The organism is Okeania sp. SIO2C2 (assembly GCF_010692625.1).
Taxonomy (GTDB): Bacteria; Cyanobacteriota; Cyanobacteriia; order Cyanobacteriales; family Microcoleaceae; genus Okeania; species Okeania hirsuta.
On sequence record NZ_JAAHGM010000004.1, the window covers coordinates 115343 to 173013 of the forward strand.

General features: G+C 36.2%; 55 protein-coding genes, 2 tRNA genes and 3 pseudogenes (1 of these 60 cut by a window edge). 22 read left to right on the forward strand and 38 right to left on the reverse strand.

Annotated features, from left to right (window positions below):
* The first annotated feature begins 634 nt into the window (after positions 1-634).
* From F6K18_RS04080 to F6K18_RS04110, 7 genes are all read left to right on the forward strand, one after another.
* Positions 635-1240 carry an IS607 family transposase gene (locus F6K18_RS04080; RefSeq protein WP_287518883.1) on the forward strand — a complete coding sequence of 202 codons (606 nt, stop codon included), beginning with the start codon at positions 635-637 and terminating at the stop codon, positions 1238-1240.
* 205 nt (positions 1241-1445) lie between these two features.
* The gene (gene plsX, locus F6K18_RS04085; protein WP_287518886.1) at positions 1446-2483 is read left to right on the forward strand and encodes a phosphate acyltransferase PlsX; all 1038 of its coding nucleotides are present in this window, start codon (positions 1446-1448) and stop codon (positions 2481-2483) included.
* Between the two features lie 433 nt (positions 2484-2916).
* Entirely contained in the window at positions 2917-3924 is a 1008-nt protein-coding gene (locus F6K18_RS04090; RefSeq protein WP_287518888.1) for a beta-ketoacyl-ACP synthase III, read from the forward strand.
* A gap of 1090 nt (positions 3925-5014) precedes the next feature.
* Positions 5015-5896 (forward strand): ACP S-malonyltransferase, encoded by an 882-nt coding sequence (gene fabD, locus F6K18_RS04095; protein WP_287518891.1) that lies wholly within the window; start codon positions 5015-5017, stop codon positions 5894-5896.
* A gap of 1280 nt (positions 5897-7176) precedes the next feature.
* Positions 7177-8088, forward strand: a complete 912-nt coding sequence (locus F6K18_RS04100) for a substrate-binding domain-containing protein (RefSeq protein ID WP_287518894.1) — start codon at positions 7177-7179, stop codon at positions 8086-8088.
* A gap of 452 nt (positions 8089-8540) precedes the next feature.
* Complete coding sequence (locus tag F6K18_RS04105) at positions 8541-9176, forward strand: lysophospholipid acyltransferase family protein (protein ID WP_287518896.1); 636 nt, start codon at positions 8541-8543, stop codon at positions 9174-9176.
* Between the two features lie 20 nt (positions 9177-9196).
* The gene (locus tag F6K18_RS04110) at positions 9197-9529 is read left to right on the forward strand and encodes a DUF2288 domain-containing protein (RefSeq protein ID WP_287518899.1); all 333 of its coding nucleotides are present in this window, start codon (positions 9197-9199) and stop codon (positions 9527-9529) included.
* Here F6K18_RS04110 and F6K18_RS04115 read toward each other — a convergent pair.
* The 5 genes from F6K18_RS04115 to F6K18_RS04135 form a co-directional block, all read right to left on the reverse strand.
* Positions 9490-10080: a YdcF family protein gene (locus tag F6K18_RS04115; RefSeq protein WP_287519107.1), complete on the reverse strand. Its 591-nt coding sequence runs from the start codon at positions 10078-10080 to the stop codon at positions 9490-9492. The two genes, F6K18_RS04110 and F6K18_RS04115, sit on opposite strands and share 40 nt — an antisense overlap.
* A 380-nt stretch (positions 10081-10460) precedes the next feature.
* Positions 10461-10534: transfer RNA gene (locus F6K18_RS04120), tRNA-Pro, on the reverse strand.
* Between the two features lie 567 nt (positions 10535-11101).
* Positions 11102-11467 carry a DUF1818 family protein gene (locus F6K18_RS04125; protein ID WP_287518902.1) on the reverse strand — a complete coding sequence of 122 codons (366 nt, stop codon included), beginning with the start codon at positions 11465-11467 and terminating at the stop codon, positions 11102-11104.
* Between the two features lie 3 nt (positions 11468-11470).
* Positions 11471-12118: a hypothetical protein gene (locus F6K18_RS04130; RefSeq protein WP_287518904.1), complete on the reverse strand. Its 648-nt coding sequence runs from the start codon at positions 12116-12118 to the stop codon at positions 11471-11473.
* 32 nt (positions 12119-12150) lie between these two features.
* Positions 12151-12396, reverse strand: a complete 246-nt coding sequence (locus F6K18_RS04135) for a DNA-directed RNA polymerase subunit omega (RefSeq protein ID WP_124143348.1) — start codon at positions 12394-12396, stop codon at positions 12151-12153.
* 448 nt (positions 12397-12844) lie between these two features.
* Here F6K18_RS04135 and F6K18_RS04140 point away from each other — a divergent pair, with 448 nt between their 5' ends.
* The 3 genes and pseudogenes from F6K18_RS04140 to F6K18_RS04150 form a co-directional block, all read left to right on the forward strand.
* Positions 12845-13537, forward strand: coding sequence for a GDSL-type esterase/lipase family protein (locus tag F6K18_RS04140; RefSeq protein WP_287518906.1), 693 nt, complete (start codon positions 12845-12847; stop codon positions 13535-13537).
* A 1345-nt stretch (positions 13538-14882) separates the two neighbouring features.
* Positions 14883-15125, forward strand: coding sequence for a hypothetical protein (locus tag F6K18_RS04145; RefSeq protein ID WP_287518907.1), 243 nt, complete (start codon positions 14883-14885; stop codon positions 15123-15125).
* Between the two features lie 12 nt (positions 15126-15137).
* Positions 15138-15863 (forward strand): annotated as a pseudogene (locus F6K18_RS04150) (RNA-guided endonuclease InsQ/TnpB family protein); the annotation flags it as partial.
* On the opposite strand, the gene F6K18_RS04155 reads toward F6K18_RS04150, so the two are convergent.
* Entirely contained in the window at positions 15841-16167 is a 327-nt protein-coding gene (locus F6K18_RS04155) for a hypothetical protein (protein WP_287518908.1), read from the reverse strand. The pseudogene F6K18_RS04150 and the gene F6K18_RS04155 overlap by 23 nt on opposite strands.
* 407 nt (positions 16168-16574) lie before the next feature.
* Between F6K18_RS04155 and F6K18_RS04160 the strand changes: the two genes are divergently transcribed.
* Positions 16575-18458 (forward strand): TonB family protein, encoded by a 1884-nt coding sequence (locus F6K18_RS04160; protein WP_287518911.1) that lies wholly within the window; start codon positions 16575-16577, stop codon positions 18456-18458.
* 592 nt (positions 18459-19050) lie between these two features.
* Here the strand turns inward: F6K18_RS04160 and F6K18_RS04165 are convergent.
* The 3 genes from F6K18_RS04165 to F6K18_RS04175 form a co-directional block, all read right to left on the reverse strand.
* A tRNA-Arg gene (locus F6K18_RS04165) sits at positions 19051-19123 on the reverse strand.
* Between the two features lie 225 nt (positions 19124-19348).
* On the reverse strand, positions 19349-19969 hold the full coding sequence (locus F6K18_RS04170; RefSeq protein ID WP_287518913.1) for a DUF6940 family protein: 621 nt from the start codon (positions 19967-19969) through the stop codon (positions 19349-19351).
* 182 nt (positions 19970-20151) lie between these two features.
* Positions 20152-20445, reverse strand: a complete 294-nt coding sequence (locus F6K18_RS04175; protein WP_287518916.1) for a hypothetical protein — start codon at positions 20443-20445, stop codon at positions 20152-20154.
* A 502-nt stretch (positions 20446-20947) separates the two neighbouring features.
* Here F6K18_RS04175 and F6K18_RS04180 point away from each other — a divergent pair.
* Complete coding sequence (locus F6K18_RS04180) at positions 20948-22444, forward strand: FAD-dependent oxidoreductase (RefSeq protein ID WP_287518919.1); 1497 nt, start codon at positions 20948-20950, stop codon at positions 22442-22444.
* Positions 22445-22974: 530 nt separating this feature from the next.
* Here F6K18_RS04180 and F6K18_RS04185 read toward each other — a convergent pair.
* The 4 genes from F6K18_RS04185 to F6K18_RS04200 all read right to left on the reverse strand — a co-directional run bounded on the left by F6K18_RS04185 (position 22975) and on the right by F6K18_RS04200 (position 25444).
* Positions 22975-23160: a hypothetical protein gene (locus F6K18_RS04185; RefSeq protein ID WP_287518920.1), complete on the reverse strand. Its 186-nt coding sequence runs from the start codon at positions 23158-23160 to the stop codon at positions 22975-22977.
* A gap of 94 nt (positions 23161-23254) precedes the next feature.
* Entirely contained in the window at positions 23255-23698 is a 444-nt protein-coding gene (locus F6K18_RS04190; RefSeq protein ID WP_287518922.1) for a peptidoglycan-binding protein, read from the reverse strand.
* Between the two features lie 139 nt (positions 23699-23837).
* Positions 23838-24155: a peptidoglycan-binding domain-containing protein gene (locus F6K18_RS04195; RefSeq protein WP_287518924.1), complete on the reverse strand. Its 318-nt coding sequence runs from the start codon at positions 24153-24155 to the stop codon at positions 23838-23840.
* A gap of 218 nt (positions 24156-24373) precedes the next feature.
* Entirely contained in the window at positions 24374-25444 is a 1071-nt protein-coding gene (locus F6K18_RS04200) for a TPM domain-containing protein (RefSeq protein WP_287518925.1), read from the reverse strand.
* 344 nt (positions 25445-25788) lie between these two features.
* On the opposite strand from F6K18_RS04200, the gene F6K18_RS04205 reads away from it, so the two are divergent.
* The gene (locus tag F6K18_RS04205) at positions 25789-26646 is read left to right on the forward strand and encodes an alpha/beta fold hydrolase (RefSeq protein WP_287518927.1); all 858 of its coding nucleotides are present in this window, start codon (positions 25789-25791) and stop codon (positions 26644-26646) included.
* 654 nt (positions 26647-27300) lie between these two features.
* Here the strand turns inward: F6K18_RS04205 and ilvC are convergent.
* The 3 genes from ilvC to F6K18_RS04220 form a co-directional block, all read right to left on the reverse strand.
* Positions 27301-28299, reverse strand: a complete 999-nt coding sequence (gene ilvC / locus F6K18_RS04210; protein WP_287518928.1) for a ketol-acid reductoisomerase — start codon at positions 28297-28299, stop codon at positions 27301-27303.
* Between the two features lie 467 nt (positions 28300-28766).
* The gene (locus tag F6K18_RS04215; RefSeq protein WP_161565146.1) at positions 28767-28928 is read right to left on the reverse strand and encodes a hypothetical protein; all 162 of its coding nucleotides are present in this window, start codon (positions 28926-28928) and stop codon (positions 28767-28769) included.
* A gap of 46 nt (positions 28929-28974) precedes the next feature.
* Positions 28975-29496: a pentapeptide repeat-containing protein gene (locus F6K18_RS04220; protein WP_287518930.1), complete on the reverse strand. Its 522-nt coding sequence runs from the start codon at positions 29494-29496 to the stop codon at positions 28975-28977.
* A gap of 219 nt (positions 29497-29715) precedes the next feature.
* Here F6K18_RS04220 and F6K18_RS04225 point away from each other — a divergent pair, with 219 nt between their 5' ends.
* Positions 29716-31245, forward strand: coding sequence for a SagB/ThcOx family dehydrogenase (locus F6K18_RS04225; RefSeq protein ID WP_287518931.1), 1530 nt, complete (start codon positions 29716-29718; stop codon positions 31243-31245).
* Between the two features lie 375 nt (positions 31246-31620).
* Here the strand turns inward: F6K18_RS04225 and F6K18_RS04230 are convergent, their stop codons facing one another.
* The 4 genes from F6K18_RS04230 to F6K18_RS04245 all read right to left on the reverse strand — a co-directional run bounded on the left by F6K18_RS04230 (position 31621) and on the right by F6K18_RS04245 (position 35727).
* Positions 31621-31800, reverse strand: a complete 180-nt coding sequence (locus tag F6K18_RS04230; RefSeq protein WP_124154484.1) for a hypothetical protein — start codon at positions 31798-31800, stop codon at positions 31621-31623.
* Between the two features lie 443 nt (positions 31801-32243).
* Positions 32244-33026, reverse strand: coding sequence for an ABC transporter permease (locus F6K18_RS04235; protein ID WP_124154485.1), 783 nt, complete (start codon positions 33024-33026; stop codon positions 32244-32246).
* A 592-nt stretch (positions 33027-33618) separates the two neighbouring features.
* Positions 33619-34284, reverse strand: coding sequence for a 2OG-Fe dioxygenase family protein (locus F6K18_RS04240; protein WP_287518933.1), 666 nt, complete (start codon positions 34282-34284; stop codon positions 33619-33621).
* Positions 34285-34965: 681 nt separating this feature from the next.
* Positions 34966-35727, reverse strand: a complete 762-nt coding sequence (locus tag F6K18_RS04245; protein ID WP_287518936.1) for an HpcH/HpaI aldolase/citrate lyase family protein — start codon at positions 35725-35727, stop codon at positions 34966-34968.
* A 449-nt stretch (positions 35728-36176) separates the two neighbouring features.
* Between F6K18_RS04245 and F6K18_RS04250 the strand changes: the two genes are divergently transcribed.
* A complete protein-coding gene (locus F6K18_RS04250; RefSeq protein ID WP_287518939.1) occupies positions 36177-36869 on the forward strand; it encodes a hypothetical protein in 693 nt (230 codons plus the stop codon).
* Between the two features lie 171 nt (positions 36870-37040).
* Here the strand turns inward: F6K18_RS04250 and F6K18_RS04255 are convergent, their stop codons facing one another.
* Complete coding sequence (locus F6K18_RS04255; RefSeq protein ID WP_287518941.1) at positions 37041-37649, reverse strand: hypothetical protein; 609 nt, start codon at positions 37647-37649, stop codon at positions 37041-37043.
* Positions 37650-37659: 10 nt separating this feature from the next.
* Here F6K18_RS04255 and F6K18_RS04260 point away from each other — a divergent pair, with 10 nt between their 5' ends.
* Positions 37660-37875 (forward strand): hypothetical protein, encoded by a 216-nt coding sequence (locus F6K18_RS04260; protein ID WP_287287725.1) that lies wholly within the window; start codon positions 37660-37662, stop codon positions 37873-37875.
* A gap of 24 nt (positions 37876-37899) precedes the next feature.
* Here the strand turns inward: F6K18_RS04260 and F6K18_RS04265 are convergent, their stop codons facing one another.
* The 3 genes from F6K18_RS04265 to F6K18_RS04275 form a co-directional block, all read right to left on the reverse strand.
* The gene (locus tag F6K18_RS04265) at positions 37900-38352 is read right to left on the reverse strand and encodes a PIN domain-containing protein (protein ID WP_287518944.1); all 453 of its coding nucleotides are present in this window, start codon (positions 38350-38352) and stop codon (positions 37900-37902) included.
* 36 nt (positions 38353-38388) lie between these two features.
* Positions 38389-38676: a hypothetical protein gene (locus F6K18_RS04270; protein ID WP_287518947.1), complete on the reverse strand. Its 288-nt coding sequence runs from the start codon at positions 38674-38676 to the stop codon at positions 38389-38391.
* A 140-nt stretch (positions 38677-38816) separates the two neighbouring features.
* Positions 38817-40349, reverse strand: coding sequence for a glycoside hydrolase family 10 protein (locus tag F6K18_RS04275; protein WP_287518950.1), 1533 nt, complete (start codon positions 40347-40349; stop codon positions 38817-38819).
* 243 nt (positions 40350-40592) lie between these two features.
* On the opposite strand from F6K18_RS04275, the gene F6K18_RS04280 reads away from it, so the two are divergent.
* From F6K18_RS04280 to F6K18_RS04295, 4 genes are all read left to right on the forward strand, one after another.
* The gene (locus F6K18_RS04280) at positions 40593-41441 is read left to right on the forward strand and encodes a hypothetical protein (RefSeq protein WP_287518952.1); all 849 of its coding nucleotides are present in this window, start codon (positions 40593-40595) and stop codon (positions 41439-41441) included.
* A 471-nt stretch (positions 41442-41912) separates the two neighbouring features.
* On the forward strand, positions 41913-42836 hold the full coding sequence (locus F6K18_RS04285; protein WP_287518954.1) for a DUF1822 family protein: 924 nt from the start codon (positions 41913-41915) through the stop codon (positions 42834-42836).
* A 33-nt stretch (positions 42837-42869) separates the two neighbouring features.
* Positions 42870-43031, forward strand: coding sequence for a hypothetical protein (locus tag F6K18_RS04290; protein ID WP_287518956.1), 162 nt, complete (start codon positions 42870-42872; stop codon positions 43029-43031).
* Between the two features lie 359 nt (positions 43032-43390).
* Positions 43391-46426, forward strand: a complete 3036-nt coding sequence (locus F6K18_RS04295; protein WP_287518958.1) for a CHAT domain-containing protein — start codon at positions 43391-43393, stop codon at positions 46424-46426.
* Between the two features lie 767 nt (positions 46427-47193).
* Here F6K18_RS04295 and F6K18_RS04300 read toward each other — a convergent pair.
* The 5 genes from F6K18_RS04300 to F6K18_RS04320 all read right to left on the reverse strand — a co-directional run bounded on the left by F6K18_RS04300 (position 47194) and on the right by F6K18_RS04320 (position 50505).
* Positions 47194-47859, reverse strand: coding sequence for an HAD family phosphatase (locus F6K18_RS04300; RefSeq protein WP_287518960.1), 666 nt, complete (start codon positions 47857-47859; stop codon positions 47194-47196).
* Between the two features lie 710 nt (positions 47860-48569).
* Entirely contained in the window at positions 48570-48848 is a 279-nt protein-coding gene (locus tag F6K18_RS04305; RefSeq protein ID WP_287518962.1) for a helix-turn-helix domain-containing protein, read from the reverse strand.
* 265 nt (positions 48849-49113) lie between these two features.
* The gene (locus tag F6K18_RS04310) at positions 49114-49296 is read right to left on the reverse strand and encodes a hypothetical protein (protein WP_287518965.1); all 183 of its coding nucleotides are present in this window, start codon (positions 49294-49296) and stop codon (positions 49114-49116) included.
* A 257-nt stretch (positions 49297-49553) separates the two neighbouring features.
* A complete protein-coding gene (locus F6K18_RS04315; protein ID WP_287518968.1) occupies positions 49554-49706 on the reverse strand; it encodes a hypothetical protein in 153 nt (50 codons plus the stop codon).
* Between the two features lie 133 nt (positions 49707-49839).
* On the reverse strand, positions 49840-50505 hold the full coding sequence (locus tag F6K18_RS04320) for an HAD family phosphatase (protein ID WP_287518970.1): 666 nt from the start codon (positions 50503-50505) through the stop codon (positions 49840-49842).
* A gap of 217 nt (positions 50506-50722) precedes the next feature.
* Here F6K18_RS04320 and F6K18_RS04325 point away from each other — a divergent pair, with 217 nt between their 5' ends.
* Positions 50723-50857 (forward strand): hypothetical protein, encoded by a 135-nt coding sequence (locus tag F6K18_RS04325; protein ID WP_287518973.1) that lies wholly within the window; start codon positions 50723-50725, stop codon positions 50855-50857.
* A gap of 121 nt (positions 50858-50978) precedes the next feature.
* Here F6K18_RS04325 and F6K18_RS04330 read toward each other — a convergent pair whose 3' ends face one another.
* From F6K18_RS04330 to F6K18_RS04355, 7 genes and pseudogenes are all read right to left on the reverse strand, one after another.
* Positions 50979-51230 (reverse strand): DUF433 domain-containing protein, encoded by a 252-nt coding sequence (locus F6K18_RS04330; RefSeq protein WP_287518976.1) that lies wholly within the window; start codon positions 51228-51230, stop codon positions 50979-50981.
* 137 nt (positions 51231-51367) lie between these two features.
* Positions 51368-51580 carry an XRE family transcriptional regulator gene (locus tag F6K18_RS04335; protein WP_287518979.1) on the reverse strand — a complete coding sequence of 71 codons (213 nt, stop codon included), beginning with the start codon at positions 51578-51580 and terminating at the stop codon, positions 51368-51370.
* A pseudogene (locus F6K18_RS04340) lies at positions 51573-51965 on the reverse strand (type II toxin-antitoxin system RelE/ParE family toxin). The gene F6K18_RS04335 and the pseudogene F6K18_RS04340 overlap by 8 nt, the downstream one beginning before the upstream one ends.
* A 52-nt stretch (positions 51966-52017) precedes the next feature.
* Positions 52018-52332, reverse strand: coding sequence for a DUF433 domain-containing protein (locus F6K18_RS04345; RefSeq protein WP_287518982.1), 315 nt, complete (start codon positions 52330-52332; stop codon positions 52018-52020).
* 25 nt (positions 52333-52357) lie between these two features.
* Positions 52358-52540: pseudogene (locus F6K18_RS36435) on the reverse strand (hypothetical protein); the annotation flags it as partial.
* A 12-nt stretch (positions 52541-52552) separates the two neighbouring features.
* Positions 52553-52684: a hypothetical protein gene (locus F6K18_RS04350; protein WP_287518984.1), complete on the reverse strand. Its 132-nt coding sequence runs from the start codon at positions 52682-52684 to the stop codon at positions 52553-52555.
* A 411-nt stretch (positions 52685-53095) separates the two neighbouring features.
* Entirely contained in the window at positions 53096-54823 is a 1728-nt protein-coding gene (locus F6K18_RS04355; protein WP_287518986.1) for a succinate dehydrogenase/fumarate reductase flavoprotein subunit, read from the reverse strand.
* A gap of 57 nt (positions 54824-54880) precedes the next feature.
* On the opposite strand from F6K18_RS04355, the gene F6K18_RS04360 reads away from it, so the two are divergent.
* Complete coding sequence (locus F6K18_RS04360; RefSeq protein ID WP_287518988.1) at positions 54881-55147, forward strand: hypothetical protein; 267 nt, start codon at positions 54881-54883, stop codon at positions 55145-55147.
* A gap of 511 nt (positions 55148-55658) precedes the next feature.
* Here F6K18_RS04360 and F6K18_RS04365 read toward each other — a convergent pair.
* On the reverse strand, positions 55659-55967 hold the full coding sequence (locus F6K18_RS04365) for a hypothetical protein (protein WP_287519109.1): 309 nt from the start codon (positions 55965-55967) through the stop codon (positions 55659-55661).
* 1315 nt (positions 55968-57282) lie between these two features.
* A protein-coding gene (locus F6K18_RS04370; protein ID WP_287518991.1) for a tetratricopeptide repeat protein crosses the window boundary here: on the reverse strand, positions 57283-57671 show its final stretch. Its footprint extends 721 nt past the window's final position; the window shows 389 of its 1110 coding nt (coding positions 722-1110); the start codon falls outside the window, past its right edge; its stop codon occupies positions 57283-57285.

Sequence of the window (57671 nt, forward strand, 5' to 3'; positions counted from 1 at the left end):
ATTGAATCAAAAATAGAAAATTTATTCATTACTATTTTCGCATACGCAACAGTAAGACATCAAACACCTGCCAATAATGAATTTGAAGACTTCTACTGAGGAGGCAGAAAATTTATTGCTCTGGAGATTGGCTAATTATTGAATCAAAAATAGAAAATTTATTCATTACTATTTTCGCATACGCAACAGTAAGACATCAAACATCTGGAAATTATGAATTTGAATACTCTTACTGAGGAGGTAGAAAATTTATTGCTCTGGAGATTGGCTAATTATTGAATCAAAAATAGAAAATTTATTCATTTCTGTTTTCACATACGCAACAGTAAGACATCAAACATCTGGCAATTATGAATTTGAAGACTTCTACTGAGGAGGCAGAAAATTTATTGCTCTGGAGATTGGCTAATTATTGAATCAAAAATAGAAAATTTATTCATTTCTGTTTTCACATACGCAACAGTAAGACATCAAAAATCTGGCAATTATGAATTTGAAGACTTCTACTGAGGAGGCAGAAAATTGAAAGTATTATTTTTTACTTAAATTACTGATAAAATAAAAGATTAAAGGTTTACAAAATTTTACTAAATTATTTGCTAAAATTGTTTATTAAATATCCTAAGTTCTGAAAATGAGCAAAATTTCTATAGGGAAAGCCGCAGAACTACTTGGAGTAGCAGAAAGTACTCTAAGAAGGTGGGAACGTGAAGGCAAAATCCAATCAGAAAGAACTAAAAATGGACATCGCCGATATGATGTTACCACTCTTCTTGGACTAAGAGCTGGAGAACGTAAAACTATTGGTTATGCCTGCATTTCCAATTCTGAGCGAACAGCCGATTTAGATAGACAAATTATGGTACTAGAAGCCTACTGTAATAATCAGGGTTGGCTAGTAGAAATTATCCGAGATTTAGGTTCCGGAATAAACTATAGAAAACGGGGGTTAGTAAGATTAATAAAAATGATCTGCTCAGAAAAAGTAGAGCGTTTAGTTTTAACAAATAAAGACCGTTTAGTAAGATTTGGTTCGGAACTAATCTTTACAATTTGTGAGATTTTTGGCACAGAAATTGTGATTATTAATCACTTGTCTGAATCCACAGAAGAAGAAGATTTGGGTACAGATATCTTGGAAATAATCAAAGTTTTTAGTGCTAGGTTATATGGTAGCCGTAGCCAAAAAAATAAAAAAATAGTCGAAAAATTGCAAGAGGCAGCCAATCAAATAAATTGATAATTATTAAGTCAAAAATTCTCAGTAATCAAGACTTCTGTCAATAGACTCGGAAAGCTGTATATTTTGTGTGTTTATAGAATTTTTTTTGCTTTTATAAATTGAATTAATGTCCGAGAGAGTAATTTTTCAAAAGTCATTCATTCAAAAGTAAATAAAGATCGATTAACTGATAAAATCTTGAAGGTTTCTCTAACTTGGATCAATGGGAATAACACCTACACGAATCGCAATCGACGCTATGGGTGGGGACTACGCCCCATCACAAATTGTTGAGGGAGCAATACAAGCACAAGAAACTCATGGTGTAAAAGTATTGTTAGTTGGGGACCCTCAACAAATAAAAGCCTGTATTAATCACAAGTCAAATCAACCTCTGCCAGAAATAGTCCCCGCCGAGGAAATTGTGGAAATGCACGAAGAACCTTTGACTGCTATTAGACGTAAGTCCAAAGCATCAATTAATGTGGCGATGAACTTAGTCAAGCAAAAAGAGGCTGATGCTGTGGTATCTGCAGGTCATTCAGGAGCAGCAATGGCCTCAGCCTTACTACGTTTGGGACGACTAACAGGAATCGATCGCCCTGCAATTGGGGCAGTTTTGCCAACTATGGTTCCCAAAAAACCAGTCTTGATTCTTGATGTTGGGGCGAATGTAGACTGCCGTCCTAAATTCTTAGAACAGTTTGCTGTTATGGGGACAATTTATAGCGAATATGTCCTGGGGACTCCAGAACCAAAAGTGGGACTACTAAATATTGGGGAAGAACCATCAAAAGGAAATGATTTAGCAGTAAGGACTCATCAAATACTGGAAGAAAATAATCAAATTAAGTTTATTGGTAATGCAGAAGGTCGGGATGTTTTATCTGGCAGTTTTGATGTGATAGTTTGTGATGGCTTTGCCGGAAATGTTTTATTAAAATTTGCTGAGGCAGTGGGTGATGCTGTATTGCAAATGATGAAAGAAGAATTAACGCCAGGTCTGAGTGGGAAAGTAGGTACTGCAATATTACGACCTAATTTAAAACGAATGAAGCAAAGAATAGATCATGTAGAACATGGAGGTGGATTACTATTAGGAGTAGGAGGAATTTGTATTATTAGTCATGGTTCTTCTAAAGCTATCGCTATATCTAATGCTATTCGTTCAGCAAGAGATGCAGTGGAGAACAGAGTAATTGAACGAATTAATTCTAACTATGTACCAGAAAATCACAAATCAATAGTTAGCAATCAGTGATTTTTCTAGATATTTTAGACTGATTCACTGTAATTAGAAGCTACCCAAATTATTGAACAAAAAAATTTAGTAGATAGAATCAATCATAAATTTCAAATAAGTCAAAAAATCGCAAAATTTGAAACAAGTGAAATCTAAGAGTAAATAGCATTTAAGAATGGTTTATACTAACCATTCAACAATTAATAATTAATAATTAACAATTACCTCTCCTTGAAAACATAGGATTGACTCAAAGGAAAATTTTTTCTTTTCTCTTAGTCCATTGGATATGGCGAAGAGACCCGTTCTTGCAGACCCGCTTCGCTAACGCCATCCCACTCTACGGGAAGCTCCGCTAACGAGAGCTTTTCCCCTTTAAAGGAGAGGCTTTAAACTTTAATTATTCGCTCATTAGTAACGATCAAACCAATAAGAGCTTAAAAACTGACAGATGACAAATATCGGTATTGCCATTACAGGAAGCGGTTCAGCTACGCCAAAAGTCTCCTTAAGTAACCAAGAGTTATCCCAAATAGTAGAGACTTCTGACGAATGGATCGGCACTCGTACAGGGATTGGTAATCGACGACTGGCAGATACAACAGAATCATTATGTACCCTCGCGACTAAAGCATCTCTAGTAGCGATCGCCCAAGCGAACATTACTCCTGCAGATATTGACTTGATAATTTTGGCCACATCTACTCCAGATGATTTGTTTGGCACTGCCAGTCAAATTCAAGCAGAATTGGGTGCCCAGAAAGCAGTGGCCTTCGATCTGACTGCTGCTTGTTCTGGATTTTTATTTGGTCTGGTAACAGGAGGACAATTTATCCGTACAGGAGTGTATCAGAATGTTTTGCTGATTGGGGCAGATGTTTTATCCCGATGGGTAGACTGGGGAGATAGAACCACTTGTGTGTTATTTGGAGATGGTGCTGGTGCTGTGATTTTGCAAGCTTCAGAACAAGACCGACTATTTGGGTTTGAACTTCGCAGTGATGGTAGTCAAAATAATTGTTTAAATCTTTCTTATCAACCACAAGCAAAACAAATAATTGAGGGAGTAACTGTTAGTCAAGGTACTTATCAACCAATCACTATGAATGGGAAAGAAGTCTATCGTTTTGCGGTTCAAAAAGTTCCGGAAGTGATAGAAAAAGCTTTATTTAAAGCTAATATGAGTACTGAAAAAATTGACTGGTTATTATTACATCAGGCTAACCAAAGAATTCTTGATTCTGTTGCTAGTAGACTTAAAATTCCCTCAGAAAAAGTTATTAGTAATCTCAAAAATTATGGCAATACTTCTGCCGCTTCTATACCTATAGCTTTAGATGAAGCTGTTAGGGAGGGTAAAGTTAAACCGGGAGATATTATTGCTGCCTCTGGTTTTGGAGCAGGGTTAACTTGGGGAGCAGCAATTTTTGAATGGGGCATTTCAATAATTAATAATTAATAATTAACAATTACCTCTCCTTTAAAACGGAATTGATTGACTCAAAGGAAAATTTTTCTTCTCTTGGTCGATTGGATATGGCGAGGAAACCCGAAGAGTAACAGATCAACTCTAAATAGTGCCATCTCACTCTACGGGAAGCTCCGAAGATCGACCGCTTTTATCCTCTTAAAAGAGGAGGCTTTCAAGCACAATTTTTCGGTAATTGAGTAGAAATTAAAATAGATATCTCCACCAAAAGAGGGAGTAGGTAGTAGGGGGAAATAATTGATTATTTATGTGCGATAATTAATTGGATTTGTAAGCATTTCCTGCGGACTGCTACGCAAACAGCCGTCAGCTATCAGCTATCAGCTATTGTTTTTAGTTTTAGATAAAAGCTTTACTAATTGAGGCAGAATTTATACTTAACTATAAAAGCTCGCTAAAACAGTCTATAGTAATTAAAATCCCCTCATGAGAGCTGAGAGCTGAGAGCTAATAGCTGAATGCTTACTTTGATTTTTTATTATTATGCCTATGTCTAATGTAATTTAAGCTAAAACGCATTGATGATTTTATACTCTCTATTTCCTTTTACAAAAAATTGGGATATATAGCAGAAGAAAAAAGGAATAAGAAAGAAGAAATAAGAAAGAAGGAAAAGTCTTACGTTTTCTGAGTTTTAAACTTTTTAACTGTCCTAATACCAATTTGAAAAAAGAATGCTACAAAAAAGTAGATATTGATCGGATATGCTTAAAAATAGCTGCTCCAGTTCATTTGAGATAGTTATATCTATGTTTTTTCCCTTTTTTTCAATATTTACCCCTTATTCCTTCTTCCCTCTTCCTTCTTTTGTAGGGACGTTGCATACAACGTCCCTACCTTATGTAATAAACATTTATCAAATTGGTATAACCTTTCCTTCGACTACTATATATTTTCAGGGCTAAATAGCTGATACCATTTCTCCATGAAGTTGCGCTTAATAAAAGATAACAGCTATTAGTAAAATTCAGGTTTTGGTAAGAATTATTAAGCGCATTGTTACAGAGAAATGGTATGACAACTTTTAAAAATAAATTATAGTCAAAATTATCATATTAAAATGACAAAAACAGCATGGGTTTTTCCAGGGCAAGGTTCTCAAAAAATTGGTATGGGAATAGATTTATTAGACTTGCCTGCTGCTAAAGCAAAATTTAAGCAAGCTAACGAAATTTTAGGTTGGTCTATAACAGAAATTTGTGAAACCCAAAAAGAAAAATTATCTCAAACTCTTTATACTCAACCCTGTTTATATGTAGTAGAAAGCTTATTAGCAGATGAAATGTTTGCTAATTCTTTTCAACCAGATATTGTTGCAGGTCATAGTTTAGGAGAATATGTTGCTCTCTACGTTGCTGGGGTATTTGATTTTGAGACAGGACTAAAATTAGTTAAAAAACGTGCCGAATTTATGAATAATGCCACAGATGGACAGATGGCAGCTTTAATGGGATTCGATCGAGAAAAGCTTGAAAAAGAACTTCAGCAAACCGCAGATGTTGTTCTAGCAAATGATAATAATTCAGCTCAAGTTGTAATATCTGGTACACCAGAAGCAGTCGAAACTTTACTCAGTAAAATTAAGGTTAAACGTGTAGTGAAGTTAAATGTTTCTGGGGCGTTTCATTCTCACTTAATGGAGTCGGCATCTATAGAATTTCAACAAGTATTAGAATCAGTAAAATTTGCTGATGCAAAAATTCCCATAATTTCCAATTTTGAGCCAATTTCCACTACAGATGCAGCTACTATAAAAAAACGTCTCGCTCGACAAATGACAAATGGCGTGCGGTGGCGCGAAACATCTTTACAGATGCAAAAAGAAGAAGTAGAAAAAGTCATAGAAATTGGTCCGGGGAAAGTTCTCACAGGTATAATTAAACGAACTTGCCCAGATTTTAAATTAGCAAATGTAAGTAGTTTAAAGGATATTAAAGTTTAAGTTGAAAGTTAAAAGTTAAAAGTTAAAAGTTAAAAGCTAAAGAATAGCCTTGATTTTTTGATTATTTCTAGTCAAAAATTTAGGTAGATAGTCTGATATTATTTTTGAATTGATCATAAGTAAAAAAAATTAGGCTTTTTGGATAGCAATGAGAATCGTCAAACCCTATGAATTTTCAGACTAATATAAAAATATTATTTGAATTGCGGGTAAAAATATCTTTGAATTTAGGGAAGACCGGATCTGGAGAATAGGGGGAAAAGTTTCAGAGTTTTTATATATCCTTAGATTTTTTACATATCATTTGGGATTTCTATATAACAATCCTATTTGACTTGTGAGATATCCTCAACTGTTAGGAAATAGGGAAGAGGCAATGGAAAACACCGAAGCAATAAATCAAATTATCAGGAAGGATTTAGGATGTCTATAACTATAAATTATTAGGTTATATCCTACTTGGATTACTGATAAATACCTAGTCATAAATCAAATTAATTTTGAGACTAGGAGTCAGGAAGGAGATAGGAGAGTCTATTATTTTGCGACTTATGGAAGTCAAATAATTTTGGAAAATTTACTTAGTGCAGTGTATTTTACCTTTAATCTTACTTATAGTCATTCTAGTTAAGATTGAGACAAGAGTTTCTTACCTTGAAAGAGTTTCAGCTAAAAAAGTGTTCCAGTCTTATTCAGAATGACTATACCTATAAAAAAATATCTATTTGCTGTTTATCTGATTTTCCCGATAATACCAATTTGATAAATATTTGCTACAAATAACTAGGTTCTTTCTTAGGAGTTGCCGAATCAAAATGAATAGCTTTGATACCATTTATTAGGTCGGAATTTATCTTTGTTAATTCAAGGGAAATCTCTTGCACGTGTCTTTTAACTGCCCTGATTATTCGTAAAATTTTTTTCCAAAATAGAATAATATTTTGATCGGGGTTAACTGTAGATCGAGACAGACAAGTTAATAAATTTCATAATTCTGTGCAGTCTCACATAAAATTGATATAACACCTGACACCTAATTGTGTGTAGACTCATCTAAAATTGGTATTATTCTGTCTAAATTATGTCAGTAATAAAATACTTATTCCTAAGTAAGCAAAAGAATCTCTCCGAAATCGCCTAATCCTACTTATTCAGACTAAAATTATAGAACAGAAACAAAAGGCACAAAAATTTATAGGTAGGTATTGGCGATCTATGACTTCATCAATAATCCTATCCAAATTGTACTTAGTATCACTATCAAACCAAGCTAAACAATCATGGCTAAAAATAACACACCGCCAGCAATTGTTTTTATACTATTATTTTTCCTACTAGTTGGAGGAGGATACTGGTTTTTATTAAATCAAAATCAACCAGATACTAATAAAAATGTTGTTAATAATCCATCAGCAAAATTAAACATTGCTAAAGCAGCTAATCAAATAGTCTCTAATCTAGATACATCTCTACCAAATCCCAATATATTAGCAATGGATGGTAGTGTAACGATGGTTAAATTAATCAAGCTGATAGAAAATGCTTATGAACAAAAATATCCTAATATTCCAATAACTTATGGAGTACCTGAAGGTAGACCAAATGGCTCTAATCAAGGTATCAAAAATTTACTAGAAAATAAAGCACAAATAGCAGCAATATCTCGTACTTTACTACCAGAAGAGAGCCTTCAAGGAAACATTAAATTAATTCCTATTGCTCAAGATGCTTTAGCAGTAGTCGTCGGAATTAATAATCCCTACAAAGGAAGCTTAACATTAGATAAACTAAAAGATATTTATCAAGGAAAAATAATCAATTGGTCAGAAGTTGGTGGTGATGATTTGCCGATAAAAGTTATCAACCGTTCTCCCAAAAGTGGCACCTACAATTTCTTTCAAGATGTTGTCTTATTAGGAGAATCTTTTCTTCCAGATAGTTCAAACTTTATTACATATCAAAGAGATGTCACAACTCCAATTTTACGAGAATTGAACAATAATGGAATTAGCTATACCACAGTAGCTCAGGCAAAAAATCAAACCACCGTTAGAATCATGCCAATAAACGACATTTCACCTGTAGATCAAACTACTCCTAATAATGACAATTATCCTCTGAATCGTAGTGTATTTTTAGCAGTACCAAATCAAACAAGTTTAGCAGTAAAAAATTTTCTAGAATTAGCTTGATCAACCAAAGGTCAACAACTTGTACAACAGGCAGATTTTATACCTTTAGATTGAAGAAGGCAAAAGGCAGAAGGGAAAATTGCTGATGGATAGTCTTGACACGCCACTCCGTTTCTTATACCCCCAAACAATTTTAAGCACCGCAAGTGACGATGGGGGTATTAAACTCGCAAAAGAAAAGATAACGTAGTTCCAACCTTATGAGGCAAGCTGAAAGCTGTTTGCGCAGCATTCCGCAGGAAATGCTTAACCTTCTGCAGCAAAAAACTGATATAGCAAGGAACGAGTTGGTGTTTGACTTATGTTGATGATGAATATTAAGACAGAGAAATTATTTTCCCACTGTTACCTGTTGCCTGTTCCCTGTTCCCTGTTCCCTGTTGCCTGTTCCCTGTTCCCTGCTATAGGTTATGATGATGAACTAACTTAACCTAAAATCAAGGTCATATCTTGTGGCTAGAAATCGTGAACCAGTCGAGAATTTAATTCTTTATCGCTTATTAAAATGGTCAGTAATAGTTCCTATACTTAAGTTTTATTTTCGCAATAATATTTATGGTACAGAAAATGTTCCACAACAAGGGCCATTTGTCGTAGTTAGTAATCATGCCAGCGACTTAGACCCTCCAATAGTTTCTGTTTGTATGAAAAGACCTGTTGCTTATATGGCAAAAGAGGAATTATTTGAAGTACCCATTTTGAAGCAGATTATTACATTATACGGAGCATATCCAGTGAAAAGAGGATCGGCAGACCGGAGTGCTATTCGTTCAGCACTCAATAGTTTAGAACAGGGGTGGGCAGTAGGTATATTTTTACAAGGAACTAGGACTTCTGATGGTAAAATTACAGAACCAAAATTGGGGGCGACTTTAATTTCTGCAAAGGCAAAAGTACCATTATTACCAGTTTCTATCTGGGGTACTCATGCAATGAAACGTCAAGGTTTGATAGCTAATTCTGTACCAATAACTGTCAGAATTGGAGAACTTATACCACCTCCAGAGTCAACTAAGAAACAAGAGCTAGAATTAATAAGTCAAAAATGTGCAGATATAATTAACAAAATGCACGATTTAGGACGTTAAAATATTTAGTTAAAAAACAAATGCAGGATATTAGAGAACAATTGGCCGAAAACTTGGATGTAGCTGAATGGAATTGGTTAGTACCCCATGTAAAACGTGATGCTGTAGTAATTGTAGGCAAAAATTTAGATTTATTAGATGTGGGAGTAGCGATCGCTTCTGATAATACATCTTCTGTGCAAGACTGGATTAGCCGAGAACTTATTTATAAGCCCTCAGCCGAACAATTGTCAATTTGGAATAGTAATGATAGTAAAAAATTTAATGCTTTGATAGTACAACCTTTTGTTTTGGTACAAGAATCTGATGCTACTCAAGAAGATAATGGAGCTACCAGTCCTGCACCAGTATAACCAGTAGTCACCCATAAAATTGCTCTCATGCCATCTCTAATAACTTTTTCAATGGGTTCGGGCGATCGCCCAGAAGGTACAGGCATTGGCTTAAAATTAATGCCCCTACTACCCAAAACAATTTCCCCGATAACTTGGGCACGAAGCATATGGTCATCAGAAGTAACTAAATAAACACTTGTGATACCGTGGGATTTTAACTTATCTACCATTGTTGTAAAATTAGTTACAGTATCTACGGCATCGTAATCTAAATGTAAGCGAGTTTGCGAAATACCACTCCTAGAAAATAACCAGTCGGCATATTCTGGGTTAGTGCCAGAAGACACCCAAATATCTAGCTGCGGATGTTGACGAGCAAATTCTGCAGCAAAAACTTCTCTCTCTATCGCCCCACCAAGTACAAATAAAGCTTGAGGTGTTTCTAAACTACCTGCAAACTGTTGATAACTAATCCAAAAAGTTAATATAAGTCCTAGTAGAAACCAGAAAATGCGGGAAATCTTCAATTCTTTGTATAATTTTTTACTTGAAATAACCCTCAACACCATATCTTTCACATAAAAAACCATCTGTAGTGTTACAGATGGAATTAGATTCTATCAAATAAATATTCAGATAGTATTATTTACCATCCGGAGTAGACAATTATGGCGTTACGCGTAAGTCAGAACTCAGAAGTTAGAAGTCAGAAGGCGCAAATTAATCCCTGGCTGAGTTTGAGTGTTTATAATTGCGCTAACCTATTTCCATAGTGCTATACAAAAGATTTTTTGAATAAATAACAATTTCTGGCGTTGGTGAATTTAGCTATGATTTTTTTGCTGAGGGGGTAGGGAATAGGTAGGGGCGTTGAATACAACAGCAGACTTTCCAAGGCCTAAAATAACTTATAGGAGAGTTTTGGACTTCTCTATAATATTAATTAAAATCGGAGCGGCGGGATTTGAACCCACGACCCCCACTACCCCAAAGTGGTGCGCTACCAAGCTGCGCTACGCCCCGACAACCATTAATCTACTATAACATCATATTACACTTTTGCAATTAATTATTATATTTTGAGAAAGATATTTTTTATACATTTATGATAGTTATAGCAGTCGAAGAAAAGGCCGCAGACATATCAAAAGCCTAAAACTCAGATAACGCAAGATTTTTCTATCTTTCCCCTTACCGAATAATTAACCTACATTCCGCACGACAAAACGTAGCATAAAAATATAAGTCAAAATTCAAAAGTCAAAAGTAAGAAGTAAGAAGTAAGAAGTAAGAAGTAAGAAGAACATTATAGTGGTCAATAGGAGTCAATAATTCAGTAAATTTGACTTTTGAGAAGTAATTTATACAGTATAAATATTTACCAATAATAGAAATTGTATACTACTTTTAATGTTACAAATTGACGTGCGGAATGTGGGATTAAGGTTTAAAGCCTCTCCTTTAAAGGAGAAACAAGAAAAAATTTTCATTATTAGTCAATCCTATCCTTTTTCAAAGAGAGGTAACTATTAATTATTAATAATTAATAATTAATTGTTGAACCCTTCCTTCTTCCTTCTGCTATGTGAGTTAAAAAATTTTCAACATTTGTGCTGCTTGGACTAAACCAGGCACAGCTTGTACAGGCCATTTTCCTTCTGCTCTGCGCTCTTGATTTAAAATGAACTGAACAGTATAACTTTCTGGAAACCCTTCTACCTGCATCCAGAGCAAATCACTTTCAGCTTCGCATACTATTCTCTCTTCATCCATCAACTCATCTGCCATCTGGTTTATAGCTTTATTTAACTGGTCTAATAATCTGCAAAAATCCTCAAGTTCTCCTTCTGTTAGTTCTATTGACCACTCATTACCAGCAACTAAACCCTTAAATCTTTCTGCTTCAGGATTCAACCCTAACCGCCAACCAGCTCCACTTTTGACTATTCGTCCCATTTTTTATGGCCTCAGCAAATCTGCATCTCCCGGTTGGGGAATAATTGGCGCTCTAGGATTTGAACGTCCAGAGTTATCTCTCTGATATACATCTGGTATTGATGGAGGGTTAGGATCGCCACTAAAAATATTTACTAATCTATTAACTAAAGTTTCTCTTTGAGAGCGAGTTAAACTTTGAATAGCTTCACGATCGCCCTCCATTGGATTTTCAGTTAAAGTATTCTTTCCTGGATATACCGATGATTGTAGATAATCATTCGCCCCAAGGTAATCTGCTAATGTTAATTTCCAGTCAAACCGATAATTAGGAGGACGACCTTTCACATATAGATGATACCGAATTAAACGTGACACTAGAGTTTCTTCAGTATCTACTTCACCCGTTTCTTGAGATATATAATTATTTTCTAATGGCAAATCTGGTATTTTTTCATATACAAATGGCCAAACCTCTGTAGCTCTAACTCGCTGTTGGACAAGTTTTATTGAGTCTTTAAAATTTTCTTGGTCTATAACTTTTTCTAACTGATAATGAGTAGAAGGGTTTGCTGTAATCGCCAGAGAAGTCCATAACCCTTCGATACTAGCGCAAACCACTACTGTGATAATAATAATCTTGAAATATTTGAGCCACCGCTTCTTGCTCATGGCTATTATCAAATAACTACTATTATATTTACCTATACTATGCTACTACTTACATCACTAATTATTTCTGGCTGCATCAATTCGTCGGACATTTCGACTACAGCACGGATAACAGGTTTCATTAATTGTTCATCCATATTATCAAAATCTTCATAACGACGGCGTTTGGCACGATTAGCTACTTGTACCACAACACGATAACGATTAGATGCAGCTCTAATCAGCTCTTCAGACCTACGACTTAGTTCTGCGGAATCAATACTAGATTGCTTTTCTATGTGCATAAATTTTATTAGCCTGTATAGTTTAATCGGTCATCTCTTATGAGTTCAGTCATCAGTTAACATTTTTAAAAGGTTTGTTTAAGACCACTAATATATTTTGAAAAGCGCGTGATGGTTTTCGATGGCCACTTGTTCATAAGCCATCATATACCTGAGTAACTGTTTGCTGTTAACCTATTCAAGATTCCCTAGCCTTTGGTAAGTCTTTAAACCATATTAGTAGACTCTTAGTCAACTACGATGAGTCACATTTGGAGTAAAACACTTATATTACACTAGCATTTTTTCTGTAATAAGTAAAGATGATTAACTGTCTAATATATTGTCTAATATATATTTTTTGTTCTCTGTTCTCGAAATTAGGTGGTCAATGCTAATATTTTTAGTTAAAATTCAATCAATATTAATAAATTTATACTAATATTATCAATTTTTATTGCTTATGTTATTAGCTACTCCTTCGACTGTAAAGCGCTTTTCTCAGACTCATCATCATCCCCTAAAAATAGTTGCTTTGGGAGACAGTTTAGTTTATGGTTTTGGTGATTATGAAGGTGGTGGATGGGTAGAGAGATTACGACGGCAGTGGATGTTGCCAGACAGTCCTGGTCATGTACTGTATAATCTTGGAGTTCGAGGAAACCGTGTTTTACAAGTAGAACAACGCCTGGAACATGAGTTTCGCCATCGTGGAGAATTAAGAAATCGTCAACCAGATATTATTATTCTTTCGGTTGGGGTAAATGATTCTGCTAGAGTCCAAAGACCAGATGGACGTTACTATACTGATTTTTCCAAATTTAAAACAATTTTAGATAATTTATTGGATACATCAAAACAACTTTGTCCTGTACTATTTGTGGGAATGGTTCCTGTTAATTTGGAGAAAATGCCTTTTCAAGATTGTTTATATTATAGTCACGAGGATCAATTTATATATAAAGAGGCGACTCGGTTGGCTTGTTTAAAGCGAAAAATTCCTTATTTAGATGTGTTTGAAAAATGGTTAAGTAGGGGCGAAAATTGGTGGAGATTACGTCTTTGTCCAGATGGCATTCATCCTAATGTCGCAGGTTATAAAGCTTTATTACAAGATGTATTGGACTGGGAATATCTGAATTTATTAACTAGCTAAGATTAGTTTGAAGATCAAGGAATCATGAGGTTTACTCGCCAGATCCTATTAACTAAGTGAGGAAGCAGGAAATTATGTAAGCATTTCCTACGGAATGCTGGGCAAGCAGCTACCTCGCTATTAGTTATTCCTAGGTCATGCTTACTTAACTAAATCAATATTGATTAGCTTTTTTTACTTGTTTATCATAAACTGACTGTTGACATCTTGCCCAGCTTAAAGGCAAGGGTATTCCTACCGATCCGAAGCTCCTCGGTGGGTTGACGTTTTGCTGATGCAAAGCTCCGCTAACACAGGCTGCAACTTAACTATATGCAAGTCTTATACTTGCCTCCGCGTCCGTTTTTTGTCTCGGACTGCCCGTCCGCGACTAATAACAAAGATATAACATATGTATTCAAAAAAAACAACTAAAAAGTCGCCCACTTATTGGCGAGGCTTTAAACCCAATTTTTCGGTAATAGTTATCTAAAAATTTATATCCAATCATAAATCAAATATATATTATTAGCAAATTAAGCGGCGTTGCTGAGTGGTAATGATTTTGAGATTAACTTTGGGCGCAAAACATCAGTTTTTCAATTTTACCTTCAGCTAATAGACATCTCCAAAAATCAAAAATCAATATCTATATCTCAAATAAATTATCAATTCTTTACACCTACTGCCTACAGCAAAGCTCCCTACTCCCTATGGGTGGAGTAGATGTCTAATTATCATTACATTTAAGCAACGCCACTTTTAAAGTTTGTTTCTAATACTTTAATTTGTTGTAGACAATGTATGTTAAAAATCATTTATATGATGATTTATTTCAAAACTTTTTTATTCTATTACTTAGATTGATAAATTATTGGTAAGCATTCAGCCGTCAGCTATCAGCTATTGCTTTTAGTACGCATTCAAAGCTGTATTAATTGAGCTAGAATTAAATCTTACTACAAAAGACCTTAAAATCTATATTCATTTAACCTCCATCCTGAAAAGGAGTGTCTTATTGCTGAGAGTTGACTGCTAATAGCTGAATACTTACAATTATTGTTTACTAAGGCGATCGCCTGTCTTCTTAATTATTCTGTTTTTCAATGAGTTCCTATTTTTAGATTGTTAATTTATTTCTGGCCAAATAATTAAAATTTAAAGCCTTTTATTTACAGCGGTTTTAATTTTGGTAGACCACAGTAGGGATGTTCCATGGAACGTCTCTAACATATTTTGCTTGTGACGATGTGGTTTATTGATTTGAAAAGCGCTGTAAATAAAAAATAAAGAAAAAAATTATTGTCGCCAATCCCTTCTTAAAAGAAAAAGTAATGATTAATTAGGGTTTGCTGAAAAAGTATGAGTGGTAGGGGTAGGAGACAGGAGACAGGAGACAGGAGACAGGAGACAGGAGACAGGAGACAGGAGACAGGAGACAGGAGACAGGAGACAGGAGACAGGAGACAGGAGACAGGAGACAGGAGACAGGAGACACTCACCGGACTTCAACAAGATTGAAGAAGATTTTGCCATTCTCAAAAAGCAACGGATATATGCTCCACCAGAAACAACACTGGATGACATTGTTAGACTGTACGGAACTTAATTGTAATGACTATATGTTCAGTTTTGCGTCTCTGTCGATGTCACGGAGCAATTAAATCCTGCTGACGCGACTGTGGGACTGGATGTAGGACTAAAAGAGTTCTATACTGATTCCAGAGGAAACACCGAACCTAATCCCCGTTTTTATAGGACTGGGGAGAAACGTTTAAAGTTTGATCAGCGCAGAGTTTCTCGGAAAAAGAAAGGCTCATCCAATCGTAAGAAGGCAGTTAATAGACTAGGTAGACAACACCTTAAAATAAGTAGACAACGTGAAGAGCACGCCAAGAGACTGGCGCGCTGCGTAATCCAGTCTAATGACTTGGTCGCCTACGAAGATTTGAGAGTTAAGAATTTGGTGAAAAACCACTGTCTAGCTAAGTCTATTAATGACGCAGGTTGGTATCAATTTAGAAAATGGTTAGAGCATTTTGGCACTAAATTTGGCAGAGTCACAGTTGCTGTAAATCCTGCATATACTAGCCAAAACTGCTCTGAGTGCGGCGAGGTAGTGAAGAAGTCGCTATCAACTAGGACTCACGTCTGTAAATGTGGTTGCAAGTTAGACCGCGACCACAACGCCGCAATCAACATTCTAAACAGAGCCTTGGGTACGGTGGGGCACACCGGAACCTGGATCATTGATCCGAACGCTTTGGGAGATCTGTCCTCTACTTTTCCTGACTCCGGTCTGGTTGAGCAAGACGGGTCTTCGATCAAAGAATCCCCGTCCTTCTAGGACGGGGAGTGTCAAGAAATCTTGGCAATAACGCTTGAAGCGTCATGTATGTGCTTTTCAATACAGATAATTCAGCATCAATAAACTCTTCCGAAACTTCATCAATTTTTAAATATGGATTATTGTCCCTGATTTTAACTGTACCAGCACCTAAACCAAGGGACTGTACCCAATAAAGAGGAATGTCATTTGAAACACTTGCAAGTTTGATTTCAGTTTCTTGTTTGTCTAAAAGATCAATAGTAGATATTTCGACTTTAGATCTCGGAATACTTCTCGTAATCCAATCTTTGACAATTTTCAAATTTTTTCCGGATCTAGCCACTAAATGTACTATAGCTCCAGCTTCGGCACATGAAAAAAGCGATCGCTCTTTGGTAAGAGTCAGACATTAGAGATCTCCAAAAATTATAGCGCTGCGCGCAGGCAACAGGCAACAGCTCCGGAAGGCAATAGGGGGAATAAAAAGCTGATAATATAAGACTTTTAGCTATTGGAAAATTCCTGCAATTTGTAAATATGCCAGCGCACATTGCTATAATACTTTTTCCAGTAACCTTTGTAGAGACCTTCCATAGAAGGTCTCTATATTCTTTTTCAATATTTCAATAATGGGACTTAAAGATTTTATGGCCGAAAAATGGCTGAATGTTAAAATGCAAATTGCAACGATATTATTTATTTTATCGATCGTTATAGGAGTTTCCTTATATGTCTGACTTTTCTTCCCTAGACCTAAATCAACCTATAGAACAACCTTCCATCATAGACACCCTCCGTCAACCAATATGGATAGCACTCTTCACCTCTGTGGGCATCCATGCTATATTAGGAATTAACCTACCAAAATTATCCCTATTCTCTGAGAAAGCCAAATTACCACCAACAGTAGGATTAGTAGAATTAACACCAGAACAACTCGAACTCCTCCCTCAACCAGAAGAACCAGAAATTACATTCTCAACCATACCAACACCATCCAACCTTTCCCCTATTTCACCACCATCTCCCAGTGAACTACCTGTTGTCCCCGAATCATCATCCTCAGAATTACCAACAATACCTGTAGACCCTTCAGATTACAACTTACCAGAATTACCACCAGAAGATTCTACTACCTCATCCTCTTCTACCCGCTCAAGATCCACTCCTTCCGTCTCTAGGTTGCCCAGAAATCCATCCCCAAGCGAATTTTCCTACAATTATCCATCTATTATACCAGGTAGGTCGTCATTACCAACAACACCAATATCTCCACCCCCACTACCTAGTACAAATAGTCAACCAGCAGAGATATTTCGAGTTGACCCACAACAACAATCAAATCAAAATCAAATAGATGAATATCAACTCAGAAAAAATTTGAACTTGACAGATAAAGTCTATGACTCAGGTTTATCACGTCGTCCAACTCTAGAGATCGACCCTCAAGAGCAAACTTCTATAGTTGAAAACTCAACTGGGGATTCATACTCAGCTAATTTAAAATTGCCTCCACGACGTTACCAAGATAAAGTTGAAAATCAAATTGCTATTGCTCCAAATAAAAATGATACCGATACTCAAACTCAAACAGAGAAACAACCTATAGCAACGGTAACTTCTCAAACTCCTCCAACACCAGACCCTACAAAAAAAGGCAGACTGCTAGAAGCACCAATAGTTAGGCAATTACGAGAAGGAAAGACTATTCAGGATATAGCAGAAGAAACAAAACAACAACAAAAGGTAGCTGTTGTCACTCCCGCACCAACTGAAACTAATAAATCTCAACTAGAAATTGAGGTTCAGGAAACTCCTGCTTTTGCTCCAACTCCTAAACCATCTCCCACACCAAAAGAGTTTAAAGGTTCATTATTAGAACAATTTGAACAACAAAAGCAACAAAAAGTTACTGCGACTACTCCCGTCCCTCAATCATCTCCAACACCTGAAGAAAATGTAGCTGCTGCTACTGTCGAAGAAACAAAACCACCAACACCTGTAATAACACCTGCTGTTGAACCATCCCCACCAGTACAGCAGGAACCTGAACCATCTCCACCAGTACAGCAACAAGCAGAATTTAAAGGTTCACTGTTAGCAAAACTACAGCAACAAAAGCAAGAATATGCTGCTTTCACTGAAGAATCAGAATCAAGGGATATCGCTTTAGGTGCTGTGGATGCTTATCTGCAGTGGGCAATAGAATTGGAATTAGAAGAAGATAATTTAACTGAACCTACAACTATTGCTGATACTTATCCAAAAGCAGCTTGCGAGCAAAAGTTAGAAGGTAAAGCTACTGTGGGAGTATTAGTTAGTCCAGATGGCAGTATTACTAATGGACCAAAGTTATTGCTAGAAAGTGGTCATTCAGTGCTAGATGAAGCAGCTATAGATGCAGTTAATAATCAATCATTTTCCAGTAGCGATCGCTCAAAACTTTATCAGTATGAATTTAATTTTGATAGTTCTAACTGTAGTACAGCAAAGTCAACAGAAGCAGAAAACACATCCATTGGAGAAACATTACCAAATCAGGATGGGCAAGAGGAGGAAGGTATACCTATTGAAGTGATGCCACCAGAAGCTGAAACAGCACCAATAGAATAAGGATATAGTAATCTTATAGCAGTTTTCACCCTTAGTAGACCAGAGTAGGGAGTTCCATGGAACTCCCTACAAGGGTTTTTATTCTTAGGAGTGTGTTCTATCTTTCTGAAAACCGCCATAATATAATTTTAGGATAATTACTTATAATAAAGTTTTTGTTTGTAGTTGGGCTTTAGCTCTTACAATACTTATGTATTAGGGATAGAGCAAAACTGCGAAGCCCTATTATAACTGTTCTACCGTAAGCGTAGCTCCCCTGAAGGGGGCACATGATATAAAATAAACAAAAATATTTCTACCTCTAGGTAATATTAGGCCCTCTTTTCAAAACAAGAGAAAATTTTTTATTATCAAAAAACTATATACCCATAAAAAATGCTCATGTAAACTCAGTGCATTTTCATTTGATTTCTTGAATTTCTGGGTCTGGGTGAAAATTAAGTAAAAAATGTCAGAGCTAGACCAAATAGTTTAATTGTTGAACAATATTTGATCGGAAAATAATCAAACCTAAAAGGCTTACTAAAAAAGCTTTTGAATTGAATATAGCCATACCATAAAATAGCTCAAATACTATATATATACTTCAAAACGAGCACGGAGGGATTCGAACCCCCGACACCCAGAACCGGAATCTGGTGCTCTATCCACTGAGCTACGCGCCCTCATACTGATATTAACAATAGCATCTTAAGTCTCAAATTGGCAATAGGAAGAGCTATTATTTTTCTATGATATCATGTCCGTTTAATAGCGTGATAAAAAACTTTCTTCTTCCCTCCTGACTCCTGACTCGGTCTTCCTGACTCCTTCATGGTTATTTATAAGTATTCAACCGGACATGATATGATTCCTATTTTTGTTGTTCTAACATTCAGCAACTATCAAATCTAGACTCGATCTGATAAACTGTACATTTTGTATCCGTAATATTTTGGTCGAGAATCTAATCTAACATGAAGCCAAGCCACTCCGCCACCTGCTGTACTGACCCAAAGGGGGTGGTCTGAAATCTGTTGTTGCACAGTTTGTCCCACAATTCGCCACAATGCCTGTTTTTGACCATCTGGCGCACCGCGAATGAAGGCTGCTAGATGGGAATAAGCTGAAAACGCAGTTCCTCTCCAGGAGGGTTCTGAATCCCTGGGAGATGGAGCTACAAGTATTGCATCTTTGCCTAAATTTTCAAATACAACAATTCCATTGTTAAGATCGTCGGTTGTGAAATAATCACTAAATGTCCTTTTGTCTGGGTTGCGTGCTAACCCTGGAGAGTTCAGCAACACAAATTCAAATTGACGCTTTGAGGTATCTTTTGTAATGGATGGTGTTTCCCATCGATAGGCAGAAAAGGGAGACTCAGATAAAAGTGAAATGAAGAAAGAGCGAAAGTTTGACTCATACTGCCATAAGTTTAAAACCTCACTATATGGTATTGGTTGCCCATTTTGAGTCACTGTGTATTTATGAACACGACCATCATTCAAAATTTCATGGGTGGCATCAAACATTTTTATCGGAAGTATTTTCTAGAGTAATTCCCTAGAAAGTTCGGAACAAACTCTAGCTAGGGAATGTTGGCCACCAATGATTTAGGCGATCGCTTAAATAGCTCAATTGCTTTACAAATTAAAATATTTTCTTGATGGCCAATAAAGTTTTTAATTTGGAGTAGCGATCGCCAGTATAGCTTTCAAACAATCTTTATAATTCTATCACCTATTGCTGTTGTAGCAGTTCCTGTGCCCGCATCAGGAGTCGCTATAGACTGTCGCCCAAACGGCATACTTCCACTTCTTGTCCTTTTTTTGTAGTATTGTCGAGTTGATAATTGAGATGTGGTTTGTTGTCCGGTGTCATTTATCCCTGCAAGAGTGAACGACGGATAACCTGTTTCCCATTCTTCAAACCACTCTTCAAGGGAATGACCAAAACCCAGTCGCAACGACAGCTCATCATGCAATGCCTTAATGGCAGAAGTCTGCACAGCTACAAGTTGAGCCGTGCCTGACAAATATCTAGGATGATTGCCGTAGGGTTAGTCAAGGCGATCGCTACTACTGTACCTCCAAACCTCAAAATTAGGTAGTTCCTTAGGATTATCGTCCCTTAACAATCCTTGCTGTAATTTTAGTTTGGCCCTACTCTCCTGCATCTTCTGATTTGAGCTGTAGAACGTCTCCAATCCGTTCCCCTGTATAACGGCAAATTTGCCAGATTAACTTATTGGCGTTGCTGAATGGTAATGATTTTTAGATTAAGTATCAACGCAAAACATAAGTTTTTCAATTTTACCTTCAGCTACTTACCATTACATTTCAGCAACGCCAAATTAAAAGCAAGCTTTTCATCCGTTTACTTAAAGTAGTATGGTAACTATTACTACTATGACTTATATTATGTCCGTTTGAATAGTTAGAAATAACGATGGGGGAGTCATCAGAGAAAGTTTTTTTCGCTAATTATCCAGACATAATATTACTACTACTATGACAAAAATTCAAGCTTCTCAAATCGAATATGTCGATGCAATAATTATCGGTGGTGGCATTGCCGGAATTTCTATTGCTGAATTTCTTGCCCGCCATAGTCGTCTTTCCATCAAAGTATTAGAAAGCGCCTCACAATTAGGAACATTTGCTTCGGGTAAACTCGAAGGTTGGTTTCATACTGGCGCACTTTACTCAGGACATGACGATGCTCAGACTTTTATCAATTGTGTAAATAGTTTAGAGGATGCAATTAATCTATATAGTTCCTACTTTACCGAACAATGTAATATTGCGCTGACAGAAACAAAACCCAATTTTTTCACTCCCGCAGTTATCCCTAAACTCAACGGTTGGTTTAACGATCGCCCTGTATATTTAATTCATCCTGGAACAAATTCTCCCGAAATTAGTCTATCTGGTCTCAAGAGCGACTCGGTACAAATGGAAATTCAGCGTAACCGAGTCTTGGGTAGATTAGAAACTGCTTATGGTCAACAACATAATTGGTATCAGAATGGAAATTGTCTAGCACCAATTTATGCACAGGTCGAAGCTTATGAAGGTTTAAATTGTTCGTTGCGTCACTCAACAGAAACTATAGATAACCTTTGTAGTCAATTCGATAACTCTTACGGTCTAGAAAAGTCAAACTATGAAATTATCAGAACATTAGATTCCTCTATGAATACCAGTGCAATAATCAAAGACTTGGTTGCCAGCGCTCTGAGTCAAGGAGTGACATTTGAGACTGGAGTAGTTATTGATAAACTATTAATAGACCGCTACGGCCCAATTCAAATCAAAAGTATTTTGTGTCGGACACAACAAGGTTTTCCCAAACGCCTAAAAGCAAAGTTATTTATCTTTGCGGTAGGAAAAGGTTTTGAGCCGTTTTTGTCTGATTTACAAGTACGGGCAAAACTCAAACGTAGTCGTAGTGCTATGGTGGTAGCTCAACCTGCCCTAACTGATACAAATTTTGTGCGGATGTCTACTAAGAAAAAATTTCATTTCAATCATTTTGTGCATACCTGTGAAATTGAGGAGGAAAAATGTGTTTACTCAATGTTAGCTGATTCTAGTTATACTAACGACGATCTCATAAATCAAGGAGATGAAGATGAAGTTGATATTGAGCCAATTTTGGAGTCCGCAGAACGATATTTTGGCAAAGATCAACTTTACAGTCGAAACCTTTTTAGTTACGAATGTGTGAAAACAGAATTTATTAGTCAGGAAGAGCAAAAACGCCGTTATAGTTATTGGATAGAGTCAAATCCTCAAAGTAATTATTTGTGTGTCTTGCCTGGCAAATTTTCGTTTTTTCCCACTGTGGCATTCCAGGTCTATCAACGCATTAAAACTCTAATTAATTTTGATGAGTCTGTACCAAAATCAACTTTTACACCAGATATTAAAGTAATTGAAGAGGCAAACCAGTTAGTAGCTGACTCCTATCCAATGAAAATTATTACTGAAGCTAGAAACTGGTAATATCAAATCCGGTGATGATTATTATGGGAATCATGAGTGGTTATTGGGGTTATAGACAGCCCGTGCAGATTTACCGAATAATTAATAATTAATAATTAATAATTAAATAATTCGCGCCTTGAAGCCTCCCCTTTTAAGGGTAAAAAAGCGGTCGTTAGCGTAGCTTCCCGAAGGGTGGGATGGCGTACTTCGGAGCGGGTCTGTAAGAACGGGTCTCCTTGCCATATCCAATTGACCAAGAGAAGAAATAATATTTCCTTATATTCAATTCCGTAACGGTTAAAACCCGAGGTAATTATCCATTATCCATTATCAATTAATGAATGAACGCCATCGTTTGAGTTTGATCAAACTACTCAATATTTCTCAAGCTCGTTTTCTCTCTTATTCAACTATGAGACGGGTAATGGTACACACTGATTACCAAAAATTACAAATTGCTTTTAATCAATGGAGTCAACAATATAGTAAAATAAGGTCACTTATAATTGCACAATCACTTTAATAGCCGTTGCTGAAAGGTTATCAAATCAAGGGTTTGAGCTAGATTTATCTCTATGAAAGCTTTGCTGTGCGACCCTTTTTAATCCATCATTCTGCTCAAAAATAAACTCACTGTAATCAGCTAAGTAATCAAGTCCTACTAAATTTAGCCAAATCTCTAAACTTAACCAGACTGTTATTTTGACCAATAAAATTTTCCATCTAACTTGCATGGGAGTATTCTCCTCAAATCTCACTGTCTGAATAACTGAAGTCAGAAGTGGGAGAATTGAACTCCCACACTTGGATAATACAACCTAAAAATCGTTAATCTTTAATCTGATTGCTCTTGAGAACATACCACGTTAAAGGGCCTACAATGCCATCAACTTCTAAGGACATATCTTTTTGGAATCCCTTGACAGCTGCTGCAGTGTTGGAACCAAAAATACCATCTACAACTAGAGAATAGCCCATTTCATTCAGGATCATTTGCAGACGTTCAACATCATCACTGCTGCTACCCCGACCGATAGTAGGAGGTAGTAAAGCTCCCCAAGTTTGAGAACCAACTATACCATCCACTATTAAATTTCGGTCTTTTTGGAACTGCTTAACTGCGGTATCAGTGCGAACACCAAAGATACCATCTTCCACTAAAGAACCATAGCCAGCATTATTGAGAAGGCGTTGTACCAGAGTCACATCATAACCGTTGCTTCCGTTGCTTAAAACTGGTAAAGAAAAAGAACTTGAAACACTTAAAGTCATTGTTAATTCTCCTGTATTAGGATAGATGAGTATGAGAAATTAGATCGATTTGGTCAGGAACCCCAGGACTAAAGTCCAAGAGTTTGTACATTCTTGTTGCAGTCATATCTAGAGATGTAGCAACAAGAGTGTTTAAGTTTTAATAGGTGTATTTGAAGATAGCATCACCTAATGCTTTCCAGGTTTCAGGACCCACCACTCCATCTACTGTAATATCAGGCGATGGAAAAGGAAAAGTAGCGTTATAATTTTCCTGAAACTCAGTTACTATTTGTTGACATTGATTATCGTACTGAGCATCAAATTTCACATTACTTGTAATCAGAGATGGTCTACCTTGTTGGAGACCAAACCAATAGATTGAGGATAGTAACTGTTCAAGAAAGCGAACAGCATCTCCGCTATCACCATTTTTTAAAGTAGGTAAAGTTGATCCAGTCATTGTTGATACAGTCATTTGAGAAAATTCCTAATTGCTTCATTACATACAATGTAACCAAGGTTGATTTGCAGTAACGAAAATGGTAATTAATCTCAAGTCGAATGTGAAATCAGACTGTTTCTGGGAATTTTCCATAACTAATGTGCATTTCTCATTCACTTGAAAACAAAAATCCAATTTTTCTGGCAAAATTATGCACATTACTGGTATTCATCTGAAATTTGTGTTATTAATTAGTAATCAGAACCTCCGCTATCACTACTATCACTTCCAGAACTGCTGCTGCTATAGCTTCCAGAACTGCTACTACTGGAACTGCTACTGCTATAGCTTCCAGAACTGCTGCTGCTAGTCACACCATAATTACTGGAACTACTACTACCAGTTCCTCCACCACTACTACTGCCACCACCAAAGTTTTCAGAACTACTGCTGCTAGCGGTTTCAGACCAATTACTTCCCGAACCTCCACCATCGCTACTACCTCCACCAAAGCTAGCATCATCATCACTACTACTATTATTGTCACTATCATTCGTATCTATGGAGCTATAACTACTTCTTTGAGTATGGTTGTCACTACCATGATTTCTACTTCCTCCACTATAGCTACTGTAACTACTATAATTACGAGAAGTATAACTGCTTCTCGGCCTATTTCTGGTATTCATGTAAATCAGAATTGTCAGAAACACCAATACAAGTAAAATAATAATTATGATGCCCATAATAAGTATGTTATTTTGAGAGACTGAAGTTTCATCTAGATTATAGTTCCCAGTTTCTAGGGATGTTACTAATGCTGTTGTACCTGCAACTACACCACTTTCAAATAATCCTAACTTAAATTTCGGGATAATGTTGGTATGGAGCAAGTGGCTAACTTTAGCATCTGGCAAAATTTCCTGTACTCCTTTTCCAGTTTCAATTTCCAAACGTTGATCGCCCTGAGAAACCAAAAACAACACCCCATTGTCTTTATCTTTCTTACCTATTCCCCAATAGTTAAATAGCTCAGTAGCAAATTTTTTTGGAGTTGCAGCAGGTTGAGTTTCTGAGACAGTGACAACTGCAATTTCTGAACCATTGCTTGCTTCTAGGTCTGAAATCATTTTGTTGAGTTTAGCTTCTGTGTCAGTGCTGAGTATTTCAGCCATATCTGTCACCCAACCACCGTAGTTTTGTCGGGGGTTGGGCACATCCTGGACAGTTAAGGCCAAAGTTGGCAAAGAATATCCCATTAATGCTAGAGATAGAGAAATTGTCCAAAAAGCACTTTTAAAGATGACTACAGAAAATTTCATGTTTTTGACCTCCAGAGAAAAAAATTAAAATAGCAGTCAGCAGTCAGCGGTCAGCTATCAGCTTCTCAAGGTGTATAATGGGGCATTAAAACCCCTATAAAAGGATCACCACGCGCTTTTTCAAATAAGCGTAGGGGACTTAAACCCTTGGATTTTTAGCTGATAGCTAAATGCTGTTTGCGCAGCATTCCGGAACGGAAAAGCTAATAGCTAGTTAAATTAATGGACGAGTCAGAAAGTAACCAGTTTTGGTTATACGATTCAATATATTTCTCGAAGTTGAGGGGTTATGCAATTTAGTGATATCTCCCAGACTATTTTGAAACTCTATTTTTTTAAACCAAATGCTAGCTAAAATCAGAGATACAGAAATCTATTTTGATGTTGAAGGTGCTGCCCTAGTGCCAGATGGGGAAAGGATGCGAGAAAAACCTGTTGCTTTTGTAATTCATGGGGGACCTGGTGCAGACCATACTTCCTATAAACCTACCTTTTCTCCTTTGAGTCAAAAATTACAATTAGTGTATTTTGACCACCGTGGGCAAGGGCGATCGGCGAGGGGACCAAAAGAAACTTATACCCTCGAAAATAATGTAGAAGATATGGAGGCATTGCGTCAATATTTAGGGCTAGAAAAAATTGTGATTATTGGTACTTCTTATGGAGGAATGGTTGCCCTGAGTTATGCAGTCCGTTATCCAGAAAATGTTCAATCTTTAATTGTTATTGCTACTGCTGGCAGTTCTAGATTTTTGGAACTAGCAAAAGTTAATTTAGCCAAAAAAGGAACAAAAGAACAACAAGCGATCGCTCAATTTTTATGGGATGGTAAATTTGAGAATGAAGCTCAACTGCAAGAATATTTTCAATTAATGATGCCTATGTATTCATTAACTTATAAACCAGAAACATCAGGAAAAAGTTGGAACAGAACTATATTATCTCCCGATGCTATTAATGTTGCGTTTGGTGGTTTTTTACGTTCTTATAATGTGCTTGATGAGCTAGATAAAATCACAGCGCCCACTTTAATTATAGCAGGAAAACATGATTGGATTTGTCCTCCAGAATTGTCAGAAGAAATCGCTACAGCTATTCCTCATGCCGATCTAAGAATCTTTGAAAATAGCGGTCATTTAATCAGAGTTGATGAACCAGAAGCACTTCTGGATGCAATAATTGGCTTTTTGGTGTACAAGTGAAACATTTTAATAGTTTTGTGGAATGGGCATCTTGCCCGTTCCTTGTATTTTCCCGTTCCTGATATTTTTGGGCAGGCAGGATACCCACCCCACTTATCAAAATAATATTGGTCGCGCAACCCCGCCTTGATCGGCGAAATATTTTTGGAGCGAAGCTCAAATCCCGGTTACAAAAATAACTTCTGACTTCTGATTTCTGACTTCTGACTTCGTTAAATTCATCCCGCCCCTCAGCAATGCCTTAAAGTCTATATTCATTAAAACCCCAGAGCTGAGAGCTGACAGCTGAATGCTTACATTTTTTCTTTTTTCTCCTTTAAAGGAGAGGCTTTATATCAAATCCGGTTGAACACTTATTATATAGTTGGGGCGAGTAGGAGAGTAGGGGAGTAGGGGAGATTGAAGGCTTGAAGTATAGTTATAAACATATACTATATAACCGGATTCTATATTAAACCTTAATTATTCGGTAAATCTTATAGGAGTCAAGAGTCATATCATGTCCAGATAAGAGCGTGATAGAACTTCGTTCCGCACTCCGCAACCAAAAAACTTTCTCCTTTTCCTCCTCTTCTTTCTTCCCTCCTGACTCCTGACTCCTGACTCCTGACTCCTTTGCGTAAGTCCTAATTCTTCTTCTTTAGACTCAAAAAATTAACCGTGTTTTTTCAGCCAGCTAAACATAGCACGCAAGTCTTTACCCACTTCTTCCACAGGGTGTTCTGCTTGTTGGCGACGCATGGCAGTAAATACAGGTTTGCCTGTTTGGTTTTCCATGACAAATTCGCGGGCAAATTGACCAGATTGAATTTCGCTTAAGATTTTCCGCATCTCGGCACGAGTTTGGTCATTAACGATGCGAGGGCCACGAGTATAGTCGCCAAATTCAGCAGTATTGGAGATACTGTCGCGCATATTTGCCAGACCACCTTCAACAACGAGATCGACAATTAATTTAACTTCGTGGAGACATTCAAAGTAAGCTAATTCTGGCTGATAACCTGCATTTACTAAAGTTTCAAACCCAGCTTTGATTAATTCACTTAGGCCACCACAGAGAACAGCTTGTTCGCCAAAGAGGTCAGTTTCAGTTTCTTCTCGGAAACTGGTTTCGAGGATACCTGCACGAGTGCCACCTATACCTTTAGCATAAGCCATAGCGCGATCGCGTGCTTGACCAGAAGCATCTTGGAAGATGGCAAATAGACAAGGTACTCCTTCTCCTTGTTCATAAGTGCGTCTGACCAAATGTCCAGGTCCTTTAGGGGCGACCATGACGACATCTACGTTTGATGGGGGAATAATTTGACCAAAATGAATATTAAAGCCGTGGGCAAAAGCTAGAATTTTTCCTTCTGTGAGATTAGGTTCAATTTCGTTTTTATAAACGGTTTTCTGCACTTCATCTGGCAAAAGAATCATAATTAGGTCTGCTATTTCGGCAGCTTTGTCTACTGGGTAAACATCTAGACCTGCTTCTTTTGCTTTGTGGGCAGACTTACTGCCTGGATATAGTCCTACAATTACTTTTGAGCCACTATCTTTGAGATTGAGGGCGTGGGCATGACCTTGGGAACCATAACCAATGATGGCAATAGTTTTGTCGTTTAAGATGTCCAGGTTGGCATCGGTATCATAGTACATTTTGGCCATTATTTTGGTCTCCTATCTGCAACTATATATTATTTATGCAAAACTTCTATTATATCAAATATCGGTAAAATTTTCTACTCTACACTCTATAAAGAGGCAATAGGGAACAGGGAACAGGGAACAGGGGAAACCCACCCCTAACTCCTCCTGGGAGGGGAGTAATTGATAATTTATGGATAAGAATTGATTTTATTTTTGATTTTTACCGAATAATTAAGGTTTAAAGCCTCTTCTTTAAAGGAGAAACAAGCGGTCGTTAGCGCAGCTTTCCCGTAGGGTGGGATGGTGAGGAAACCTGTACCATATCCAATCGACCAAGAGAGAAAAAATTTTCATTATTAGTCAATCCTATCCGTTTTCAAGGAGAGGTAATTGTTAATTATTAATTATGGCTTACCGATCTAATCTAAAAGTATTTACAGATAAAGGTAAGTGCCTTTTTGGTGCTTTTAAAAAGTGCCTGGTTTTCAGCTCTTCACGCTCAAAAAGGAGCGTATTTTAGGCCAGAGTTGGGCAGAAAAATTATTCTTACAATTCTTACTCCTACCTCCTAGTTCATTCCCATTTCTCCTGTCTCCTGTCTCCTGTCTCCTGTCTCCTCCCCTCACCCAATAAGACTTTTTCAGCAAACCCTAATTATTAATTATTAATTATTAATTATTAATTATTAATTATTTAATACCCATCAGGTCCAATAGTAGTGTCGTTGTGTTCTGCCATAGATAAATCAACTTTTTTAGCTCGAAATAAATTACACCATCCCAATTTAGCATTATCTAATTTTGCCTTCTCTAGATTAGCTTTTCTTAAATCTGCGTGCCTTAAATCTGTATCTGTAAGGTCTGCATTATATAAATTTGCACCTTGTAAATTGGCTCGATTCAAATTTGCACCACTCAGAATAGCATTACGTAAATTAGCTCTCGATAGATTTCCCTGGGAAATATTGGTATTAGATAAATTAGCTTGATACAGTTTAATATCTCCCATTTCTACTTCTTGCAAATTACATCCTTTAAGATTAGCTTGATTCAAATTTGCATAAGGCATATAAGCTCTTGTTAAATCACAACCTTTTAAATTAATTCCTTCTAAATCAGCCTCAAATAATTCAATATTACTCAAATCAATGTCACAAAATTCTCTTTGACCCTCCGCGTATCTTGCCAGTAATTCCTCTGCACTCATTTTCTCCATCTTAATATTTTAATATTTTTAGAGCTACTTGATTAGCAGTTGATAATTATCATTTATGTGTGAAATTATGAGTATTTATACTCAGATTTTTTTATTAAGCTTAATATTAAGATTGCCTTATAAAAATTACTGCGATTCTAATCCTTTTTTAAGATTTGTAAAATTTTCATTCAGAAATGTCAAAATCATAACTATACCTAATAAAACCTAACAAGAATTATGACAGAAGTTAAACAATCCATCGCTCAACACTACCATGAACGGACAAAATACGACCCAGAAACAATAGCAAGTAAGAATCACCAACTAGACTGGGAAAAACAACCAGTACCATTCAAAAAATATAAAGTTGGGACAACTATTGACCTCAAACCCTATCTCCAAGAACAAATTAATCAAGAAAAAGATTTAGGAGAAGGAGAAAGGCTATCTAATTTATTTTTATGTAGCTATGGCTTAACTGGTAAAGTGGCAACAATTATGGGAAATCATTACTTAAGAGCTGCTCCCTCTGCTGGAGGTTTGTATCCTGCGGAGGTTTATTTAATTTCCCGTGGCACACCTCTATTACCTGCCGGACTATATAATTATCAGGCCAAAACTCATTCCTTACTCAGATTTTGGGATCATAGAATCTGGCCAGAATTGCAAGATGCTTGTTTTTGGCATCCAGCTTTAGAAAATACAAAATTAGCGATCGCCATAACTACTATTTTCTATCGCTCTGCTTGGCGTTATGAAGACCGAGCATATAGAAGAATATTTTTAGATACAGGTCACTTACTAGGTAATATTGAATTAGCTTCTGCTTTCACCAACTACCGACCTCACCTAATTGGTGGGTTTACCGATGAAGCAATAAATCAAATGCTTTATCTGGATACTCAAGAAGAACAGGCGATCGCTATTATCGCTCTGGCAGACCTACTAGATATTGAACAAAATCTCTCACAATGGGAAAGTGCTTTACCTTCTAGCACTCAAACAGATTATCCTCTCATTCCAGATGGCGAGCTGCTAAAATATTTACATCAAGCTACTCATATCAACTCAAATTCTCCAAAAGTGCCTAATTGGAAAACAAGAGAAACTCCTGAATACTCAGAAGATAAATACAACTTTCCATTCTGTACAAAAGTCTCCACTGTCACTCCCTCTATCTCATGGGGCAAAGACTTAAGAGCTTTAAGAAAAACAATTCTCAAAAGACGCTCTACTCGCGTGTATACTGGGAAACCAATTGCTTTAAAGGAACTATTAGCTGTATTAGATTTTACCTATCAACCCCATCATTATATTAATCAAGACTTAGATCGTAACCCTGATTATTTTGACCTAAGTTTAATCGAAACATTTATTGCCGTTTCGGGAGTAGATGGTTTAGAAGAAGGTTGTTATTATTATGCTCCAATAGCTCAAGAGTTACGACAAATTAGGTTTAAAAATTTCCGACAAGAGTTACATTTTCTGTGCTTGGAGCAGGAATTAGGGAGAGATGCTGCTGTTGTGCTATTTCATACCGCTGACCTCAAAAAAGCTGTAGCAAAATATGGCGATCGCGTTTACCGTTACCTCCATGCAGATGCAGGCCATCTTGGGCAAAGGCTAAATTTAGCAGCTATTTATCTTAATTTAGGTGTTAGTGGTATCGGTGGTTTCTTTGACGATTATGTGAATGAAGTTTTAGGTATTCCTGTAGATGAAGCCGTTGTGTATATTTCTACCTTAGGCCAAGCGCGATCACAATAATAGGATTGGGTAGCATAATTATAGCGATTTTCACAAAGGTAGACTACAGACAAAATATAAGTATGTTTTAAGTTTAATAAGTTACAGACCTGACAGCTGTATTCTATGTTAATGAAAACCGCTATAAAAAAGTTTGACTGTGCTACCTTTCTATAATAGACTTGTCGCTTTATAACTTAAAAAATCCCCAAAAACCTTGTTCTGTAAGGATTCTAGATATTAGAAATTAAAAATGCTTAGAATTATTGCTCTGTCTAGGTTGGAGCGATTTTTTCCCTCTATTTAGCGACAACTCTAATGAAATCAAATATGGTAGACATCTAATCTTTCTACTGCTTCGGCAGCAACAAAAGTATCTTGAGGTATTTCTTGGAGTCAATCTATAGCTTCTTGCCATACCTCCGGTGGATGAGGAGGGAGTGGTTGATATTTAACCATATTCTTAGCTTGAATATTTAGTTTTTGAGCTTCTTTGAAATCTTTTTCTTCAGGAGAAACAATTACTATTCTTTGACTAGCTTGTAGAGCATAGACAACTATACTTACTTCTATCATTAGAATAGAGGTGTTGCTGAATTAGTGTATGATATTAATCTTAATCACTTTAGGAGTCAGGAGTCAGGAGTCAGGAGTCAGGAGGGAAGAAAGAGGAGTAGAAGGAGAAAGTTTTTTGCTCGCTCTCTTATCCGGATAAGATATCATACCTCAAATCAGCAACGCCGAATAGATAATAATAAGATGATCAGACGTTTCTGTGAAAATTTTGTTTCTTCAGAAAGTTGTTCTTCCTGCTGTTGCTGTTGTTCTATTTCTTGTAGTAACTATTCAGAATCTAAACTTTCCTCAAGTTCACTTAAAAGTTGATTTGGTTCCATAGCTAAATTAAGTACCTGTGGAAGATTAATTTAACATTTAGAAGTAAAGAAGAGGGGGCATAAAATATATCTCAGTATATATATCTCAGTATAAATATACAAATAATTTTGCCCACCTACTTATTAACTAGAAGCACTTGTATAGTAGCGCAAAGCCAGCCGCCAAAATCCAATAGAAGCAAATAATAACCCACTTGCCAAAATAAAAGAAACTATTATCCAAGTTCCTCCAATTCTACCTAAGATTGCTTGAGTTGGAATTGTTGTTAAAAATGCAACTGGTACTAGAAAAGTAAAAAAGAAACGATAAGCATTGGGATAGGCACCCATTGGGTATCTTCCTGCTTCTAATAGGCCTTTAAGGACTTCTGTCACATTATAAATTTTTACGAACCAAATACTTGTTGAACCCAAAATAAACCACAGACTATAAAGAGTAATTATCCCACAGACTAGGGGTACTAAACTAAACAAATAATTATCTATTCCTAAGCCTAATTTACTACCAGCATATTCCAATAACAGAATACCAAAAATTACATCTGGTATTCCCCAAGGAGAAATTGTACGAGTAGAAAGCCAAAATTGACTACTGATAGGTTTTAGTAGTACAAAATCTAGAGTACCTTCTTGTACTTGTGTGACAATGCGATTCAGATTTGGAGTCAAAAAAATAGCAGATATACCCTGTAAAATAGTAAAAATTGCTAAGACGATTAAAGCTTCTTCCCAATTCCAAGCATCAAATTTATAGCCTGTTCTATAAAATAAAAATAACCCAAATAAGCTACCTAATAAATTCCCTAAACTGCTGATTGCTGCTATAACAAAATTGAAGCGGTATTCTAATTCAGCAGCGATCGCTGTCCCCCAAAATAATTTTAATATTTGTAGGTATCGTTCCATTTTTATTTGATTTCATCAGAAAATTTACATCTTTAAAAATTATACAGCAATCCTATTTCAGTTGTAGGTAAAAATATTTGAATTTAGGGAAGAGGGAACAGGCAACAGGACTAAAAGTTTCAGAGTTTTTATATATCCTTAGATTTTTTACAAAAGATTTTTGATTGCTATATCAAAATAATGTTTAGTTTATGCCAATTATATGTGAGACTGCGCAAAATTATGAAATTTATTCACTTGTCTTGTTGATCTATATTTACAGTTAACTCTAATTCAAATATTATTCTATGCAACTTTATATGAATTTGATATTAATCTCCTTTTTTTCAAGAAGGTGATTCGGGAGTTTTAGCAATTATTGAGTTAGAGTTAAATCTGCATTCTAATTGATGTATAGCAGGTAAAGGTGGGGTATTAAATTTAATAGTGGAGGAGTGAAACAGTGAGATTTATTTTTTCCTAATTCCCCTCCAATTCAGGAAAAGGTAATTCTGAAAAATAATAAGTTTAATTTCCTCTTATCTAGTAACAAGTCTACAAACAACTTATCAAAAGTAAAAATCTCTATCTTTAGTCGTTATTTCTCTCTTCTTCAATGAATCAAACTTGGAGAAGTTAACACAAATACATCCCGATATCCCATTTCTTCACTCACAGGTTTAATCGGAGTTGTAAAGTGGAAAAATTCATGGTCATTTACTAATAATAAATCCCCAGGATGGAGAATTTTACTAAACACAGGTTTTTGTTTTTTCGCAGTATAAAGATGGGTTGCACCTCCTTGAATATTATGTCGATCTACTGCAAATATGCCAATAAAATCTGTGCCATCTCTATGAATACCTTCCGGTGCTGGATTACCTGAATTATTAGGCGAACAAATAGTTCTTATTTGATGAACTCCAATATCTGCTTCTGGATGTAGTTTGCAGGAATCGCAGAAAGCTAAAATCATTTTTTTAAAGTTATCTAAGACAATAAGTCTGTCGTCTATTTCAGCAAATTCTCTTTTTATATCCCCTACTAAAGGATTATAATTTTTACTTTGATAAAGATAACCGTGAGGCTGTTTTCCTAACTCTTCCCCTGAGATCATAAAACGAGAAAGTCTTCTGTAACGATACTTAGCTTTTATGTAGGGATCGACAGGAAGATCGGCAAAAAACTCTTCAAAACCTTCCATGCTAATTGAGTTTACCTTTTTGTAGGTAAACATAAAAGCGTAATCTAAATTAATTGATTCTAAAATTTTTTGCATAAATATTTCTCCCTATTTTATAGAGCAAAATTTTAGTTTTATACAACTATATTTTTAATATAGCTCAGATTTCTGAGAACTGTTGCTAAATAGTATACAAACTATGAATTTTTGTTAAAAAATGTGGCGTTGGTGAAGGGCGTGTATGATATTAATCTTAATTATTTAGGAGTCAACCCACCCCTCGCCCCTCCCCCTCCCAGGAGGGGAATTCAGGAGGACTGAGTCAGGAGGAAAGAAAGAAGAAGAAAGAATAGTAGAGGGAGAAAGTTTTTTGTTTGCACTCTTATCCGGACAAAACATCATACCTCAAGTTACCAACGCCAACAAGTCTAATACTAATTGAATAAATGTTGGCTAAAAATAGCTTGGCTATTTATTAGGAGTCAACCCACCCCTCGCCCCTCCCCCTCACAGGAGGGGAAGTAAGGAGTCAGAATGAATCGTTTTTATACTATTTAGTCAAAGGAACATTTCCTGTAAAATCTTTTAGTCACTCCAATTATTGATAACATTCTTAGATTAACTTTTTCCCTCTTCCTTCTTCCTTCTTCCTTCTTCCTTCTTCCTTCTTCCTTCTTCCTTCTTCCTTCTTCCTTCTTCCTTCTTCCTTCTTCCTTCTTCCTTCTTCCTTCTTCCTTCTTCCTTCTTCCTTCTTCCTTCTTACTTCCTAAGTAAAAATTAACCTTTTACAGCTCTGACCAAAGCTTGACAACTTTGTAAGAAAATACTCACATCTATGCCTAATCCAATATACTGAACTCCACAATCAATCCATTTTTTAGCAGTCTCAGGATTATTAGTAAAAGTACCAACAGTTTTACCAGCATTCCGGATAATTTCTACTGCTTTCTGCATTAATTCAACAACTCGAATATCATCTACCTCCCCAGGAATACCTAAAGATTGAGATAAATCATAAGGACCGAGAAAAATAACATCAATATGAGGAACTGTAACAATTTCTCTCAGATTTTCGACTCCTTTTGTACCTTCCACATGAACAACAACTAAAGATTCTGCATTCAATTTATCGGTAATATTACTACCTGCTGAAGTGTAAACTCCAGCGCGAGTTCCAAATGATAAACCACGGCAACCAATGGGATTATATTTAGCACTTTGCACTACTATTTCTGCGTCGGTTATTGTTTCTATCTGTGGAACTTGTACCCCCGCACTACCAATATCAAGAGCGCGTTGAATTTGTGCAGCATCATTTTTGCTAACTCTGACAACGGGAGCAACACCTCCACAGTCAGCAGCACGACAAAGGTCTTCTGCAACTAAAATATTTAGAGGTCCGTGTTCGAGGTCGATAACTGCGAAATCAAATCCTGCTATACCGCAAATTTCGATGAATGCAGGGTAAGCACAATTCATAAAAGTTCCGAGTACAGTTTCGCCGTTTTTGAGTTTTTGTTTGAGTTGATTTTTTTGCATGGTTAATTGAATATATAGAAAAGAGGTAATAGGGAATAGTAGTGGGAGCATCTTGCTTCCGTTCCTGGTATTTCTTATTCCTGTATACCATTACTATGTAAAACTACCAACAATATTACTAGAGAGTTTGGAGACCAAACCCCTACCAAGAATTTTAAATTTTTGGAATAATGCTTATACATTATCCGGATTAATTCCTCTTTCCTTGAGCATTTATACTGCTCTGTCTGCACGTTTTTTTTCCTGAATAGTTTTGTAGAATGAGCGTCTTGCCTTTTAGTTGTTTTATCCTGAACAAACACTCAGCTCTTGGTATTAGCGGTTAAAGAGATGATTTTTTGCTAGGAGTAACATTCTTAATCGGGTATTCAAAGCGATCGCTTTGAATGGTTCTTAAATTTTCACCTCTTGATTTACTAACGCCCAAACTTAAACATCAGGTACAACTAATGACTACTCCACCAAATCGTAATTTATTTAAGAGATTGATCGACTCTATCCGTAACAATATTATTGCTGGAACTATTGTTGGCACTATTGCTGGCATTATTGGTTCTAGCATGGGATTTGTTGTTGATTTTGTAGAATTTCAAGCACTTCTCTATCCTAAAATAGATACTAGCAATTATAAATCGGGCTGGGTTTTGGTCAAAATCACAGGATCGTCTGTGACATCTTATGATTTCGCTGAACAACAAGGAACAGATAGACTCAGAAGTTTTTTTGTTCAGAAATTAACAGGAACATCTAAACTAACTCCCATGATTTATACAGACCATCAACCTACGGATCGAGTGCTAAATCAAGGTATATCTCCAGAGAATGATATTAGTGTTCTCAAAAATGTAGATTACCAAGGCACAATTCCTGGTATTACCAAACCCATATCAAAAAGACATTCCCAAACTCTCAATGCACGACTCATTCAGGCGAGTAGAAATGAAGAACCTGTTTGTCTTTTGGTTTATGGTATACGTGATAATGAAAAGTCTCAATTCTTGAATATTGTAGACTTTCAAACAGTAAATAAAAAGTCTCAAGATGAATATAATACTCTGATAAAAGAAGAAAATCCACAGAATAAACGGAAGAAATTAGTTAAGTTAACTGGGGATGTTTGCCCTGGTAAAACCTTGTTCTAGTAATTATCAAAATATCAATCCTTAGTTAATAGATATTTTTACCCTCGAATATGAGCTTTCGTTAATCAGCAGAAACCTGGTTTTTTAACAACCATTAATATTTTGAGCTAATAGAGAAAATAGATAACAGGAAAGTCTAGGGGTTTGGAGACAAAACCCCTACAAATTATCCTATTTATCATCATCCTCTTCTACTAATTGAACGAGGTTTTCCAAAGCACCATAAACTCTTGGCAGATTATCTATAGTGAAATTCCCAGAATCTTTGATAAAATTGTCTCCCGCAAGCTTTCCAAACTGCCATAAATTACCGTCTGTAACAATTCCATATACTGCCCTTAAAAAATTATCATTTATTTTCTGTGACGCGAACAACTCCGCCAAACATTGCCCCCAACCATGGTCAAAATCATTTTTCTTAGCTTCAACAACAATAACAATAGGCTTTTCTAATACAGTTTTACCAAGTTCAGAACGTCGTGAAAAAATATAGTCAGGTGTTCCAGAGAGAATTTCATCGTAAGAAATACTTTTGCGAATCCAAAATGAATACTTCTGATAATATTTCTTATAAACTTCACGCAATAGTGGCGAGATGATAATTTCACTGCGAGATGCTTCTGAGGCAAACAAGTCTATATTTTCTTTGTTAAATTCAAAGTCTTGGATAAAACTCTCTGAAGGCAATAATTCCTGACTAACTATGAAATTCTCTTCTGAATATTTAATTCTATACTTTTTTTGTACATCCGAGATTGTCTTAAAATCACTGAAAGCCATATTTGATATAATGTTAGTTACAAATGGTAGAGACGTTGTATGCAATGTCCCTACTAAATCAGAAGGGCTAAACGTTGAAGAAAAACTTCAATTAATGTGTTATTTATCAAGTCATCTTCAAAGAGATGATAATTCAACCCCTAAACCTAGGCGTCAATGGCATAATATTCAAGGAAAAGCAACTTATCCATTAGTAGGAGAAGATGCTCAACAATGGATTTATTGAACTCGTCAAGAAGACACTTATAACTTAAACATACTTATTAACAAAAGCTTCAGGAGTTAGACACTCAAACTCTCCAGTTTTTTCTACAATAGCCTTAATTAATTTATAGTTAGCCGACACAAAACATTGAGCTTTAGCTGTTTTAGCAGTTAAATAAACTCCTGCATCCTCTCTAGGAATATTACCTGAATTTTTAATTATTTCTAGTTCATTTTCATCCAGTAGAACATAACATACTTCAAAATCTTGCCAAATTTTATCGACTATTTCTCCACTCCAATCTTTATTTTTTAGACGTTTTGCCACTCGCAAAATTTCTGCAAGCAATATTTCTGAAATTACAACTTCAATTAATGAAGATTTTTTCATACCTAAACCAGCCCATTGAAGACATCTAAACTCATTACTTTCTGGAGCAGCGAAACCAATAATATAAACATTAGTGTCGAAAAATATACGACTTGGAGAAATAGTCATTTTTTTTATTTCAAAGTATTATCAAATTGAATAAAATTAGTGATGTTCTTGTGAAATTTCCTGTCTCACTTCTCGCACTAAATTCACTATCTCATCTCTTGATTTATATCCTGCCTCTGCTAAATCTTTAGCAAATTCTGATTGTAACCTTTCTATAGGCATTAAAGAATATTGAGAAGATTTATTTTTTCTAAGTTCAACTATCATTTTTTCAATTAAAATAATTTGTTCAGAAACAGGAAGTTGTTTCGCTAAATTCAGCACTTGTTCTAACATAATAATATCGTCTCCGTGAAAAATAATAACCCTGTAGGGACGTTCCATGGAACGTCCCTACCTTTTTAAGGGGATTTAGGGGAATCGTAAATTTACTTCATCTTTATGAGAAATGCTATAAATAGAATTCCGAATTGGTAAATTTACCTTTAATTCTAAATTCTACATTTTAAATTCTAAATTCTGAATTACTGTACCGTTACCGCCACTTCTGAACTTTCATTTGCCAACCTGTCTACTGCGCGCAAAGCATAAATTCCTGGCGTAACTCTCACCGCATTAGTAGCAGAATTTAATACTTGTACAAGTGCCCATTGATTACCTGTTTGCTGATACAATGCCCAAGATCGAACATCACCAGTATTATCAGCACTCCAACTAATAACATCAGAATTAACTTGTATTCCTGTAGGTGGTGCGGGAGGTTGGTTATCTAACCACGGCATCGCTGGAGGTAATGCTGGAGTTGGATAAACTGAACTTTTGAACACATTATTCACACCTGCGAAATTATCTCGAAACATCTTCATACTAAAAAAGATATTTCCTAAAGAAAGTTGACTTGCTCTCTGACGAGAAATAGCAACTTGTCTCTCAAACTCAGATACTGACCAACCCGCACCTTGCAACTGACTTAAATAGTTTCCCGCATAAATATGACGACGTTGTGGGTTTTGTTGTAACCACCAATTTAACAAAACTGGATAACTTTGTTGAGGGGGGTCGATTCGCCAATAAAGTTGCGGTGCTAAATAATCTACCCAACCCTTCTCCATCCATAATTTTACGTCAGCATATAAACTTTCATATTGATCTAACCCGACAATACCAGGAGGGTTCCCTGGGCGATAAATGCCAAATGGACTAATGCCAAATTTTACATAAGGTTTCTCAGCGTGAATACCTTGGTAAAGACGTTGCACCATATTATTCACATTCTGTCGTCGCCAGTTAGATACAGAGAGAGTACCACCAGATGCTTTGTATGCGTTATAGGTTTGGTAGTCGGGGAACTCTTGCCCCCCTTTAGGATAGGGGTAGAAATAGTCGTCAAAGTGAATGGCATCAACGTCATAACGACGGACTACATCCATAATGGTGTTGAAAGTTTGGTCTTGAATAACTTTCGCCCCTGGGTCCATCCAAATGTTGTTGCCGTATCTATAAGCATATTGGGGATATTTGACTGCCATGTGATTTCCAGCAAAGGAACCATCATTGGGACTAAGTTGAGCGCGGTATGGGTTAAACCAAGCATGGAGTTCGATATTGCGTTTATGACTTTCGGCGATCGCAAATTCTAGTGGGTCGTAATATGGTTGTGGTGGGGTTCCCTGTTTGCCTGTCATCCAACCACTCCAGGGTTCGATGGGAGAATCATACAAAGCGTCTCCATTGGGTCGAACTTGCAATACTAAAGCATTGAGGTTAAGTTCTTGCATCCGGTTGAGGATGTTGAGTAATTCTGATTTTTGTTGCGCAACAGATAGACCACGTTGGGAAGGCCAGTCAATATTGGCAACGGATGCTACCCATACTCCTCGAAATTCTCTGGGGGAAAAGGAGGAGGGTTGTTGAGCAGTGGCGGTTGGTAGATAACTGTAGATTTGAGTGAGGGTTAGTCCAAATATTATTAGGGAAACCCAGAGGAGGTTTTTGGGTCGAAAGCGAATATTTTGAGGGATGTTAATTTTGGAAAATAGTTTGCTGATTAAGTTCATTTTTGGACGATTTGGATAATTGACGTTGTTGAATGGTAATAATTTTTAGATTAAGTATCAACGCAAAACATAAGTTTTTCAATTTTATCTTCAGTTACTTACCATTACATTTCAGGAACACCAGTTAACTAAGTCAAAAGTCAAAAGTCAAAAGTCAAAAGTTAGAAGTTATTTTTGGCATAATTTTTTGACAAGCTTTCGACTGTATATTTAGAGGCTTTTTTTTCTTTAACGTCTAGAGTAATGGACGAACAACTTAAACAACTCTTACAAAAAATCTGTAACTGTCCCACCGGAAGTCTGAAATATCAGCAAATAGTGGGCAGTTTATTAAGTCTAACTTCTCGGTTCCCTGGTATTCGCCGAGATGCTCACCCAAATTATTTGGAGGCGCTCAATAATACTTTATTTGATGTCAGACAAAATTTGGCACAGTTTCTCGATCGCGCAGATATTGACCAAGTTTCTGCTTCGACGTTACGGGAGCATTATGTTAGGTGGGTGAATGGGTTTCTCAAATATGACATTCTCGACTTATACTGTCGCCATCGTCAGGAGCTGAGTCTGAATGTCACACAACGAGATAAGGATGAGGGAGAATGGATTGAAAATTTATCTGATGATGGTTTTATTTATCCGACTTTAGACTCGTTGGATAGTTTGATGCAGCAAGAAGAAAGTCAAACTACTCAAAACAAGGGTTTAATTTTGGAATTGTATATCGAAACAGATCCAGAGGGAAAATTAAGTAGTTGTCATCCGCAAAATTATCCTGACTGTAATGCTCAAACTATAGTGCAATATTTTTATTTGAGCGATCGCGCGGAAAAAATCACAGTTAAGGAAGATTGGGTTATTATTAGAGGTCGCAAAGGTTTAACTATTAAAAAAAGTAATAAGCGGATAACTTTAGTTGCTGCGGAACCGAAAAAAACATGGCAAAGTTTTGCTAAAGAACAGGGAATTAATTATCAAACTTTGAAAGCTCATTGGCAGCGCAAATGTTTGCCTTTGTTACGGGAAATTGTTATGGATATTGAGAATAATTTGGATTATTACAGTAGATTTCTTGCCGAAATAGGGAACAATTAATAATTAATAATTAATAATTAACAATTACTTCTCCTTTAAAAGAAGGTAAGCATTCAGCTCTCAGCAATAAGACCTTGCTTTTAAAGACATAGTTTAAATGAATATAGACTTTAACGACTTTTGTAGTTAGATTAATTCTAACTCAATTAATACAACTTTAAAGCCACATCAAAAGCAATAGCTGATAGCTGACGGCTAAATGCTTACAAAAGAAGAGGATTTACTCAAAGGATTTTTCTTAAAAAAAGGAGGCTTTAAACGACAATTTTTCGGTAACAGGCAACCAAAAAGAGAAGCATGAAAAAATACAGGAATTTTTTAAATTTTTACTGTGGAAAAATGGTATAAACAAGTTCCCTTTGAACCAATATTCCCTTCTGCCTTCTCCCCCCTTTCAAAGGGTGGTAGGGGGGATGCCTTCTGCCTTCCTTAGCAGCAGGTCTAGTCAACATTTTTTAGGATAAATTTACTATGAATAATTACACTCAATTACGTCCGGTTATTGTACCTTTGGATATTAAAACACATCAAAAAGCATCAGCTTTAGCTGCCCAACAATCTCATCCAGAAATAGCTAAACAAGTTTACTTAAATATTTTGGCTGTTACTGCTGTTTCTCATTTGCTGAAATGGCTAGAATTTGAGACAAATTTAGAACAGAATAATAGTTTTAATCCGCTGCTGAGTGGGTTATTCAATGCTACTGATTTGATAGTAGAAAATCGGCAGTTATTATGTATGCCTATTTTGCCTGGAGAAACAGAATTTTCTGCCAGTTTAGATATAGCTGAAAATTTTATTGGTTATGTGGCAGTGCAATTTCAGCAAAGTTTAGACAGGGTAGAAATTTTAGGATTTTATCCAGCAGTTAAGAATGATTTACCGGAAAAAATATCTCTTGCCGAGTTACAACCTCTGGATAATTTATTTGAGTTTTTGGAGAAAAATAAACAGGAAGTTTTACCCCTGAATCCTTTGGTTAATTTAGGTAATTGGTTTGCTGGAATTTTTGAGGAAATTTGGTTGTCTCCTGAAGCAGTTTTAACCCCAAAGTTAGGTTTTGCTAAAAGTAGTTCTGTTGATACGGTTAAAAGAGCAAAAGTTATAGATTTTGATTTACTTTTAAATCGGCAAAAAGTCGCTTTAGTTGTTACTATTCAGCCTGAATATGATTCGGAAATGGGGGTATTAGTGCAAGTTTATCCTATTGACAGGCAAGAATATTTGCCTCCTGGTTTAAGGTTAAAAATTGAATTAGAATCAGATACTGAGGAAGTAGAATCTAGGGCAGCGGACCAATTAATTCAGTTAGAATTTAGTGAAATTCCTGGTAAATATTTTTCTGTAAAAGTGATATTAGATGATACAGAAATAGTTGAAAATTTTGTAATTTAGCTTCAGGAAGGAGGAAGCAATTTGTAGGTTGGGTTGACGCAGGTTAGCGGAGCTTATCCGGAGGATAAACCCAACATTCATACTAGGGCAGCCGACCAATTAATTCAGTTAGAATTTAGTGAAGTTCCTGGTAAATGTTTTTCTGTAAAAGTCATTTTAGATGATGCAGAAATAGTTGAGAATTTTATAGTTTAGCTTCAGGAAGGAGGAAGCAATTTGTAGGTTGGGTTGACGCAGGAAACCCAACATTTATCATTTACCTTATGGGTTTAATACCCCACCGTCTACAGGGTGTTCAAAATTGTTTGGGGTTAGAATCCATAAGCAATTTTCCCTTCTGCCTCCTGCCTTCTGCCTTCTGCCTTTTTCAAACCAAATAATATCAAATCCACTTGTTTTGGAGCAGACTTTGTAGCTTAGGTTGAGGCAGGTTAGCGGAGCTTATCCGGAGGATAAACCCAACAATAATCAAGAAGTTTTGTTGGGTTGCGCTACCGCTTAACCCAACCTACTAATTTCTTTCAATATCAAAGCAGTTCATTTCTCAAAAAACCATGAAAAACAAAATCACAATCTATCTCAAGGACGGCAACTTTTCAGAAGGCTTTAATTCCGTAACTATCCAACTCAATCAAACCCCAAAAATTACTACAACTCTACCAGCAGCACCCCAAATTCCTTACCTATATAAAAACTGGCAACAACAATATATTTCCCTCACCCCCACCCCCAGAGCAGGATTCAAAAAACATCAAATTACTAATATTTCCAGCTCCGAATGTTTCCATTATTATCAAAGACTATGCCAAGAAATTAATACCTGGTTCACACCCATAAAAAACCTAATTCCCCACACTGAAAAAACTATCCTTATTCTCAATACTCAAAATATTTCCGATGCCCAAACAGTAGAAATTTTACATAAACTACCTTGGGGAGAAATCTACCTTTCAGAAAATCAGAAAATTGAAACTATACTCAGTTTCCGTGAGGGAAAAAATACTCCAAATATTATCTCTGAAATTCCCAGACAAGTCAAAATATTAGGAATCTTAGGAGACGACACTGGTATTAATATTTCTCAAGACAAAGACTTAATTCAAAAACTTAGAAGAAGAGGAGCTATACCTAAATTTTTACCACAATCAAATCAAGAACTTAAACGACAAGACTTTGCACAACTATGGGATGAAACTTGGGATATAATCATCTTTTCCGGTCACAGTCAAACTCATCAACAAAACTCTGGTATTATTCATCTCAATTCTCAAGAATATTTAGACTTCCAAGACATTAGAAATACTCTCATAACTGCTAAACAACAAGGTTTACAATTAGCTATTTTTAACTCCTGTGATGGTTTGGGTTTAGCTCAACAATTAGCAGATATTGGCATTACTATTATTATTTGGCGAGAAATTACCCCAGACCAGGTTGCTCCTCTATTTCTTAAATACTTTCTCACCTCTTTTACTAACAACAATTCTGTCTATACTTCCATGGAACAAGCTAGACAAAAATTACAAGAATTACATCCAGAAATTGAACAAAAATTACCAGGAATTACTCAGTTACCAATAATAGTTCATCATGGCAAAGTTACACCTCCCACTTGGAGTCAACTACGGGGTAGAAGTGGGGGAAGAATAGGTGGTGCTGACTGGAATTTAGAGAATTTACTGACTCGTCAAGAGTTGCGTAACCGGAAGAATTTATTGGAGGCAGTCAAACATGAAGTAGTGGCACGTTTGAGTCAGTCTTTGCATAATCAAATAGAGGTTTTAATTAATGTTCCGAAACAGTTTCAACCTCAACAGGTAAAACGTATTTGGGATGTGAGTGTGAAAATAGGCGATCGCCCAACCATAAAATTATCCCCTGATGCGGATATTATTGATGTGTTTGATGACCCGTTGGTTGGGGGTCGGTTGTTAATATTGGGTGCTCCTGGTTCTGGGAAAACGACGACGTTGTTGGAGTTGGGTCAGGAGTTGGTTATTCGTGCTCAGATGGATGGGGAGTTGGGGATACCTGTGTTTTTGAATTTGTCTTCTTGGAGGGATGATCAGCAGTCTATTGAGGAGTGGTTGGTGGAGGAGTTGCGGTGGAAGTATGGGGTGAGTCGGGATATTGGTAAAAGGTTGGTCGAAGGTAAGCAGTTGTTGCCGATGTTGGATGGTTTGGATGAGTTGGAGTCGTCTCGACAGGGTTTGTGTGTGGAGGCGATCAATAGGTTTTTGTTGGGGGAGTGTCGTCCTGGGTTTTTGGTGGTGTGTAGTCGGTTGGAGGAATATGAGTCTGTTGGGGGTGAGTTGTGTTTGAATGGTGCGGTTTGTTTGTTGCCGTTGAGTGATGTTCAGGTGGAGGGTTATTTGTTGGGGTTTGGTAAGGGTGAGTTGTGGGAGTGGGTGAGGGATGATGTGGAGTTGTTGGAGTTTGTGAGGGTGCCGTTGTTTTTGAGTATGGTGGTTGTGGTGGGGGTTTCTTTGAGGAGGTGGGGTGAGTTGAGGGAGGATGAGCGGTTGGATTTTTTGTTGGATGCTTATGTGGTAAGGATGTTGGAGCGCAGGGTTGATAGTCGGTTTTATGGGGAGAAGGGGATGCCTAGTGATGAGATGACGCTGCGTTGGTTGGGATGGTTGGCGTCTCAGTTGGAAAGGCATTCATTTACTGAGTTTTTGATTGAGAGGTTACATCCTGTTTGGTTAGATAGCAAGAAGGATAAAAGAATTTATAAGTTGATTTTTAGCCTCGTTTGTAGCAATTATATGTGGTTTTGTTTTATAGGAATTACGTCTATTGACAATATTATTTGTACTCAAATTGGTCTGATGATTGTATTCTTATTGATGAATCCTAATGAAATAAATAAAAGTACTTACAAATATAAAGGTCTTTACATTAATCCTATTGAAACAGAAGTTATGAAATTTTCTTGGAGAAAATACCGAGAATCTTTCAGAGAAATATTGTTTAATTTTCATCCTAAAAACATTTTTAATTTTGAACATAATAAAAAACTTCTAATATTATTGACTATAGATCAAATATTCTTAAGTTTAACCGCTTTTTCGTTACTTTATACATTTGGTTTTAACTTAAAAATTTTGCTATTGCTGAATTTAATGCTAATTTTTATATATACAATTTGTGTGATTTTTTTACCTCCTATACTTGCTATAAGTGAAGGTTTAAAAGGTGGAGAAGTGAAAAGTAAAAAATATCCCAATGAAGGAATGTGGCGAACTTTATTAAATGGAGTGTTATTGGCGATAATTACTCTTCCCTTTGCAGTAATTATGTTTCTATTTTCAAAATCAACTAACTCTGAATTGACCAGCAAAATACTATTGTTTGTTTCTAGATTTTTGCCGTTAATGGCAGTCTTAACATTTGGGTTACCTGTTATTCAACACCTAATACTCCGCATCACCTTTTTCCTCACAAAAAAAGCCCCCTGGAATTACGCCCGCTTCCTCAATTATGCCACGGAAAAAATGTTACTTCAGCGAGTTGGAGGAGGTTATCGATTTATTCATAGATTACTCCAGGAACGTTTAGCATGGCGGTACAATAATCAGCAAAAATAATACTCTTTTTCCAATTTTTATATTACCGAAATATTGTGGTTTAAAGCCGACCCTTGATCGGGGATAATAAATAAAAATTTCGGTGTTCGTCAATCCTCTTCTTTTGAAGGAGAGGTAATTCTAAATTCGCGCATTCTAAATTCTAAATTCTTGAAGCCCGCTTCCTCAATTATGCCACGGAAAAAATGTTACTTCAGCGAGTTGGAGGAGGTTATCGATTTATTCATAGATTACTCCAGGAACGTTTAGCATGGCGGTACAATAATCAGCAAAAATAATACTCTTTTTCCAATTTTTATATTACCGAAATATTGTGGTTTAAAGCCGACCCTTTTAAGGGGATGAAAAAATATTCAGTTCAGTATTTAAAGCCTCTAGCTTTAGTCGGAGGTACTGATAACTGTTAGCGTAGCTCCTCCGATAGGAGGCTAACTGATAACTGATAACTAAAATGACGTTCGCCAGTCATTTTTTTATCTCCTTTTCATAAACTAATACCTCTTGGAAATAAACATTTTTAGCTTTTATGTAACTAAGGATTTATCTTTGCCATCATAACCTTAGTTTTTTTAAACTTCCTTTTGATTTATGTGATATCAAATCCGCTGGCTTTGGAGTAATATAATTCTACCGTCAGTAGGGGAAAACGGCCCTTTACCCCTACAATATTGACTATTTTTCCCTAATTATGAATTATACCAATGCTACCGGATTTGATATGAAACCCTATTAAGCTAAAACCAATTTACAAGGTTAAAAACTTATTTCTACATACCATAAATATTCCAACTATCTAAAAGTTGCTGTAATTTTTCATCACTAAAATCATTAATAATAATACTCGCTCCCACCTCTAATAAAGATTCAGGTTCATGGGTAGAAGCAACTCCTACTGTATAAATTCCTGCTCCTACCGCCGACTTAATTCCCGAACGAGAATCTTCAAAAACAATTGCCTCTTCCGGGGAAATTTCCAATTTTTCTAAACATAATTTATAAGGTGCAGGATCTGGTTTTGCCACAGTCATTACTCCACCTAATATTACTAATGGAAAAGTCTCTGTTAACTGCAAAACATCTAACATAAATTCAGCATTTTCTGGAGGTGCATTTGTCACAACTGCTTTCTGAAGTTTTTGGTTTTCTACCCATTCAATAAATTCTAATAATCCTGTTAATGGTTTTAATTTTAAGGCAATTTCTCTAAATTTTTCCTCCTTATAATTTGCTAGTTCTTCTGCTTCTGTAGTTGATAGTTGTGGTAGCAAATCTTGAATAATTGCTTGATTAGTTCTACCACTAATGTGTTGTTTATAAGAGTTATGGTCAATTATTACTCCATGATTATTTAAAATTTCTTTCCAGGTTTCGTAATGCAAAGGGTCTGTATTTGCTAGGGTGCCATCGAGGTCAAACAAAATCGCTTTTAGCATCTTAATTTATATAGATAGATAAATGATATTTACTTTTGGGGTCTGAACGGAAATTTTACTTTTTGATGGAATGGAAAATATTGAAAGGTAATTAGAGGAGAGTTTTTGGGTAATAGAAAAAATGACTATTTGATTTTACTACTGATTTTCAAATAATACGAATAAGTTTTTGCTAAGTATTTTCTGGTTTCTGGGAAAAATTTATCGGGGGCGGGAAAAGTCTACTCCGGCGTTAGTATCAAATTTCTATTTCTGATTTGTCTCTATTGCCCAATACGCAATAGAAGTTTTTGCCTACTAATTTCTGATTTCTGGGCAAAATTTATCGGGGGTGGGAAGAGTCACCTCCGGCGTTAGTATCAAATTTCTATTTCTGATTTGTCTCTATTGCCCAATACGCAATAGAAGTTTTTGCCTACTAATTTCTGATTTCTGGGCAAAATTTGCCGGAGGTGGGAAGAGTCACACCCAACGTTAGTATCAAATTTCTATTTCTGATTTGTCTCTATTGCCCAATACGCAATAGAAGTTTTTGCCTACTAATTTCTGATTTCTGGGCAAAATTTGCCGGAGGTGGGAAGAGTCTACTCCGGCGTTAGTATCAAATTTCTATTTCTGAATTAGTATTTTCTGATTTCTGGGAAAATTTGTCGGGGGTGGGAAGAGTCACACCCAACGTTAGTATCAAATTTCTATTTCTGAATTGTTTCTTATTTTAAGATCTCAATATCTCGATTTAAATAATTGAGAAACTGAAATAATTGCTCAGAATCAAATTCTTGCAATAGACCACTGATAAGTCTCGAAATTTTTTCCTCACTAATACCTAATAATTCTGATGCTGTAGAAAGAGTTAATTGACATTCATTAATTAATTCACATATACGGTTAGCTATTTTGGCCTTAGCTAGAGTTTTTTCAGCATTATTAATACCTAAATCAGCAAATACATTACCACTACTTGCAGTTACTAAAATTTCATCACTCATTATTATTATCCTCTTGATTATTTATCAACGATTCATCAAAATGTTGTTGGGCTATTTTTAGTCATTGCTGAATTAATTCAATATCTTTTTGAGGTGTTTTTATCCCTTTTTTTGATTTCTTCTGAAAAGCATGGATAATATCATGTCCGGATAAAAGCGTGATAAAAAACTTTCTCCTTCAACTCCAGTTCTTCTTCTTCCTTCTTCTTTCTTCCCTCCTGACTCCTGAGGACTGACTCCTGACTCCTCCGCCGTTATTTATTTATCATTTTCTTTGTGGGTTTAATACCCCACCGTCTACACGGTGTTCAAAATTACTTGGGGGAGCGAATCCCCATGTAATTTTCCGACTGTCTCCTGTCTCCTGTCTCCTGTCTCCTTCTTCAAAACTGTTCAACCGGACATGATATAACATAAATCCTACATTCCGCATGACAAAAAGTAGCATAAAAATAAGCGAAATAAACGGGTGCATCTCTTATGTGCAAAAATACTTTTTTCCTATATATTCCCTGTTGCCAGATGAGCTGTTGCCTGTTGCCTAAAAGTGATAAATTTTTGGCTTTATTCACGCATTGAGATGCACCCAAATAAACTAGCAACCTTTGTGTTAGATTTTGTTTTTTATTTCCCTTGAATTTTAGTATTTTGCCACTCTTCCAAAGCACCAATCACAAAACTTGCTGCCGGATGATTTAAAAATTGCTAAAAAGCACTCACACCACCAGCTTTTAAAGCACTAAAAACCCGATTCATCAAAGTAGGATTAGTTTCAATTTTCTCAATTACTTCCCCTGCTATTTTAATGTTTCCAGTCATTGTATTAGTAAGATTATTTTGATTTAGTTGTTCCAGCAATTTTTGAATTTCATTGGCAGCTTCAGCCAGGCTTTGTTTTTCTGCGGAATTATTATAATAATCTCCTTCAACATAAATTCCTTTGTGAAACCCTATTAAGCTAAAACCAATTTACAAGGTTAAAAACTTATTTCTACATACCGGAAATATTCCAACTATCTAAAAGTTGCTGTAGTTTCTCATCACTAAAATCATTAATAACAATACTCGCTCCCACCTCTAATAAAGATTCAGGTTCATGGGTAGAAGCAACTCCTACTATATAAATTCCTGCTCCGACTGCTGACTTAATTCCCGAACGAGAATCTTCAAAAACAATTGCCTCTTCCGGGGAAATTTCCAATTTTTCTAAACATAATTTATAAGGTGCAGGATCGGGTTTTGCGACAGTCATTACTCCACCTAATATTACTAATGGAAAAGTCTCTGTTAACTGCAAAACATCTAACATAAATTCAGCATTTTCTGGAGGTGCATTTGTCACAACTGCTTTCTGAAGTTTTTGTTTTTTTACCCATTCAATAAATTCTAATAATCCTGGCATTGGTTCTAAGTTTGTAGCCATTTCTCGAAATTTAGCTTCTTTATAATCTGCTAATTCCTCTACTTCTGTATCTGATAAATGCGGTAGTAATTTTTTCAGAATTGTGGGATTAGTTCCACCACTAATTTTTTCCTTATAAGAGTTATGGTCAATTACTATTCCGTAATTATTTAAAATTTCTTTCCATACCTGGAAATGCAAGGGGTCTGTATTGACTATGGTGCCATCGAGGTCAAACAAAATTGCTTTTAGCATCTTAATTTATATAGATAGTGTTTACTTTTGCGGTCTGAACTGAAAATTGAATTTCTCAGAGAAGGTCTAGATCGAAGGTTCGTGGAATGAGGGAAAATTAAAGCTTAAAAGTATGGATTTATATAAATCTTAGCCCTCTTACTGAACAGTGATTTAACAATACGATACTATCATTGTATCAACTTAATTCTAACATCTGAATCAAATAAGGTATGAAATGGATAGAAATAAATCTTATTTAGAAACAGGAATCTCTAATTTAGACTCTGAACTTTATGGTGGCTTTTTCTGTGATAAATTAACTTCTATTAAAGGAAGAGTTGCTGTGGATAAAACAACCTTTATAGTGTAACTGATAATCAGTAAATAAAAAGGAAAAAAAGCAGCAAAAATTACAATATGTGACGTTTAAGTAAGCGATCGTTTACTTCTTGAGGGTGAAATTTCGCCTCATTTTTTCGACGTACTTGTACTTATTGTGCTATTTTTTGTCGTTCCTGCAAATACTTTTCTACTTCTTCTTGATACCTTAAATAATAGACAATAACTGCATAAGCATCTGCTAAATTTAATGATAGATATGCCAAACAAATTTCTTCTGCTGTTGCTCCTTGTTGAAAAACATAAACAACTGTATCTAGAGTAACTCGTGTTCCGGCAACTAGAGCTACACCATCCGTATTTATTGTTAAAGGAATAGGTTCTGCTGTGATTGAAATTGTCATAATATTTGTTACTAATTCATATTTTAATATACAATATTTATCTCTCCATACTTACTTTTTGGTGATTTAGGTTTAATCACTATTTCAATATCTTGACCTAGATAATTGAGAAACTGAAATAATTGGTCAGAATCAAATTATTGTAATAAACCACTGATAAGTATCGAAATTTTTTCCTCACTAATACCTAATAATTCTGATGCTGTAGAAAGAGTTAATTTACATTCATTAATTAATTCACATATACGGTTAGCAATTTTTGCCTTAGCTAGAGTTTTTTCAGCATTATTAATACCTAAATCAGCAAACACATTACCACTACTTACAGTTATTAAAGTTTTATCACTCATTATTATTATTCCCTTGATTATTTATCAAAGATTCATCAAAATGTAGTTGGGCTATTTTAAGTCTTTGCTTAATTAGTTCAATATCTTTTTGAGGTGTTTTTATCCCTTTTTTTTATTTCTTCTGAAAAGCATGAAGAACATAAATAACTCCTTTTAATTTTACTGTATAAACAGCTCTATAAGTATCTCCATCAAAGTCTTCTACTATTTCAATTATCCCTCCACCTAAACCTTTGAGAGGTTTAGCACTGATGTATTTACTACCTACTTGTGCTTAATACAAAGCAAATCCAATCTCATCTTTTACAGATTCGGGAAACTCTCTTAAATTTTTTAATGAATCCCCAATCCAAAACAGGGGTTTAATTTTTTCGTCACTAGCCATAATATAAGTATTGTGACATATTTTTATAGATATTTTAGCTCTGGGAAAAATCTTAATTAATTAAGCGATCGCCTACTCCTTGAGGATGAAATTTCGCCTCATTTTTTCGACGTACTTCTTGTGCTATTTTTTGTCGTTCCTGCAAATACTTTTCTACTTCTTCTTGATGCCTTAAATAATAGACAATAACTGCATAAACATCTGCTAAATTTAATGATGGATACGCCAAACAAATTTCTTCTGCTGTTGCTCCTTGTTGAAAAACATAAACAACTGTATCTAGGGTAACTTGTGTTCCGGCAATTAGAGCTACACCATCCGTATTTATTGTTAAAGGAATAGGTTCTGCTGTGATTGAAATTGTCATAATATTTTTGTTACTAATTCATATTTTAGTATACAATTTTTATCTCTCCATACTTACTTTTTGGTGATTTAGGTTTAATCACTATTTCAATATCTTGATCTAGATAATTGAGAAACTGAAATAATTGTTCAAAATCAAATTCTTGCAACAGACCACTGATAAGTCTCGAAATTTTTTCCTCGCTAATACCTAATAATTCTGATGCTGTAGAAAGAGTTAATTAACGTTCATTAATTAATTCACATATACGGTTAGCAATTTTTGCCTTAGCTAGAGTTTTTTCAGCATTATTAATACTTAAATCAGCAAACACATTACCACTACTTGCAGTTACTGGAATTTGAGCGCTCATTATTATTATTTTGACAAAAGTATAAAAACAGGACTTACGGAAAAACAAAATTATACACCATCTGTAGGGGCGAATGGCATTCGCCCATATTGGGTAAATGGTACTCCGTAATTCCTGAGAAAGAAGGAAAAAATAATATCAAATCCGTTAGTTTCGGAGTAATATAATTCCGTCGATAGTCATATAATGAGCAGGGAAAAATAGCCATTTACCCTTACAATTTAGACTCTTATTTTCAGAATTTTAAATAACACTAATGCTAGCGGATTTGATATAAGAAGTCAGAAATAATACCATTTTGAAAAAACAATTTTACAAAGAGTAAGTCTGATTAAAAGACTTTCTAAAAAATGGTATTAAAGCCATTCATTCTGACTCCTGACTCCTGACTCCTGACTCCTAAAATCCTACTTAATACTTCCGTTCTTGCGGTTCAAACATAGTTATTGCCACAGGTCGATAACCAATATCAATTCCTGCCAACGAATAATACGCCAAAGTATGCCGTAAAAACTGCTCATCATTTCGTTGGGTAAAATCTTCCCGACTGTGAGCACCACGACTTTCCTGACGACTCAACGCAGAACTTAAAATTGTCTCCCCCACCACAATAATACTCCGCAACTCCAATGCTTCAATAATCTCCGTATTCCACAACTTACCCTTATCATCCAAATAAACCTCCTGATATTGCTCCTGCAACTGCTTCAACTTTTCCAACCCTTCTTGCATCACATCCTGAGAACGAAATACACCGCAATGCTCAGTCATCGTATCCTGAAACTGCTGCCGTAAAAAATCAATACGATATTCTCCCGAACGGTCTAACAACCTTTGAATTTGTTCTCGTGCCTCCTGAATATAAGGTTCTTCCTCAATATTCGGCAATTTGCGACCTTCCACAAAATCAGCGATCGCTGCCCCAGTCCGTCGCCCATAAACCACACATTCCAACAAAGAATTACTGCCCAAACGATTCGCCCCATGCACCGACACACAAGCACATTCCCCCGCAGCAAATAACCCATCCACCAAACTATCGGCACTCGCCCAAACTCTACCATCAGTATTAGTAGGAATGCCACCCATAGAATAATGAGCAGTGGGACGGACTGGCATTGGTTTGTTCACCGCATCAATACCTAAAAGACGATGTGCCTCTTCCCAAGCAAACGGTACTCGACTCATAATTTTTTCCCGCCCCATGTGCCGTAGATCGAGATAAACAAACGGACCACCCGCAGTACCATCCATATTAATTCCGCGACCAGCACTAATTTCCAAAGTAATAGCACGGGAAGTAATATCGCGGGGTGCCAACTCCATGCGACTAGGAGCATAATTTGCCATAAAGCGATCGCCATCACTATTAATCAGATAAGCACCTTCACCGCGCACCGCTTCAGAAATCAAAACTCCTGCTGGATATAAACCTGTAGGATGAAACTGTACAAACTCCATATCTTGCAGAGGAAGGCCAACCATTGCTGCCATTGCCAAACCGTCGCCAGTAGAAGCATAATCATTGGAAGTAGTATTAAATACTCGACCATAACCACCAGTGGCAAACATTACTGCCTTTGCTCGTAGCACAACAATTTCACCATCCAGAATATGGTACATAACCACGCCTTTTGCCTGACCATCTTCGAGTATCAGGCGCATTACATACCATTCCTGATAAATATGCACCCCATAACGACGGAGGTTATTTACCAATTCATGTAAAATAGCGTGACCAGTTTTATCCGCAGCATAACAAGTACGGTTGTGGGAATGACCGCCGAAAGCACGTTGAGCAATGCGACCATCTGGCAACCGAGAAAATAATACCCCTAAATGTTCGAGGTCGATAATTACATCTGGTGCTTCTTTTGCCAAAATTTCCACTGCATCCTGGTCAGCTAGATAGTCCGAACCTTTTACAGTATCAAAAGCATGAGCTTTCCAACTATCTTCAGGGTCTACATTTTGGAGGGAAGCAGCTATTCCACCTTGAGCTGCTACCGAGTGGGAACGAATGGGGTGAGTTTTGGCAACAACTGCCACATTTAAGCTGGGATTTTTGCGAGCTATTTCTACAGCAGCGCGACTGCCTGCTAGACCGCCACCTACTATGATTACGTCGTGTTCTAACATTAAGTAAATTTCTAATAGTTTTATGCTGTTATTATCTTATATTAATTTGATAACTGTTTGCTACAAATAGTTAGGCTATTTCTTAGGAGTCAACCCACCCCTCGCCCCTCCCCCTCCCAGGAGGGGAACTCAGGAGTCAGGAGTCGTATGGGAATGGCTTCAATACCAGTTTTTAGGTCAGAAATTCTCTTTTTCTCTTGGTGCGCTACCAGGTGCGACTGGTGTCGTCGTGGGGTCGCACCGCTCTCTTGGTCGATTGGATATGGCGAGGAGACCCGTTCTTACAGACCCGCTTTCCTTAGGGAATGCTACCGCAAACGCTAACGCCATCCCACCCTACGGGAAGGTGCGCTAACGACCGCTTTGTCAAAAGGACATTTTCTCTAAAATTTTTTAATCACACTTATTATTCGTAACATTCTTTTTTCATGCATGGTATTATACTAAATTTTATTTTAATTTGTAGCAATATTTTTTTATAGTAGTTGAAGGAAAGGCTAGGATAGATCGAGAGCTTAAAACTCAGACAAAGTAATATTTTTCCTTCTTCCTTTTTCCTTTTTCCTTCTTACCGAATAATTAAGGTTTAAAGCCTCTCCTTTAAAGGAGAAACAAGAAAAAATTTTCATGATTAGTCAATCCTCTTCTTTTCAAGGAGAGGTAATAATTAATAATTAATAATTAATTAATTGTTGAATTCTTCCTTCTGCGATAAACTAGCCTTGGATAAAAAACCCACCTGTGTCATTAAACAGGCAGGTTTTTAACTTTTTAAGTGCCTCGAATTAAATGAGGACTTTAGTTTTCGGTGTTGCTCAATTCAATGTCAAAACATTTAGCCTAGAGAAGTTGCTGCTTGCTGACCAGGCATTGACGTTTGAGACTCTTCTTCATCGTTAGGTTCTACTGAAAATACTTCAATATGATTTAATAGGGTAGTTACAAAAGCAAAAAGTAGGAAGGGTAGAGACAACACCACTATTAAAGCAATAGCCCCTAGAGCATAGACTTGGCTACTGCTAGTCCAAAGGGCTATTCCTCCAGCTATGCTCAAGAATACCACTATTAACCAAACAATAATTTGGCCATAAATGTCGCCGAAAGTCAGTGTACATTGGATACGATATTTTTGGAGATTATTCATCATCTTTACCTCTTTACATTAACTCAAATTAATAAGTTAGACTAACTGTCAAACTAGAGTAATTTATAGGTTAGACCTTTTGTCAAACCAGAGTAATATTTATTACGATCAAAATCGTAATTGTTACAATACTTTACAGTTTTTAACTGTAAAATAATAGAGCTGTTACAAAAGTAATAATTAAATCTTTTTTATCTTTTTTTTATCTACATTTTTCTCTTTCAAGCTATTCTTAATTTCTGAAATAAGGAACGCAAGTTAATGTGTGATTTGATACTGAAAAATTTTAGCTATATCATCAGTAGTTAATACCAAGTGTGAAAAAAGAATGTTACGAATAATAGGGGCAATTAAAATATTTTATAGAAGATGTATCTTGGACTAAAAAGATAAATTCAGATCTAAAAACTGGTATTAAAGCCATTCCCATACGACTCCTGAGTTCTGAGTTCTGACTCCTAAGAAATATCCTAGTGCAGGATGGCGGAAATAACTGACCAGTTACAAAATCCTCAAACAATTACAAATCAAAAATGATTGACTGTCAGATGTGCGTCTTACATTCTGGAGGGGCTGTGTGCGGAATTACTTCCGCACTTTATACGTAGGAAACCTCGCCAATTAGCACTCGCTTTTAAATGCATGACTTTTAACTTCCGCGTAGCGGCACTAGCTATTTGTAGCAAACATTTATCACCCTTGGTATAATACCATGCATGAAAAAAGAATGTTACGAATAATAAGTGTGATTAAAAGGCAGGTGCAGGAGATGTCCCTTTGACAGAAAAGAGAATTTATGACCTAAAAACTGGTATTGAAACCATTCCCGTGTGACTCATTCCTCCTGACTTCCCCTCCCAGGAGGGGATGGGGGTGGGTTGTGGTTTAAAGCTCGCCCATGTTGTGAGTTTATGTATTGCATCTGCTCTGATCTCAGCGACTGCTTGGTGCGCTACCAGGTGCGACTGACATCGTCGCGGGTCCCATCCGCATAGTGCTGAAGAGTGGGAAGCTTTAGGTAAGATGGATTTAAAAGATACTGAGGAGTTTATGAATACTCTGTGGCAAGAATTAGAAAATTTGAATTTTTAGATCTAACTTATATTAATTTGAAATATTTATCGAGAAAAATTAATAGGGAACAGGGAAAAAGGAAAGATTTGTTGACAGCTCTAATCTCAAAATTTTTCTGAAATTTCTTCAGGAGGAAAAGAATATTTAAAGTTACAAGAAGGAAGAGGTTATTTTAGATTTAAATATTCTATTTATTATCTTTTTCTTTCTGCCATCCTCCTTCTTCCAAAGCTGATATTAATTAATCTTCCAATTCCGTCATCATAGTTTCCACTTTTTCTTTACCTTCAGAATTATTCTGTTTCTCAAACAATTTTAATGCCGTTTCAAAAGACTTTCTGGCTTCTCGAACGCGCTCTCGACGGTGAAGAGCTAACCCCATTTTATAATGAGCATCTGCACGATCGGGATTTTTCTTAATTACTTGCCGAAACATAATTATTGCTTGTAAATAATCCTGGCTTTCTAAAAGTATCTCTGCTGCCGCAAACTTAGCCTCCACTAGATCGGGATTAGCATAAGCAGCTCTTTGATAAAATTTCAAAGCAGCTTGAGGATTATTTTGCGCTTTATAAATTTCCGCAATTTGAAACTGAATCTCTCCATTTCGAGATCCTAGACGAGAAGCTA

Excerpts from the sequence above, each read along its gene's own strand:
- F6K18_RS04185 (WP_287518920.1), bottom strand. The coding sequence starts at position 23,160 with ATGCAAGTTAGATGGAAAATTTTATTGGTCAAAATAACAGTCTGGTTA.
- F6K18_RS04260 (WP_287287725.1), top strand. The coding sequence starts at position 37,660 with ATGTTAGTTACAAATGGTAGAGACGTTGTATGCAATGTCCCTACTAAA.
- F6K18_RS04250 (WP_287518939.1), top strand. The coding sequence starts at position 36,177 with ATGACTACTCCACCAAATCGTAATTTATTTAAGAGATTGATCGACTCT.
- F6K18_RS04355 (WP_287518986.1), bottom strand. The coding sequence starts at position 54,823 with ATGTTAGAACACGACGTAATCATAGTAGGTGGCGGTCTAGCAGGCAGT.
- F6K18_RS04330 (WP_287518976.1), bottom strand. The coding sequence starts at position 51,230 with ATGACAATTTCAATCACAGCAGAACCTATTCCTTTAACAATAAATACG.
- F6K18_RS04300 (WP_287518960.1), bottom strand. The coding sequence starts at position 47,859 with ATGCTAAAAGCGATTTTGTTTGACCTCGATGGCACCCTAGCAAATACA.
- F6K18_RS04130 (WP_287518904.1), bottom strand. The coding sequence starts at position 12,118 with ATGAGCAAGAAGCGGTGGCTCAAATATTTCAAGATTATTATTATCACA.
- F6K18_RS04245 (WP_287518936.1), bottom strand. The coding sequence starts at position 35,727 with ATGCAAAAAAATCAACTCAAACAAAAACTCAAAAACGGCGAAACTGTA.
- F6K18_RS04305 (WP_287518962.1), bottom strand. The coding sequence starts at position 48,848 with ATGAGTGATGAAATTTTAGTAACTGCAAGTAGTGGTAATGTATTTGCT.
- F6K18_RS04100 (WP_287518894.1), top strand. The coding sequence starts at position 7,177 with ATGGCTAAAAATAACACACCGCCAGCAATTGTTTTTATACTATTATTT.
- F6K18_RS04220 (WP_287518930.1), bottom strand. The coding sequence starts at position 29,496 with ATGGAGAAAATGAGTGCAGAGGAATTACTGGCAAGATACGCGGAGGGT.
- F6K18_RS04235 (WP_124154485.1), bottom strand. The coding sequence starts at position 33,026 with ATGGAACGATACCTACAAATATTAAAATTATTTTGGGGGACAGCGATC.
- F6K18_RS04160 (WP_287518911.1), top strand. The coding sequence starts at position 16,575 with ATGTCTGACTTTTCTTCCCTAGACCTAAATCAACCTATAGAACAACCT.
- F6K18_RS04240 (WP_287518933.1), bottom strand. The coding sequence starts at position 34,284 with ATGCAAAAAATTTTAGAATCAATTAATTTAGATTACGCTTTTATGTTT.
- F6K18_RS04180 (WP_287518919.1), top strand. The coding sequence starts at position 20,948 with ATGACAAAAATTCAAGCTTCTCAAATCGAATATGTCGATGCAATAATT.
- F6K18_RS04365 (WP_287519109.1), bottom strand. The coding sequence starts at position 55,967 with ATGAATAATCTCCAAAAATATCGTATCCAATGTACACTGACTTTCGGC.
- fabD (WP_287518891.1), top strand. The coding sequence starts at position 5,015 with ATGACAAAAACAGCATGGGTTTTTCCAGGGCAAGGTTCTCAAAAAATT.
- F6K18_RS04265 (WP_287518944.1), bottom strand. The coding sequence starts at position 38,352 with ATGACTATTTCTCCAAGTCGTATATTTTTCGACACTAATGTTTATATT.
- F6K18_RS04310 (WP_287518965.1), bottom strand. The coding sequence starts at position 49,296 with ATGCTACTTTTTGTCATGCGGAATGTAGGATTTATGTTATATCATGTC.
- F6K18_RS04140 (WP_287518906.1), top strand. The coding sequence starts at position 12,845 with ATGTTATTAGCTACTCCTTCGACTGTAAAGCGCTTTTCTCAGACTCAT.
- F6K18_RS04285 (WP_287518954.1), top strand. The coding sequence starts at position 41,913 with ATGAATAATTACACTCAATTACGTCCGGTTATTGTACCTTTGGATATT.
- F6K18_RS04270 (WP_287518947.1), bottom strand. The coding sequence starts at position 38,676 with ATGGAACGTCCCTACAGGGTTATTATTTTTCACGGAGACGATATTATT.
- F6K18_RS04115 (WP_287519107.1), bottom strand. The coding sequence starts at position 10,080 with ATGGTGTTGAGGGTTATTTCAAGTAAAAAATTATACAAAGAATTGAAG.
- F6K18_RS04230 (WP_124154484.1), bottom strand. The coding sequence starts at position 31,800 with ATGATAGAAGTAAGTATAGTTGTCTATGCTCTACAAGCTAGTCAAAGA.
- F6K18_RS04280 (WP_287518952.1), top strand. The coding sequence starts at position 40,593 with ATGGACGAACAACTTAAACAACTCTTACAAAAAATCTGTAACTGTCCC.
- F6K18_RS04350 (WP_287518984.1), bottom strand. The coding sequence starts at position 52,684 with ATGAGCGCTCAAATTCCAGTAACTGCAAGTAGTGGTAATGTGTTTGCT.
- F6K18_RS04255 (WP_287518941.1), bottom strand. The coding sequence starts at position 37,649 with ATGGCTTTCAGTGATTTTAAGACAATCTCGGATGTACAAAAAAAGTAT.
- F6K18_RS04190 (WP_287518922.1), bottom strand. The coding sequence starts at position 23,698 with ATGACTTTAAGTGTTTCAAGTTCTTTTTCTTTACCAGTTTTAAGCAAC.
- F6K18_RS04170 (WP_287518913.1), bottom strand. The coding sequence starts at position 19,969 with ATGTTTGATGCCACCCATGAAATTTTGAATGATGGTCGTGTTCATAAA.
- F6K18_RS04110 (WP_287518899.1), top strand. The coding sequence starts at position 9,197 with ATGCAGGATATTAGAGAACAATTGGCCGAAAACTTGGATGTAGCTGAA.
- F6K18_RS04200 (WP_287518925.1), bottom strand. The coding sequence starts at position 25,444 with ATGAAATTTTCTGTAGTCATCTTTAAAAGTGCTTTTTGGACAATTTCT.
- F6K18_RS04090 (WP_287518888.1), top strand. The coding sequence starts at position 2,917 with ATGACAAATATCGGTATTGCCATTACAGGAAGCGGTTCAGCTACGCCA.
- F6K18_RS04345 (WP_287518982.1), bottom strand. The coding sequence starts at position 52,332 with ATGACAATTTCAATCACAGCAGAACCTATTCCTTTAACAATAAATACG.
- F6K18_RS04205 (WP_287518927.1), top strand. The coding sequence starts at position 25,789 with ATGCTAGCTAAAATCAGAGATACAGAAATCTATTTTGATGTTGAAGGT.
- F6K18_RS04335 (WP_287518979.1), bottom strand. The coding sequence starts at position 51,580 with ATGAGTGATAAAACTTTAATAACTGTAAGTAGTGGTAATGTGTTTGCT.
- F6K18_RS04295 (WP_287518958.1), top strand. The coding sequence starts at position 43,391 with ATGAAAAACAAAATCACAATCTATCTCAAGGACGGCAACTTTTCAGAA.
- F6K18_RS04275 (WP_287518950.1), bottom strand. The coding sequence starts at position 40,349 with ATGAACTTAATCAGCAAACTATTTTCCAAAATTAACATCCCTCAAAAT.
- F6K18_RS04080 (WP_287518883.1), top strand. The coding sequence starts at position 635 with ATGAGCAAAATTTCTATAGGGAAAGCCGCAGAACTACTTGGAGTAGCA.
- plsX (WP_287518886.1), top strand. The coding sequence starts at position 1,446 with ATGGGAATAACACCTACACGAATCGCAATCGACGCTATGGGTGGGGAC.
- F6K18_RS04325 (WP_287518973.1), top strand. The coding sequence starts at position 50,723 with ATGGATAGAAATAAATCTTATTTAGAAACAGGAATCTCTAATTTAGAC.
- F6K18_RS04320 (WP_287518970.1), bottom strand. The coding sequence starts at position 50,505 with ATGCTAAAAGCAATTTTGTTTGACCTCGATGGCACCATAGTCAATACA.
- F6K18_RS04225 (WP_287518931.1), top strand. The coding sequence starts at position 29,716 with ATGACAGAAGTTAAACAATCCATCGCTCAACACTACCATGAACGGACA.
- F6K18_RS04195 (WP_287518924.1), bottom strand. The coding sequence starts at position 24,155 with ATGACTGTATCAACAATGACTGGATCAACTTTACCTACTTTAAAAAAT.
- F6K18_RS04125 (WP_287518902.1), bottom strand. The coding sequence starts at position 11,467 with ATGGGACGAATAGTCAAAAGTGGAGCTGGTTGGCGGTTAGGGTTGAAT.
- ilvC (WP_287518928.1), bottom strand. The coding sequence starts at position 28,299 with ATGGCCAAAATGTACTATGATACCGATGCCAACCTGGACATCTTAAAC.